This is a genomic window from Haliea salexigens DSM 19537 (genome assembly GCF_000423125.1).
Lineage (GTDB): Bacteria > Pseudomonadota > Gammaproteobacteria > Pseudomonadales > Halieaceae > Haliea > Haliea salexigens.
Window position 1 is genome coordinate 57,672 of record NZ_AUHJ01000005.1, and the last position, 57,671, is coordinate 115,342.

At 62.0% G+C, this 57,671-nt stretch carries 52 protein-coding genes (2 of these 52 cut by a window edge); 35 read left to right on the plus strand and 17 right to left on the minus strand.

What is annotated here, in order from left to right:
* The 3 genes from rlmKL to G533_RS21020 all read left to right on the plus strand — a co-directional run.
* Positions 1-1,871, plus strand: partial view of a bifunctional 23S rRNA (guanine(2069)-N(7))-methyltransferase RlmK/23S rRNA (guanine(2445)-N(2))-methyltransferase RlmL gene (gene rlmKL, locus G533_RS21015; RefSeq protein ID WP_084638860.1) — the 3' portion only. It extends 406 nt beyond the left edge of the window; 1,871 of the gene's 2,277 nt are visible here — the last part of the coding sequence; its start codon lies off the left edge, out of view; its stop codon occupies positions 1,869-1,871.
* A gap of 320 nt (positions 1,872-2,191) precedes the next feature.
* Positions 2,192-2,647, plus strand: a complete 456-nt coding sequence (locus G533_RS0107210; protein ID WP_240472394.1) for an NAD(P)H-dependent oxidoreductase — start codon at positions 2,192-2,194, stop codon at positions 2,645-2,647.
* 25 nt (positions 2,648-2,672) lie between these two features.
* Positions 2,673-3,152 carry a PaaI family thioesterase gene (locus G533_RS21020; RefSeq protein ID WP_051230083.1) on the plus strand — a complete coding sequence of 160 codons (480 nt, stop codon included), beginning with the start codon at positions 2,673-2,675 and terminating at the stop codon, positions 3,150-3,152.
* 9 nt (positions 3,153-3,161) lie between these two features.
* Here the strand turns inward: G533_RS21020 and G533_RS0107220 are convergent, their stop codons facing one another.
* Positions 3,162-4,049 carry a LysR family transcriptional regulator gene (locus tag G533_RS0107220; RefSeq protein WP_027949371.1) on the minus strand — a complete coding sequence of 296 codons (888 nt, stop codon included), beginning with the start codon at positions 4,047-4,049 and terminating at the stop codon, positions 3,162-3,164.
* A gap of 105 nt (positions 4,050-4,154) precedes the next feature.
* On the opposite strand from G533_RS0107220, the gene leuC reads away from it, so the two are divergent.
* From leuC to G533_RS0107310, 18 genes are all read left to right on the plus strand, one after another.
* Positions 4,155-5,588: a 3-isopropylmalate dehydratase large subunit gene (gene leuC, locus G533_RS0107225; protein WP_027949372.1), complete on the plus strand. Its 1,434-nt coding sequence runs from the start codon at positions 4,155-4,157 to the stop codon at positions 5,586-5,588.
* Positions 5,585-6,244, plus strand: a complete 660-nt coding sequence (leuD, locus tag G533_RS0107230; RefSeq protein WP_027949373.1) for a 3-isopropylmalate dehydratase small subunit — start codon at positions 5,585-5,587, stop codon at positions 6,242-6,244. Before leuC ends, leuD begins: the two co-directional genes overlap by 4 nt.
* A 1-nt stretch (position 6,245) precedes the next feature.
* Positions 6,246-7,325, plus strand: coding sequence for a 3-isopropylmalate dehydrogenase (gene leuB, locus G533_RS0107235; protein WP_027949374.1), 1,080 nt, complete (start codon positions 6,246-6,248; stop codon positions 7,323-7,325).
* Between the two features lie 27 nt (positions 7,326-7,352).
* Complete coding sequence (locus tag G533_RS0107240; protein ID WP_027949375.1) at positions 7,353-8,378, plus strand: aspartate-semialdehyde dehydrogenase; 1,026 nt, start codon at positions 7,353-7,355, stop codon at positions 8,376-8,378.
* 109 nt (positions 8,379-8,487) lie between these two features.
* Positions 8,488-10,851: a FimV/HubP family polar landmark protein gene (locus tag G533_RS0107245; protein WP_035527012.1), complete on the plus strand. Its 2,364-nt coding sequence runs from the start codon at positions 8,488-8,490 to the stop codon at positions 10,849-10,851.
* Complete coding sequence (gene truA / locus G533_RS0107250) at positions 10,844-11,689, plus strand: tRNA pseudouridine(38-40) synthase TruA (RefSeq protein WP_240472395.1); 846 nt, start codon at positions 10,844-10,846, stop codon at positions 11,687-11,689. The genes G533_RS0107245 and truA overlap by 8 nt, the downstream gene beginning before the upstream one ends.
* A 64-nt stretch (positions 11,690-11,753) precedes the next feature.
* Positions 11,754-12,371, plus strand: a complete 618-nt coding sequence (locus G533_RS0107255; protein ID WP_035527015.1) for a phosphoribosylanthranilate isomerase — start codon at positions 11,754-11,756, stop codon at positions 12,369-12,371.
* A 22-nt stretch (positions 12,372-12,393) separates the two neighbouring features.
* Entirely contained in the window at positions 12,394-13,614 is a 1,221-nt protein-coding gene (trpB, locus tag G533_RS0107260) for a tryptophan synthase subunit beta (protein ID WP_027949379.1), read from the plus strand.
* A 27-nt stretch (positions 13,615-13,641) separates the two neighbouring features.
* Positions 13,642-14,463, plus strand: coding sequence for a tryptophan synthase subunit alpha (gene trpA / locus G533_RS0107265; RefSeq protein WP_027949380.1), 822 nt, complete (start codon positions 13,642-13,644; stop codon positions 14,461-14,463).
* Between the two features lie 47 nt (positions 14,464-14,510).
* Positions 14,511-15,452: an acetyl-CoA carboxylase, carboxyltransferase subunit beta gene (gene accD, locus G533_RS21025; protein ID WP_035527019.1), complete on the plus strand. Its 942-nt coding sequence runs from the start codon at positions 14,511-14,513 to the stop codon at positions 15,450-15,452.
* Positions 15,445-16,725, plus strand: coding sequence for a bifunctional tetrahydrofolate synthase/dihydrofolate synthase (folC, locus tag G533_RS0107275; RefSeq protein WP_027949381.1), 1,281 nt, complete (start codon positions 15,445-15,447; stop codon positions 16,723-16,725). Before accD ends, folC begins: the two co-directional genes overlap by 8 nt.
* 3 nt (positions 16,726-16,728) lie before the next feature.
* Positions 16,729-17,388 (plus strand): SPOR domain-containing protein, encoded by a 660-nt coding sequence (locus tag G533_RS0107280; protein ID WP_027949382.1) that lies wholly within the window; start codon positions 16,729-16,731, stop codon positions 17,386-17,388.
* 82 nt (positions 17,389-17,470) lie between these two features.
* Positions 17,471-17,989: a CvpA family protein gene (locus tag G533_RS0107285; protein ID WP_027949383.1), complete on the plus strand. Its 519-nt coding sequence runs from the start codon at positions 17,471-17,473 to the stop codon at positions 17,987-17,989.
* 18 nt (positions 17,990-18,007) lie between these two features.
* Positions 18,008-19,531, plus strand: a complete 1,524-nt coding sequence (gene purF / locus G533_RS0107290) for an amidophosphoribosyltransferase (RefSeq protein ID WP_027949384.1) — start codon at positions 18,008-18,010, stop codon at positions 19,529-19,531.
* Between the two features lie 6 nt (positions 19,532-19,537).
* On the plus strand, positions 19,538-20,734 hold the full coding sequence (locus G533_RS0107295; protein ID WP_027949385.1) for an O-succinylhomoserine sulfhydrylase: 1,197 nt from the start codon (positions 19,538-19,540) through the stop codon (positions 20,732-20,734).
* Positions 20,735-20,792: 58 nt separating this feature from the next.
* Entirely contained in the window at positions 20,793-21,722 is a 930-nt protein-coding gene (locus G533_RS0107300) for an AAA family ATPase (protein WP_027949386.1), read from the plus strand.
* Between the two features lie 8 nt (positions 21,723-21,730).
* The gene (locus tag G533_RS0107305; protein WP_051230084.1) at positions 21,731-22,723 is read left to right on the plus strand and encodes a DUF58 domain-containing protein; all 993 of its coding nucleotides are present in this window, start codon (positions 21,731-21,733) and stop codon (positions 22,721-22,723) included.
* The gene (locus G533_RS0107310) at positions 22,720-24,738 is read left to right on the plus strand and encodes a transglutaminase TgpA family protein (protein ID WP_035527025.1); all 2,019 of its coding nucleotides are present in this window, start codon (positions 22,720-22,722) and stop codon (positions 24,736-24,738) included. The genes G533_RS0107305 and G533_RS0107310 overlap by 4 nt, the downstream gene beginning before the upstream one ends.
* A gap of 72 nt (positions 24,739-24,810) precedes the next feature.
* Here G533_RS0107310 and G533_RS0107315 read toward each other — a convergent pair whose 3' ends face one another.
* Positions 24,811-26,094, minus strand: a complete 1,284-nt coding sequence (locus G533_RS0107315) for a flavohemoglobin expression-modulating QEGLA motif protein (protein WP_027949389.1) — start codon at positions 26,092-26,094, stop codon at positions 24,811-24,813.
* A gap of 1 nt (position 26,095) precedes the next feature.
* Entirely contained in the window at positions 26,096-27,277 is a 1,182-nt protein-coding gene (locus tag G533_RS0107320) for a GNAT family N-acetyltransferase/peptidase C39 family protein (RefSeq protein ID WP_084638862.1), read from the minus strand.
* A 275-nt stretch (positions 27,278-27,552) separates the two neighbouring features.
* Here G533_RS0107320 and speA point away from each other — a divergent pair, with 275 nt between their 5' ends.
* From speA to G533_RS0107340, 4 genes are all read left to right on the plus strand, one after another.
* The gene (speA, locus tag G533_RS0107325; RefSeq protein WP_027949391.1) at positions 27,553-29,478 is read left to right on the plus strand and encodes a biosynthetic arginine decarboxylase; all 1,926 of its coding nucleotides are present in this window, start codon (positions 27,553-27,555) and stop codon (positions 29,476-29,478) included.
* Between the two features lie 27 nt (positions 29,479-29,505).
* Positions 29,506-30,726, plus strand: coding sequence for a saccharopine dehydrogenase family protein (locus G533_RS0107330; RefSeq protein ID WP_027949392.1), 1,221 nt, complete (start codon positions 29,506-29,508; stop codon positions 30,724-30,726).
* Between the two features lies 1 nt (position 30,727).
* Complete coding sequence (gene nspC, locus G533_RS0107335) at positions 30,728-31,903, plus strand: carboxynorspermidine decarboxylase (protein ID WP_205622577.1); 1,176 nt, start codon at positions 30,728-30,730, stop codon at positions 31,901-31,903.
* 120 nt (positions 31,904-32,023) lie between these two features.
* The gene (locus G533_RS0107340) at positions 32,024-33,622 is read left to right on the plus strand and encodes a phospholipase D family protein (protein ID WP_051230085.1); all 1,599 of its coding nucleotides are present in this window, start codon (positions 32,024-32,026) and stop codon (positions 33,620-33,622) included.
* On the opposite strand, the gene G533_RS0107345 is transcribed toward G533_RS0107340, so the two are convergent.
* Entirely contained in the window at positions 33,619-34,101 is a 483-nt protein-coding gene (locus tag G533_RS0107345; protein WP_027949395.1) for a DUF934 domain-containing protein, read from the minus strand. The two genes, G533_RS0107340 and G533_RS0107345, sit on opposite strands and share 4 nt — an antisense overlap.
* Positions 34,085-35,749: a nitrite/sulfite reductase gene (locus G533_RS0107350; protein WP_027949396.1), complete on the minus strand. Its 1,665-nt coding sequence runs from the start codon at positions 35,747-35,749 to the stop codon at positions 34,085-34,087. Before G533_RS0107350 ends, G533_RS0107345 begins: the two co-directional genes overlap by 17 nt.
* 236 nt (positions 35,750-35,985) lie before the next feature.
* Here G533_RS0107350 and G533_RS24995 point away from each other — a divergent pair, with 236 nt between their 5' ends.
* Positions 35,986-36,099: a methionine synthase gene (locus G533_RS24995; protein WP_199228005.1), complete on the plus strand. Its 114-nt coding sequence runs from the start codon at positions 35,986-35,988 to the stop codon at positions 36,097-36,099.
* On the opposite strand, the gene G533_RS0107360 is transcribed toward G533_RS24995, so the two are convergent.
* Both G533_RS0107360 and metH read right to left on the minus strand, forming a co-directional pair.
* Positions 36,096-36,356, minus strand: coding sequence for a DUF2970 domain-containing protein (locus G533_RS0107360; RefSeq protein WP_084638864.1), 261 nt, complete (start codon positions 36,354-36,356; stop codon positions 36,096-36,098). The two genes, G533_RS24995 and G533_RS0107360, sit on opposite strands and share 4 nt — an antisense overlap.
* Positions 36,357-36,398: 42 nt before the next feature.
* Entirely contained in the window at positions 36,399-40,088 is a 3,690-nt protein-coding gene (metH, locus tag G533_RS0107365) for a methionine synthase (protein WP_035527027.1), read from the minus strand.
* A gap of 162 nt (positions 40,089-40,250) precedes the next feature.
* On the opposite strand from metH, the gene nfuA reads away from it, so the two are divergent.
* Positions 40,251-40,826, plus strand: coding sequence for a Fe-S biogenesis protein NfuA (gene nfuA / locus G533_RS0107370; RefSeq protein WP_027949399.1), 576 nt, complete (start codon positions 40,251-40,253; stop codon positions 40,824-40,826).
* A 44-nt stretch (positions 40,827-40,870) separates the two neighbouring features.
* On the opposite strand, the gene G533_RS0107375 is transcribed toward nfuA, so the two are convergent.
* The 5 genes from G533_RS0107375 to gloB all read right to left on the minus strand — a co-directional run bounded on the left by G533_RS0107375 (position 40,871) and on the right by gloB (position 46,333).
* Positions 40,871-41,950, minus strand: a complete 1,080-nt coding sequence (locus tag G533_RS0107375) for a 3-deoxy-7-phosphoheptulonate synthase (RefSeq protein WP_027949400.1) — start codon at positions 41,948-41,950, stop codon at positions 40,871-40,873.
* 104 nt (positions 41,951-42,054) lie between these two features.
* The gene (locus G533_RS0107380; RefSeq protein ID WP_027949401.1) at positions 42,055-42,924 is read right to left on the minus strand and encodes an LLM class F420-dependent oxidoreductase; all 870 of its coding nucleotides are present in this window, start codon (positions 42,922-42,924) and stop codon (positions 42,055-42,057) included.
* Between the two features lie 124 nt (positions 42,925-43,048).
* A complete protein-coding gene (locus G533_RS0107385) occupies positions 43,049-44,215 on the minus strand; it encodes a class I SAM-dependent methyltransferase (protein ID WP_051230086.1) in 1,167 nt (388 codons plus the stop codon).
* Positions 44,199-45,338 (minus strand): LysM peptidoglycan-binding domain-containing protein, encoded by a 1,140-nt coding sequence (locus G533_RS21030; protein ID WP_205622578.1) that lies wholly within the window; start codon positions 45,336-45,338, stop codon positions 44,199-44,201. The genes G533_RS0107385 and G533_RS21030 overlap by 17 nt, the downstream gene beginning before the upstream one ends.
* A 227-nt stretch (positions 45,339-45,565) precedes the next feature.
* Entirely contained in the window at positions 45,566-46,333 is a 768-nt protein-coding gene (gene gloB / locus G533_RS0107395; protein WP_027949403.1) for a hydroxyacylglutathione hydrolase, read from the minus strand.
* Positions 46,334-46,413: 80 nt separating this feature from the next.
* Between gloB and G533_RS21035 the strand changes: the two genes are divergently transcribed.
* The 5 genes from G533_RS21035 to sohB are packed head-to-tail and all read left to right on the plus strand — an operon-like array spanning position 46,414 to position 50,223.
* On the plus strand, positions 46,414-47,169 hold the full coding sequence (locus tag G533_RS21035) for a class I SAM-dependent methyltransferase (protein WP_035527114.1): 756 nt from the start codon (positions 46,414-46,416) through the stop codon (positions 47,167-47,169).
* On the plus strand, positions 47,166-47,609 hold the full coding sequence (rnhA, locus tag G533_RS0107405) for a ribonuclease HI (protein ID WP_027949404.1): 444 nt from the start codon (positions 47,166-47,168) through the stop codon (positions 47,607-47,609). Before G533_RS21035 ends, rnhA begins: the two co-directional genes overlap by 4 nt.
* Before the next feature lie 16 nt (positions 47,610-47,625).
* Complete coding sequence (dnaQ, locus tag G533_RS0107410) at positions 47,626-48,351, plus strand: DNA polymerase III subunit epsilon (RefSeq protein WP_027949405.1); 726 nt, start codon at positions 47,626-47,628, stop codon at positions 48,349-48,351.
* Entirely contained in the window at positions 48,348-49,163 is an 816-nt protein-coding gene (gene nudC, locus G533_RS0107415) for an NAD(+) diphosphatase (RefSeq protein WP_051230088.1), read from the plus strand. The genes dnaQ and nudC overlap by 4 nt, the downstream gene beginning before the upstream one ends.
* A gap of 4 nt (positions 49,164-49,167) precedes the next feature.
* Positions 49,168-50,223, plus strand: a complete 1,056-nt coding sequence (gene sohB / locus G533_RS0107420; RefSeq protein WP_027949407.1) for a protease SohB — start codon at positions 49,168-49,170, stop codon at positions 50,221-50,223.
* Between the two features lie 15 nt (positions 50,224-50,238).
* Here the strand turns inward: sohB and G533_RS0107425 are convergent, their stop codons facing one another.
* Positions 50,239-52,500, minus strand: a complete 2,262-nt coding sequence (locus G533_RS0107425; protein WP_240472396.1) for a fatty acid cis/trans isomerase — start codon at positions 52,498-52,500, stop codon at positions 50,239-50,241.
* Positions 52,484-52,702 carry a hypothetical protein gene (locus G533_RS0107430; protein WP_035527031.1) on the minus strand — a complete coding sequence of 73 codons (219 nt, stop codon included), beginning with the start codon at positions 52,700-52,702 and terminating at the stop codon, positions 52,484-52,486. The genes G533_RS0107425 and G533_RS0107430 overlap by 17 nt, the downstream gene beginning before the upstream one ends.
* 81 nt (positions 52,703-52,783) lie before the next feature.
* Between G533_RS0107430 and G533_RS0107435 the strand changes: the two genes are divergently transcribed.
* Entirely contained in the window at positions 52,784-53,401 is a 618-nt protein-coding gene (locus G533_RS0107435; protein WP_027949410.1) for a trimeric intracellular cation channel family protein, read from the plus strand.
* Positions 53,402-53,415: 14 nt separating this feature from the next.
* On the opposite strand, the gene rimK is transcribed toward G533_RS0107435, so the two are convergent.
* The 3 genes from rimK to G533_RS0107450 form a co-directional block, all read right to left on the minus strand.
* The gene (gene rimK, locus G533_RS0107440) at positions 53,416-54,333 is read right to left on the minus strand and encodes a 30S ribosomal protein S6--L-glutamate ligase (protein WP_027949411.1); all 918 of its coding nucleotides are present in this window, start codon (positions 54,331-54,333) and stop codon (positions 53,416-53,418) included.
* Positions 54,334-54,426: 93 nt separating this feature from the next.
* The gene (locus G533_RS0107445) at positions 54,427-55,362 is read right to left on the minus strand and encodes an NAD(P)-dependent oxidoreductase (protein WP_035527034.1); all 936 of its coding nucleotides are present in this window, start codon (positions 55,360-55,362) and stop codon (positions 54,427-54,429) included.
* Positions 55,363-55,376: 14 nt separating this feature from the next.
* Positions 55,377-56,129 carry an endonuclease/exonuclease/phosphatase family protein gene (locus tag G533_RS0107450; RefSeq protein ID WP_027949413.1) on the minus strand — a complete coding sequence of 251 codons (753 nt, stop codon included), beginning with the start codon at positions 56,127-56,129 and terminating at the stop codon, positions 55,377-55,379.
* Between the two features lie 510 nt (positions 56,130-56,639).
* Between G533_RS0107450 and G533_RS0107455 the strand changes: the two genes are divergently transcribed.
* Entirely contained in the window at positions 56,640-57,092 is a 453-nt protein-coding gene (locus G533_RS0107455) for a YaiI/YqxD family protein (protein WP_027949414.1), read from the plus strand.
* Between the two features lie 54 nt (positions 57,093-57,146).
* Positions 57,147-57,671: the beginning of a cation-translocating P-type ATPase gene (locus G533_RS21040; RefSeq protein ID WP_084638865.1), read on the plus strand. It continues 2,172 nt past the right edge of the window; the window shows 525 of its 2,697 coding nt (coding positions 1-525); its start codon is at positions 57,147-57,149; its stop codon lies off the right edge, out of view.

Genomic DNA, 57,671 nt, shown 5'->3' on the forward strand with positions numbered 1-57,671 from the left:
ACTGGTTTGTGGCGCAGGGCTTTGCGCGGCCGTCGGTTGACCGGCGCAATCCCGACCTGCGCTTTAACGTTCGTCTGTCGAAACACGGCGCGCTGCTGGCGCTGGATATGTCCGGAGGTAGCCTGCACCGGCGCAACTATCGCTTGCAGGCGGGCGCAGCACCGCTGAAGGAAAACCTCGCCGCGGCCATTTTGCTGCGTGCTGATTGGCCGGGCATGGCAGCCCGGGGAGGCGCGCTGATCGACCCCATGTGCGGCTCTGGCACCCTGCTGCTGGAGGCGGCCATGATGGCCGCTGACATCGCGCCCGGCCTGGGCCGTGAACGCTTCGGGTTCGAGCGCTGGCAAGGGCACAACGCGCCGCAATGGCAAGCGCTGTTGACCGATGCGCAGGCGCGCGCCCGGCGCGGCAGGCAGGTGCAGCTGCCGGAAATACGCGGTTACGACGCAGATGCGAGCGTGATTCGTCGCGCGCAGGAAAACATTGCACGCGCCGGCCTGCAGGACGCCGTGCGGGTCAGTTGCAAGTCCCTGGCGGAGCTCAGCAAGCCCTCGCACCGTCCGCTGCCGCACGGCCTGGTGGTCTGTAACCCCCCTTACGGCGAGCGGCTCGGAGACCGCGAGAGCCTGCCTTATCTCTACCGACAGCTGGGGGAGGCGTTAGTCCGTGAATTCAGCGGCTGGCAAGCGGCGATTTTTACCGGGGACAAGGGCCTGGGGCGCGCCACGGGTTTGCGCAGCCACAAGCAGTACACCCTGTGGAATGGCGCGCTTGAAGCCTCTCTGCTCTTGTTCGACCTGACCGACAACCGTCTCAGCGAGCACTCGCCGGGTGCGCCCGGCCAGGCGGCGTCACCGGCTGGCCGCGCGGAATCGGCAACGGAGGAGGGCGAGCTGTCCCCCGGTGCCACCATGTTTGCCAATCGCCTGCGCAAGAATCGACGCCGCTTTGCAGCCTGGGTGAAACGTACGGGCATTGAATGCTACCGGCTGTACGATGCCGACATGCCGGAATACGCTGTCGCGGTCGACCTCTACGGCGACCGGGTGCATGTGGCGGAGTACCAGGCGCCAGCAGGAGTCGACCCGGAGGCCGCGGCTGCGCGTCTCGCGGAGATACAATCAGCGGTGCCGCAAGCACTGGGCGTGGCGGCGTCCGATGTCGCCTACAAAGTCCGGCAGCGCCAGCGAGGCGACGAACAATACGGTAAGCAGGGTGCGCAGGGTGAATTGTTGACCGTGCGCGAAGGGGCGGCAAGGCTGCTGGTAAACCTGCGAGATTACCTGGATACCGGGCTCTTTCTGGATCATCGGCCCCTGCGGCTGCGGCTGGGGAGCGAGGCCGCCGGTTGCGACTTCCTCAACCTGTTCTGCTACACCGGCACGGCTACGGTGCACGCGGCGTTGGGCGGGGCCCGCAGTACCACCAGCGTGGACCTCTCCAACACCTACCTCAGCTGGCTGCGCAAGAACCTGGCGCAGAACGGATTGGACGAAAGCCGCAACCATATTGTGCGTGCCGACTGCCTGGCCTGGCTGCAGGACTGCAAGAAAAAGTTCGACCTGATCCTGCTGGACCCACCGTCCTTTTCCAATTCGCGCAAGGTCGAGGCCAGTTTTGACGTGCAGCGTGATCATGCACCCCTGGTCCGGGCGGCGCTGGCCTGCTTGCGTCCTGGTGGCACGCTGTACTTCTCCAATAACCGCCGCGGCTTTCGTCTCGATGCCGAATTGGCGCGCAGTTTCACCTGCGAGGATATCAGCCGCGCAACGCTGGACCCCGACTTCCAGCGCAACCCCAGGATTCACCAGTGTTGGCGTATCACCCTGCCGGAAACGGCGAAGACAGAAAACCCATGGGCTCGCCGGTAAGTGCCTGCAAACACGAAAATTTTTCTGTCCACACGCCTTGACTCAGATCGTAGCCTTTGGTAACGGCAGTGCTATTTCTCGAAATAACTTTATTAATCATAACTAACGTTTTGATATATATAGTTTATCTAATAATTTCTATTGCAGGGTTCGGGTGGAGCAGGTCAGCCCGGCGGTTGCCGTCGCCACAGAGTGTCCCCAGAGTTATCCACAGGCCCTTCTGTGGATAACCTGTACGCAACGTGCCGGAACAGGCTCGGGCAACGTTGCAGCGTGTGTCTCCGGGGCGGCCTTCGAGTGGATATGCAGGGGAGGTGCCTGTGCCCAGAGTGCTGATTGTTTATCACAGCCAGAGCGGAGCCAGCGCCCGCCTCGCGGCGGCGGCTCGCGCGGGCGCGGAGGGCGCGGGTGGCATCGACGTTGCGTTGTGCAGAGCCTGGGACGCCGGCGCCAGTGAGGTGCTGGCCGCCGACGGTTTGTTATTGGTGGCGGCGGAAAATTCGGGCGCCCTCAGCGGCGGTATGAAGGACTTTCTCGACCGTACCTTTTATCCGGTGGGCGAGCAGGGCAGAGTGTTGCCCTGCGCCCTGTTGCTGAGCGCGGGTAACGATGGCCGGGGGGCTCGCCAGCAGGCCCAGCGGATACTGTCGGGTTACCCCATGCGCGAGGCGCTGGAGCCCTTGATATGCCGCGGCCCGGTGACCGCCCGGCTGGAAGCGCTGGCGCGGGAGTTCGGCGAGGGCTTTGCCGCCGGTTTGGAGATGGGAATATTCTGACGATGAGCGTGGTGGGAGAACAGGGATGACACGGGAAAACGGGAGCGACGCCCAGATACCCGAGGGCTTCACGCGGCTGCCCGAGGGCCTGGGTTACACGGACACACTGCAGCCCTGTTATCGGCGTATCAGTGACGCCGGGGTAAGTTTCGGCCTGGTCGTGGCACAGCAGCACTGCAACGTGATGGGTATCTGTCACGGCGGCGTGCTGTCAACGCTGGCAGATATCGCTGCAGCCACCGGCGTGAATCATGCGTCCGGTCGCAGCGCGGGAAGCCCGACCATTAACCTTGCGCTGGATTTTGTCAGCGCGGGTAAACTCGGGCACTGGTTGCAGGCCGATGTGCTGCAGGTCGACGTGAAACGGCGTTTCGGGTTCAGCAGCGGCCTCATCAGGGGCCCCGGTGGTGTCGTGGCACGCTTCAACGGAACCTTCTATCTGCCTGAACATGAGGGTATCTGGAAGCGCCCGGCGCCCGCTGATGGCTTGTTGCCTGCAGAATGATTCGCGCAGTCAAGCGCGTGCGTCCCCGTCGCAGCCTTCCAGGATAGAGATAAAGGCCTGCGCCGCGCGCGAGAGGCTGCGTCCGCGGTGATAGACCAGACCCAGGGTGCGCTCCAGCGCAATCCCCTGCACCGGCAGAACGTGTAGCTCATCGCTCAGCATGGTCGCGGGCAGGACGGTCCACCCCAGCCCTACCGCCGCCATCATGCGAATGGTTTCAAGATAGTTGGTCGCCATCGACACCCTGAGCGCAAGACGATGCTCGGCAAACAGGCGTTTCACGATCTGCCCCGTGTAGGTGTTGAGACCGGGCAGGATGGCCGGATGCAGGGCCAGGTCGGGCAGGCTGCAGTGCTTTGGGTCACTGGCGAGAGGATGATCGGCAGCACACATGAACACCAGCGGATCGCGCCAGACCGGGCGCGCCACCACGCTGTCGTCGACCTCGGGCGCCAGGGTCACGACCGCGAGCTCCGAGCGGCCCTGCATGATGAGGTCGTAGGCCTGTTCGGAGTCTGTGAATTCAATGTCGATGTGGGCACCCGGGTGCGCTTTGCTGAAGGCGCTAAGAACCGGCGGCAGCCGGTGCAGGCCGATATGGTGGCTGGTCGCCAGGCGCAGCTCACCTGCCACCTCGCCCGACAGGTCGCGCACCGCGCGCTCGGCGCCTAGCAGTTGCTGCGTGATAGCCCGCGCATGAGGCAGCAGTGCCTGGCCGGCTTCCGTCAACGAGGTGTGTCGACCAATGCGGTCAAACAGGGCGCTGCCCAGGCCTTGCTCCAGCAGGGCGATGCGCTTGCTGACGGCAGGCTGGGTCAGGTGCAGGCGCTCGGCCGCCAGAGAAAACGACCCTTCCTCGGCGACCAAGAGAAAAGCCTGGAGGTTCTGCAAATCCATTTGAATTCCTTTTGGGAATGCTATGGATAAAAATAATAAATTTGAGTAATCGTTCAGTCAACCTTATGCTTGTCCCCTCAATTCGATTTCTCTGTGGGGGCGGGCATGGCCGGGCTGACACTGTACGACAAACTCTGGCGCAATCATCTGGTAGAGCAGCGCGAGGACGGCTCTGCCCTGATCTATATCGATCGTCACCTTATTCATGAAGTGACCTCACCGCAGGCCTTTGAAGGGCTGCGCCTGGCCGGGCGCAAGCCCTGGCGGCTGGATGCCAACCTCGCGGTGCCGGACCACAATGTGCCGACCTCACGGGAGGAGCGTGCCGGCGGGATTGCCGGTATTCGCGACCAGGTGTCGCGTTTGCAGGTGCAGACACTTGACGACAACTGCCGCGACTTTGACATTGTAGAGATACCCATCAACGACGTGCGCCAGGGCATTGTGCATGTGGTGGGACCGGAGCAGGGCGCAACCCTGCCGGGCATGACAATCGTTTGCGGCGACTCGCATACCTCCACCCACGGTGCGCTGGGAGCCCTGGCGCACGGCATCGGCACCTCGGAAGTCGAGCACGTACTCGCCACGCAGTGCCTGATTCAGCAGAAAATGAAAAACCTGCTGGTACGTGTTGACGGCGCGCTGCCAGCGGGCGTGACCGCCAAGGATGTCGCGCTGGCGATTATCGGTCGCATTGGTACGGCAGGCGGCACCGGCTACGCCATCGAGTTCGCCGGCGAAGTGATTCGCGGTCTCAGCATGGAAGGCCGCATGACGCTGTGCAACATGTCTATCGAGGCGGGCGCCCGCATGGGCATGATCGCCGTGGACCAGACCACGCTCGACTACGTGAAGGGCCGAACCTACTCCCCCAGCGGTGCGCTCTGGGATGCGGCGCAGGCCGCATGGGCTGACCTGCACAGCGATGCCGACGCGGTGTTCGACAAAGTGGTGACACTGCGCGGGGAAGACATTGTGCCGCAAGTGACCTGGGGCAATTCACCGGAGATGGTGCTGCCTGTTGATGGCCATGTGCCGGACCCGCAAGGCATGGACAACGCGACACAGCGCAGCGCCGCGCAGCGCGCCATTGAGTACATGGGGCTGACGCCGGGCATGGCGATTACGGATATCCACCTTGATCGCGTGTTTATCGGCTCCTGCACCAACTCGCGTATTGAAGACCTGCGTGCGGCGGCCGCGGTGGTGCGCGGGCGGCAGGTGGCTTCCAGTATCAAGCAGGCGTTGGTTGTGCCCGGCTCCGGCCAGGTGAAGGCACAGGCCGAGGCCGAAGGCCTGCACGAGATATTTCTCGCGGCGGGCATGGAGTGGCGCGAGCCGGGTTGCTCGATGTGCCTGGCGATGAATGCGGACAAGCTGGGGGCGGGGGAGCACTGTGCCTCCACCTCCAACCGCAATTTTGAGGGGCGTCAGGGGATTGGCGGGCGCACGCACCTGGTCAGTCCGGCGATGGCGGCGGCTGCCGCCATCGCCGGGCATTTCGTTGACGTTCGCACCTTGCAGGAGTCCACACAATGAAAAGTTTCACCGTGCTGGAGGGGCTGGTCGCGCCAATGGATCGCGCCAATGTCGATACCGACATGATCATCCCCAAGCAGTTTCTCAAGTCGATCAAGCGCAGCGGTTTCGGGCCCAACCTGTTCGACGAAATGCGCTACCTCGATGAGGGGCAGCCGGGTGAGGATTGCAGCAACCGGCCCCTGAACCCTGATTTCCCCCTGAACCAGCCCCGCTATCATGGCGCGACAGTGCTTTTGGCGCGGGAAAACTTCGGCTGTGGCTCCAGCCGCGAGCACGCGCCCTGGGCGCTTGAGGATTACGGCTTTCGGTGCATCATTGCCCCCAGCTTTGCCGACATCTTCTACAACAACTGTTTCAAGAACGGCATTCTCCCGGTGGTTTTGCCCGCTGCAACGGTTGAGCAGCTGTTCACGGCGCTTTATGCACAAGCGGGGTATCGCCTGGAGATCGACCTGGCTGCTCAGGAGGTGCGCACGCCCGCAGGCGAAGTGCTGGGTTTTGAGGTGGATGTCGCGCGCAAGCAGTGCCTGCTGAAGGGGCTGGACGACATCGGCGTGACGCTGGAAAGCGCTGCGCATATTCACAAGTTTGAGAATCGCTGGCGGGAGCAGTCCCCCTGGTTGTTCAATGTGATTGGTAAAGGACAGGGCTGAGATGAGTAAACGTATTCTGGTTTTACCCGGTGATTACATCGGTCCGGAAATCATGGCCGAGGCGGTGCAGGTGCTGGAAACGGTGAACCAGCGTTACCAGCTCGGGCTGTCGCTGGAACACGGCCTGCTCGGTGGCGCCGCGATTGATGCGCACGGTGTGCCATTGCCGGATGCCACGTTGCAGGCGGCGCGGGACGCCGATGCGATTCTGCTCGGCGCTGTGGGCGGCCCCAAGTGGGACGCCGTGGAACGGCATTTGCGCCCGGAGCGTGGGCTGCTCGGTTTGCGTTCGCAGCTGGGGCTCTTCGGCAACCTGCGTCCAGCCATTCTCTACCCGCAGCTGGCTGAGGCCTCCAGCCTTAAGGCAGAGGTGGTCGCCGGTCTGGATATACTGATTGTCCGGGAACTGACCGGCGGCATTTACTTCGGTGAGCCCCGCGGCATTCGCACTCTGGAGAATGGCGAGCGACAGGGCTTCAATACTTATGTCTACAGTGAGTCCGAAATCCGCCGCATTGGCCACCTGGCGTTCGGTCTGGCGCGCCAGCGCGACCGCCGCGTGTGTTCAGTCGACAAGAGCAACGTGCTTGAAGTGACTGTGCTCTGGCGGGAAGTGATGGAGGAGGTCGCTCGCGACTACCCGGATGTCGAACTCAGCCACATGTATGTCGACAATGCGGCGATGCAGCTGGTGCGAGCGCCGAAGCAATTTGATGTTATGGTAACCGGCAACATGTTCGGCGATATCCTGTCGGACGCGGCGGCCATGCTCACCGGATCGATCGGCATGCTGCCCTCCGCGTCGCTGGATAAAGACGGGCGCGGCATGTACGAGCCCTGCCATGGTTCTGCACCGGATATCGCGGGGCAGGGCAAGGCGAATCCGTTGGCCACGATCCTCTCGGTCGCCATGATGCTGCGCTACACTCTTGACGAGGCCGAGGCTGCGGAGGCCATCGAGCGGGCGGTGAGCAGCGTGCTCGACCAGGGCCTGCGCACACCCGACATCGCCGCTGCGGGTCAGCCGGCGGTGTCTACCCGCGAGATGGGCGCCGCCGTGGTCGCCGCGCTTGGCGGTTGAACGTTCACTTTTTCAATTGAGGTTGTTATGAGCAAGCAGTATGACGTTGCCGTTGTCGGTGCCACGGGCGCCGTAGGCGAAACCATGATGTCCATTCTTGAAGAGCGCGACTTTCCGGTACGCACACTCTATCCGCTGGCCAGTGCACGGTCGGCGGGCAAGACCGTGAAGTTCCGCGGCAAGTCGGTGCGAGTCACGGACCTCGCGGAGTTCGATTTCAGTCAGGCCCAGATCGGACTGTTCTCGGCGGGTGGCAGTATCTCCGAGGAATTTGCGCCGAAAGCGGCGGCTGCGGGTTGTATTGTTATCGATAACACCTCCCATTTCCGCCGTGATGCCGATATCCCACTGATTGTGCCTGAAGTGAATCTGCCGGCACTGGCGGGCTATACCCAGCGCAATATCATTGCCAACCCCAACTGTTCGACAATCCAGATGCTGGTTGCGTTGAAACCCATTTATGACGCCGTGGGTATTGAGCGCATCAACGTGTGCACTTACCAGGCAGTGTCCGGTACCGGCAAGGAGGCGATTGAAGAGCTTGCGGGACAAACTGCGCGGCTGTTGAACGGGCAGAGCATCGAGTGCGAGGTCTACCCGAAGCAAATCGCCTTCAATGTGCTGCCGCACATTGATACTTTCCAGGACAACGGCTACACCCGGGAAGAAATGAAAATGGTCTGGGAGACCCACAAGATCTTCGGTGACGAGAGCATCCAGGTGAATCCTACCTGTGTTCGGGTGCCGGTTTTTTTCGGTCATTCCGAGGCACTGCATATCGAAACACGTGACAAAATCTCTGCGGCTGACGCGCGCAAGTTACTCGAAGGATCTCCGGGCATTACGGTGGTTGATGAGCGTGCAGACGGCGGCTATCCCACAGCGGTCACCGAGTCGGCGGGCAAGGACCCGGTGTTTGTCGGCAGGATTCGCGAGGATATCTCTCATCCCCGTGGCCTTGATCTCTGGGTTGTATCAGACAACGTGCGCAAGGGCGCGGCGCTCAACAGTGTCCAGATTGCCGAGGCACTGATCCGGGGTTATATTGATTAACCCTTTGCGTTACAACATACTTGCGGTATCTTCGGAGTCGTCATGAAGGGGCTCGAGCCGCAATAAAGATGGCTCAGGGGATGGCAGGGGAGCATAACAAGGCGTGTTTATGGCTCGAAAGAAGCGGTTGGCAGTTGCACTGGCAGCCTTGGGGTGCCTGCAAGCAGGTTCTGTTTGGGCATTGGGGCTTGGCGAACTTTCGCTGAACTCGTTTCTGAATGAACCGTTGCGAGCGGAAGTGGGGCTGCTGGATGTCGGCAACCTCGACCAGGATCAGATTCGCGTTCGGCTCGCGACCGCGGACGATTTCGATCGGTTGGGCATTGATCGTGCGTACTTCCTGACGGGTATCAGTTTTGAAGTTCGCGTCGACAAAAACGGCGGCGGCGCGATCATCCTCACCTCGGAAGATCCGGTGCTCGAACCGTATCTCGACTTTATCGTCGAGGCCCGCTGGCCGTCCGGCCGTCTGTTGCGCAATTACACGGTACTGGTCGACCCGCCAGCATTTGAATCGCAGAGCACTACTGTGTCTGCTTCACGGCTGGTGGCCGAAGCGGAGGCCAGTGCTGAAGTGCCGGCGGAAACCGTCGAGTCATCGGGCGAAGGTACGCGGGTGGGCATGCGCGAATCCGAGCTCGCGCCCGGGGCAATGCCTGAGCGAAATTTTAGTGCGGGCACCGCGTCCGATCCGGCGCCGGGTGCCCGTTACATGATCCGTCGCGATGAGACTCTGTGGACGATTGCCCAGCGTGCACGCCCTGAGGGTGTCACGGTGCAGCAGGCCATGCTGGAAATCCAGCGCCTGAACCCCGACGCTTTCATCGACGGCAATATCAATCGCATCAAGGCCGGTTACATTATTTACCTGCCTGACAGCAGTGACGTTGCCGGTGACGCAGATGTCGCAGCCGTGCTTGCGGAAGTGCGGCAGCAAAATGAAGACTGGCGCGCGGGTCGTGCCTCAGCGCCGGCGTCGGCGGGTCCCGCATTGCGCATCTCGGCCGGAGCCGCCAGCGAACAGGGCGACACGGATACGCGTGCGGATGCGGTGCCTGACAGTACCTCCGCAACCGAAGTCGCGAGCGCAGCCGCAGAAGACGCGATGGCTCCGGCAACAGATTCTGCAGCCGATGCGCGCGAGCGCGCCGCATTTGGCGAGCAGCTCACACAGTTGACCGATCGTCTCGATGCGCTTGAGCGCATGGTTGAGGTCAAGGACGCGGAAATTGCAGCTCTGCAGCAGGCTCTCGCCGAGGCGGAAGCGACGCCGGGCAGCGCTTTACCGGCCGAGGACGTCGCCGCTGACACGGTGGTGGCTCCTGTCGTTGCACCGGCGCCCGCTGTGGTCGTGCAGCCAGAGTCGCCCGCGCCGCAAGCAGGCAGCAATAGCTATTGGCTCTATGTCGCAGGTGGTGCAGTCCTCGCGCTGCTGGCAGGTCTGTTCGTGTGGCGTCGCCGCCAGGAAGACGACACCGGTGAAGAAGCCTTGGCAGTGGTGCCCGCTGCGCGTGCGCCGCGCCAGAAAGAGGCCGACGCCTTCGCGGATATTCAGCTGCAGGACCATGCAGTCGAGTTTGACGAAGACGAGAGCAGCGAATCGGCGGCGGCAACTCCGCCAGAGACGCCCCCTGTGGATGCCGGGCTGCAGCGCGGCGGCCAGCGCGGCTACGGTGAGCGCAAGCACGACGAATACGCGTCCGATGTTGACGCGGGCGATGCGCTCGCGGAAGCGGATATTTATATCGCCTACGGGCGCTACGCCCAGGCCATGGACTTGTTGCGCAAAGCCACCCTGTCGGATCCCGATAACCCGGCTTACCGTCTCAAGTTGTTGGGTCTGGCGGCTGAGACTGGCGATCGTGACCAGGCTGATCAGCAGATGATGGAGTTGCAGCGTATTGGCGATGCCAACAGCATTGCCCGCGCCGAGCAGATGCTCAGTGATGCGCGGCTGTCGCCGGTCGACGAGCGCATCGATGCACAGGATGAGTTTGCCTCCTCTGCGCCAGGTGATGCGTTCAACGACGGCGGGTTCCTGTCGGATCTCGACGAAGACGCCGCACCACCAGCGACACCCGCGGGGGCGCCCGCATCCTATGCGCCTGTTGATGATCTGTCCGGGGACTTGCCGGAGCTCGAAGAGCTGAGCAGCCTGGATGGGCGCGATGCCCTGGTCCCCTCCGTGGATGAGGAACCCGAGTTCCTCGACCTTGAAATTGAAGATGGCAGCGCTGATGAACTCGATTTGTCGGCCGATTTCGAGAAAGGGCGCAGCGGTGGTGACAGCAGTGAAGACGATTTCGTGTTCGCCGACGACGGCGACCCGATGTCTACCAAGCTGGATCTCGCCCGAGCCTACATCGACATGGGCGACGACGATGGCGCACGGCAAATTCTCGATGAAGTGATCCTCGGCGGTAGCTCGGAGCAACAGCAGGACGCACGGGAGTTGCTCGAAAGGCTTGGCTGATTCAGGCATAGAGCAGGCGTTTTCCAGCGCTCTGCTTCCCACCGGAACGCGCATCGCCTGCCGTATAGAGTACGACGGCAGCGGTTACCACGGCTGGCAGGCCCAGTTGAAGTCCAGCTCACCCACCGTGCAGGGCGCGCTTGAGCACGCCCTGGAGCGGGTGGCGGTGCAACCCATACGTGTACACTGTGCCGGGCGCACTGATGCCGGTGTCCACGGCCACGCGCAAATCGTGCATTTCGACGCCCCCTGTACCCGCAGCGCCAAAGCCTGGGTTCTGGGTGGCAACAGTCACCTGCCGCCGGATGTGCGTATACACTGGGCACAGCCGGTGCCAGAGGACTTTCATGCGCGCTTTTCGGCGCTTGCTCGACGCTATCGCTACGTCATCGTCAATAGCGCCATTCGCCCCGCCCTGAGCAGTCGTCAGTTGACCTGGCAGCGCAAACCGCTGGATGCAGTGCGCATGCACGGCGCGGCGCAGGCACTGCTTGGCGAACAGGATTTCAGCGCCTTTCGTGCCGCGGCGTGCCAGTCGAGTACGCCGTTTCGTTGCGTGCACCATTGTTCCGTGACGCGCCGAGGGGATTTGCTGGTCATCGACATCGAGGCGAATGCATTCCTGCATCACATGGTGCGCAATATCGCCGGCAGCCTCATGGCCGTTGGCTGTGGCGAGCAGTCGCCTGAATGGATTGCAGACCTGCTGCTCGCAGGGGACCGCACCCGTGCGGCTGAAACTGCTCCCGCGGAGGGGCTGTACCTTGTAGACGTGCGTTACCCGGCGCAGTTCAGCTTGCCGGTAACCCCGCCGGGGCCCCTCGTGTTGCCGGGTTGAAGACACTGCGCCCCAGGGTCTGCTATCATCCGCGGCCTTCGTCAGGTAATCACCGATCCGAACTGTGGCCAGAACCCTTGTCAAGATATGCGGTATCACCCGCGTTGCGGATGCTATTGCCGCCAGTGAGGCCGGAGCCGATGCCATTGGTCTGGTGTTCTATTCGCCCAGCAAACGCTGTGTGACGCCGCAGCGGGCCGCGGAGATCGTTGCCGCGTTGCCGCCGCTTGTCACGGTTGTGGCCTTGTTCGTTGATGCCGGCGCAGAGGAAATCCATAGCACTCTGCAGCGCGTACCCGTAGATTGTTTACAGTTCCACGGTGACGAGCCCCCGCAGTTTTGCGCGCAATTCGATCGCCCCTACCTGAAAGCCTTGCGCATGAAGCCGGGGATTGATGTTGGCGCGGTCGCGAAGGGCTATCACGGCGCGCGCGGCCTGTTGCTGGACAGTTGGCAGCCCGGTGTGCCCGGCGGCACCGGGCAAACGTTCGACTGGTCGAGCATACCGGCCCGGTTACCGCGGCCACTTGTGCTCGCGGGCGGGCTTGACGAGCACAATGTGGCCAGTGCCATTGCGGCCGTGCAACCCGCCGCTGTGGACGTGAGCGGAGGCGTGGAGAGCGCACCCGGTATCAAGGATGCGGCGAGAATACGGCGCTTTATTGCCGCAGTGCACAGCTGATTTTTTTGCAGGGGAAGATGTCATGACAACGGATCTCAATACGAAAATTTTTGCGTCGGTACCCGATGCAGAGGGGCGTTTCGGGGTTTACGGTGGCAAATTTGTCGCCGAGACACTCATGTCGGCGCTGTCCGAGCTTGAGGCCCTGTATCGCCAGTTGGCCGATGACCAGGAATTCCAGCGCGAACTGGATGAGGACCTTGCGCACTACGTCGGTCGGCCGTCCCCGCTGTACGAAGCGCGGCGCTGGTCGGACCGCGTAGGTGGCGCCCGTATTCTGCTCAAGCGGGAAGACCTGAATCACACCGGTGCGCACAAGGTGAATAACACCGTCGGGCAGGCACTTCTGGCCAAGCACATGGGCAAGCGGCGGGTCATTGCCGAAACCGGTGCCGGCCAGCACGGTGTCGCCACGGCCACGATCGCCGCCAGGCTGGGCCTCGAATGCCACGTCTTCATGGGCGAAGAGGATGTGCGGCGCCAGGCGCTCAATGTGTACCGCATGAAGCTGCTGGGCGCGACGGTTGTGCCGGTTACCTCCGGCTCGCGCACCCTCAAGGATGCGATGAACGAGGCCATGCGTGATTGGGTGACCAACGTCGATGACACGTTCTACATCATCGGTACCGTTGCCGGCCCGCACCCGTACCCCATGCTGGTGCGGGATTTTCAGTGTGTAATCGGTCGCGAAGCGCGGGCACAGTCCCTCGCTCAAACCGGGCGTCTCCCGGACGCTCTGGTGGCCTGTGTGGGCGGCGGTTCCAATGCCATCGGGTTGTTCCATCCGTTCCTCGAGGATGAGTCAGTCGCCATGTACGGTGTGGAGGCGGGCGGTCACGGCGTTGCCAGCGGTGAGCATGCTGCGCCCCTCACAGCTGGTACACCGGGCGTACTGCACGGCAATCGCACCTACCTGATGCAGGATGAGGACGGGCAGATCATGCACACGCATTCCGTATCAGCCGGCCTCGATTACCCGGGTGTCGGCCCAGAGCATTCATGGTTGAAAGACATTGGCCGGGTGAACTATGTCACGGCTGATGATGCCGAGGCACTGGCGGCGTTTCACGATCTGACGCGCACCGAGGGCATTATGCCTGCACTCGAAAGCGCGCATGCGCTGGCCTACGCCGGCAGGCTCGCGGCCACCATGACGCCCGAGCAGACTATCATCGTCAACCTGTCAGGCCGTGGCGACAAGGATATACACACCGTTGCCGATATCGACGGCATCGACTTCTGAATTGCAGATGCACGAGGAGAACAGCTAGTGAGCAAGATAGCCGGGCGCTTCCAGCAGCTCGCCGCCCAGGGCCGCAAGGCCCTGGTGCCCTATATCGTCGCGGGGGATCCCAACCTCGCCAGCACCGTACCGCTGATGCATGCCCTGGTTGCTGCGGGTGCCGATATCATTGAGCTGGGGGTGCCTTTTTCCGACCCCATGTCCGAGGGACCGGTTATCCAGAAAGCCCACGAGCGCGCACTGGCCAGCGGTGCCCGCCTGCGCGATGCGCTGGCCATGGTGGCCACGTTTCGCGAACAGGATACCGAAACCCCGGTGCTCCTGATGGGTTATGCCAATCCGGTTGAACACATGGGTTACGCGCGCTTCGCCGATCAGGCAGCCGCGGTTGGCCTCGATGGCCTGTTGACCGTGGATATCCCACCGGAGGAAGTGGCCGGTGTCAACGCCGAGCTGCACCGCGTGGGCATGGATAATATTTTCCTGATTGCGCCCACCACGCCGAAAGCGCGTATCGAGTCCATCGTCAATCAGGCCAGTGGTTTCATTTATTATGTTGCCCTGAAAGGGGTTACCGGCGCCGGTAACCTGGATGCAGACGACGTGGCGCGGCATCTCGCACATATCCGCGAAGCCACCACGCTGCCACTGGCCGTCGGCTTCGGCATCAAGGATGCCGAGTCCGCCTGTCGTGTGGGCGCCACCGCAGATGGCGTGGTGGTGGGCAGTGCGCTGGTCGATGTCATCGCGCAGGCCGCCGCCGAGGGTGCCAGTCAGGAAGATCTGCTGCGCGTGGCGGCGGAGCTGGTGGCGAGCATCCGCAGCGGATTGGACAGCATCGCTTCCTAGACGGTGCTGCCGGCGGCTATAATGGTGTCACCACAACGGGGGATGCCATGAGCTGGATTGACAAGATACTGCCTTCCGGAGTGCGCAAGGAAGAGGGCGCTCGCCGCTCCAGCGTACCCGAAGGATTGTGGAAAAAGTGCGTCAAGTGCGATGCCGTGCTGTATCGGCCCGACGTTGAGCGCAATGATGACGTCTGTCCCAAGTGTGATCATCACATGCGTATCGGCGCTCGCCGTCGCCTGGATATTTTCCTTGACCGCGATGGTCGCGAGGAAATCCTCACGGATATCGAGCCTGTTGACCGTCTGAAATTCCGTGACAAGAAACGCTATCGCGATCGCCTCTCGGCCGCACAGAAAGCGACCGGGGAGAAGGACGCCTTGATCGCCATGCGCGGCACCCTGCAGGGTATGCCAGTGGTGACCGTCGCCTTCGAATTTGCGTTTCACGGTGGCTCCATGGGGTATGCCGTCGGCGAAAAATTCACGCGAGCGGCCCAGCTCGCGCTCAGCGAGGGTATGCCCCTGGTGTGCTTCTCGGCCTCGGGCGGTGCGCGTATGCAGGAAGCGCTCATCTCGCTGATGCAGATGGCGAAAACCAGCGCGGTGATTGAGCGCATGAAAGTAGCCGGTATCCCCTATGTCTCTGTGATGACCGACCCCATCTATGGTGGCGTATCCGCTTCACTGGCCCTGTTGGGCGATATCAATGTCGCCGAGCCGGACGCGCGCGCCGGGTTCGCCGGCCCCAATATCATCGAGCAGACGATTCGTCAAAAGCTGCCGAAAGGCTTCCAGCGCAGCGAGTTTCTGCTCGCGCACGGCGCCATCGACATGATCGTGCACCGCAACGACATGCGCGACACCCTGGCGCGATTGCTCGGCAAGTTCACCGGGCAGGTGCCGGTGGTGCCCGAGGACACCGAAGACGATGCCAGCAGCGCGGACGCCTCGGGCTCGGTCGAGAGTATCGATCTCACGGATGACTGAGCCTTCGCTGGCCGACTGGCTGGCGCGTCTGGAAGCGCTGCACCCCCGGGAAATCGAGTTGGGCCTGGACAGGGTTGCGTCGGTCGCAGCCCATTTGCAGCTGTTGGCGCCATCCGCACCGGTGATCACGGTCGCGGGAACCAATGGCAAGGGCTCCGTCGTGGGGGCGCTGGAGGCGCTCTTGACGCACAAAGGGCTCTGCGTCGGGGTTTACACGTCGCCCCATTTGCTGCGCTTCAACGAGCGGATACGGATAGGCTCGCGGAACGTGGACGATACGGATATCGTCGCCGCGTTCGAGGCGATTGATGCCGCCAGGGGCAACGTTTCCCTGACCTATTTCGAGTTTGCCACACTCGCCGGACTTTACCTGTTCAAGCAGCGCGATGTGGATGTCGTGGTGCTGGAGGTGGGCCTGGGTGGGCGTCTGGACGCGGTCAACATAATTGATCCCAGCGTGGCGGTGATCACGAGTATTGCCCTGGATCATCAGGATTGGCTGGGCGACAGCCTGGACGCGATCGCGCGCGAGAAAGCCGGCATCCTGCGCCCGGCAATTCCCGCCGTTATCGCCTGCAGTGCGCCGCCGGCCGGGTTGACCGCTGCGGTGGAGGAGAGCGGTGCGCGGGCGCATTGGCTGGGGCAGGCATTCGGCGTAGAGTCTGCCGCGGGGGGCTGGGCAGGATGGTTGGCCAGCGCCGGCGGTGAGCAGCGCCGTCTGCCGGTAATACATAACCCGGCGCTGCTCGCAGAGAACCTGTGTGCAGCGCTGCAGGCACTCGAATGCCTGGCCATATCGGCTTCTGATACGGAGCTCCTTGAGGTGTTACCTGCACTGCAACTGCCGGGGCGGCGCCAGCAAGTCACGGTGGGCGGTGTACGCGTGCTGCTCGATGTGGCGCACAACCCTGCGGCAGTGGCCAGGCTGGTTGACTTCCTTGAGGCAGAACCCTGCGAACAGAAGACGATTGCGGTATTTTATGCCATGGCCGACAAGGATATCGCGACTATGCTGGAACTCATCAAGCGCCACGTTGATGCCTGGTTCCTGGCCGATCAACCGGGTAATGCGCGTGCCGCATCCGCCGCTGCGATTGCAGCGCAATTGCGGGATGTGGGGGTGAGCATGATCAGTGTCAGTCGCAACCTGCGTCAGGCGCTGGCACGCGCTCGCAGCGTAGCAGCCCCCGGCGACCGGCTGCTGGTGTTCGGCTCCTTTCACACAGTTGCGGCGGCTCTCACCTGGCTGTCGCGGGAACAGGAAAAGGCGTAAGCAGTGAACGATATTCTCAAGCAACGCCTCGTCGGTGCGCTCATACTGGTCGCGCTCGGGGTGATTTTCTGGCCGATCATTTTTGTCGAGCCACAGTCCGACGGCAACATCGAGAACTTGCGCATTCCTCCGCGGCCGGACGTGGATACCACGCCGATTGCCGCACCGGATACCAGCGGCATGCGCGGCTCGCCGGATGCGCCCCTCGACGCGCCGGAGGATAGCGAGCCGCTCGTAGATGATGATCTGGGCTGGTCGGAGCCCCCTACCGTGGCTGCCACGCTGGCGACGGAGAGCAGCGGCGTTGAGGAAGCGCGCGAGGCCGCCAGCGAGGAAGCCGCTGCAGGGCGAGCACCGCCGCCTGAGCCGGGAGAGACGCGGCAGGAGGCCCCGGAGCAGCCCGCACTGGATGCCCAGGGCGTACCCATCGCCTGGATGCTGCAGGTGGCCAGTGTGAGCAGCCAGGACAAGGCGGAGGCCCTGCGGCAGCGCCTGGAAGCGATGGGTGAAAAAGCCTGGGTCGACCCGGTCAGTGTGGGCGGTCGCACGATGTATCGGGTCAATGTCGGCCCCAAATTCGAACGCGCCCGGCTCGACGCCCTGCGCCCGGAGGTGGACACCGAGTTTGGCGTCAAGTCTTTGGTGCGGCGGTATTTACCCTGATGGAGGGCCCGGTAAGCTTTGGTGTTGCGCGCCAAGCTGGTAGACTGCCGGCCCCGCGAGCTCGGCAATGGCAGGCGGCACTGTGCTGAATATTGATGCGTTGACCTGGGTGGATTGGGCGATCGTCGCAATTGTGACACTGTCCACGCTGCTCAGTTTGCTGCGCGGTTTTACCCGGGAAGCGCTCTCTCTGGCGGGCTGGATAGCAGCATTTGTCCTCGCCTATGTGTTTGCCGGCGATCTGGCTTCACGCCTCACCGGCCTCATCAGCAACCTCACGGCACGCTACATTGCGGCGTGGCTGTTGATCCTGGTCGGCGTTCTACTGTGTACAGGGCTGATCGGCCTGCTGATGGCCCAGTTGGTGAGGGTGACGGGATTGGGAACACTCGACCGTCTGCTGGGTACCATTTTTGGCTTTGCCCGCGGCGTGATCATCGTGCTGGTACTGGTGTTTCTCGTGCGCGAGTTGCTGCCACCGCGCGACCAGATGTGGCTGCATCAGGCCTATTTGATGCCGCAGGTCGATGCGCTGCTGGACTGGTCCATGCAGCGACTCGGCGAGTTCAACGCCGGGCGGCTGCCGGCGGTCAGTGTCTGACAAAGAGGAATACGCAGTATGTGTGGGCTGGTAGGACTGGTTGGCAAGGGTAATGTTGCGCCCGATATCTATGATGCTCTGACGGTGTTACAGCACCGGGGACAGGATGCCGCCGGCATAATGACCTGTTACGGCGGGCGCTTTACACAACGCAAGAGCGAGGGCCTCGTGCGCGATGTGTTCCGACAGGATCACATGCAGCGACTCAAGGGTCCCATGGGGATCGGCCATGTGCGCTACCCCACGGCGGGCAGCTCAGGCACGGCGCTCGCACAGCCGTTCTATGTCAACTCGCCCTACGGCATCGCGCTGGCGCACAACGGCAATCTGACCAATTCGGAACAGCTCACACGCGAGCTGTTCCAGGACGACCTGCGCCACCTGAACACGGATTCCGACTCGGAAGTCCTGTTGAACGTGTTCGCGCACGAATTGCAGACTCTGGGCAAGCTCAGCCCGACAGCCGACGATGTATTTCAGGCGGTCATGGCCGTGCATCGCCGTTGCCGCGGTGGTTACGCGGCGGTGGCCTTGATTGTCGACTACGGCGTGGTCGGGTTTCGCGACCCGCTGGGTATTCGTCCGCTGGTGATCGGCGTGCGTAAAACCGACGCGGGGGACGAGTATATGCTGGCTTCCGAAAGTGTCGCCCTGGATGTGCTGGGTTTCAGTATGCTGGGTGATGTGGCGCCGGGAGAAGCGGTTTTTATCGACAGCCGCGGTGCCATGCACCGGCGCCAGTGTGCGCAGAACCCGGAGCTGCGTCCCTGCATATTCGAGCATGTGTATTTTGCACGTCCGGATTCGCTCATGGATGGCATTTCGGTGTACAAGACCCGCATGCGCCAGGGCGAGGCGCTGGCACGGAAGGTGCTGCGCGAGCGGCCCGAGCACGACATTGACGTGGTGATCCCGATTCCCGATACCAGCCGCATTGCCGGCCAGTCGCTGGCCTCTGAGCTGGGAATCAAGTTTCGCGAAGGCTTCATGAAGAACCGCTATATCGGGCGCACGTTCATCATGCCAGGGCAAAGCGAGCGCAAGAAGTCGGTGCGCCAGAAGCTCAATCCGGTGCCACTGGAATTCGAAGGCAAGAACGTCATGCTGGTGGACGACTCCATTGTGCGCGGCACCACTTGTCGCCAGATCATCCAGATGGCCCGCGACGCAGGGGCCGCCAAGGTCTACTTCGCCTCTGCGGCACCGCCGGTACGCTATCCGAATGTCTACGGCATCGATATGCCGTCGGCCACGGAGCTGATTGCCCACGGACGCACTGTCGACGAAGTGTGTACGCTCATCGGCGCCGACTGGCTGGTGTATCAGGATCTCGAGGATCTGGTGAACTGCTCCCGTGAAGGCAACAAGGGCACAATGGGCTTTGATTGTTCGGTGTTCAATGGCGATTATCCCACCGGGGATGTGGACCAGGCCTATCTTGAACGTATCGAGGCACTGCGCAACGACGATGCCCAGAGCCGTAGCCGTGCCCGGGTGCTCGCCGAGGGTACAGTGGTGGGCATTCACAATGACGTCAGCTGAGGCAGCATGAACGATTCCAACGACCCGCTGGCAGGCGCCGGACTGGACACACTGGCCATCCGAGCCGGTATTCACCGCACGGCTGAGGGTGAGCACTCCGAGCCCATTTTCGCCACTTCCAGCTACGTCTTCAATTCTGCGGCGGACGCGGCGGCGCGCTTTGCCGGTGAAGCACCGGGCAACGTCTATTCCCGGTATACCAACCCCACAGTGCGCAGCTTTGAAGAGCGCCTGGCGGCCCTGGAAGGCGGTGAGGCCGCCGTGGGCACGGCCTCTGGCATGGCGGCCATTCTCAGCACCTGCATGGCGCTGCTGAAGGCGGGCGACCATGTTATCTGCTCGCGGGATGTCTTCGGCACTACAACCAACCTCTTTGCGCGCTACATGACACGTTTCGGGGTGAGTGTGGATTTCGTACCCTTGCTCGCGACCGATGAATGGCGTGCCGCGCTGCGCCCGGAAACGCGCCTGTTGTATCTCGAGACGCCCTCCAACCCCCTGTGCGAGGTCGCCGATATCCGTGCCCTGGCAGACCTCGCTCATGCGCAGGGTGCGCTGCTGGTTGTGGATAACTGTTTCTGTACACCGGCGCTGCAGCGCCCCCTCGCGCTGGGAGCGGATATCGTCATTCATTCGGCGACCAAGTATCTCGATGGGCAGGGTCGCTGCGTGGGTGGGGCGGTGGTGGGCTCGCAGGCCCTGATGGACGAGGTGGTGGTATTCCTGCGCACCTGCGGGCCGACCATGAGCGCGTTCAACGCCTGGGTTTTCCTGAAAGGGCTGGAGACGTTGCGCCTGCGTATGGAGGCACACTCGCGCGCGGCGCTGGAACTGGCCCTGTGGTTACAACAGCAGCCGCAGGTCCAGCGGGTGTACTATGCGGGCTTGCCGGAACACCCTGGACACGCACTCGCTGCCAGCCAGCAGACGGCGTTTGGTGGCGTGTTGTCCTTTGAGGTGCGCGGCGGTCAGGCGGCCGCGTGGCGTTGTATTGATGCCACGCAAATCCTTTCCCTGACCGCGAACCTCGGGGATGCCAAATCCACCATCGTACACCCGGCAACTACGACTCACGGGCGCCTCAGCGCACAGCAGCGTGCTGACGCGGGCATCAGCGACGGGCTGATTCGGGTGGCCGTTGGGCTCGAGGATGTGGCAGACCTGCGCAGGGATTTACAGCGCGGCTTGAGCGCGGCGGGCTGAAGCCGATTATCCTGCGTAACACCTTGCCAGAGCATTGAACAAGGCCAGGAGCAACAGCATGGATATAGTAGGCGCGATTGACAGTGCCGTGGCGGAGGTTGGCACGGCACTGTTGGGCAAAGAAGCGCAAATCAGACTCGCGCTGTGCTGCCTGCTGTCGCGCGGGCATCTGCTGATAGAGGACTTGCCCGGGATGGGCAAAACCACCCTGTCACATGCACTCGCGGTTGTGCTTGGCCTCTCCTATAAACGCGTACAGTTCACCAGCGATCTGCTGCCCGCGGATATCCTCGGTGTCTCTGTGTACAACCGCAACGATGGCAGCTTCACCTTTCACCCCGGCCCGGTGTTCACTCAGGTTCTGCTGGCAGACGAAATCAACCGCACGACGCCGCGCACACAGAGCGCGCTGCTGGAAGCCATGGCTGAAGGGCAGGTAACCATCGAAGGGGAGACCCGCCGTCTGCCCCGCCCGTTTTTTGTTATCGCCACACAGAACCCGATCCACCAGTCGGGAACCTATCCGCTGCCGGAAAGCCAGCTGGACCGCTTCCTGATGCGTTTGCATCTCGGGTATCCCGACCCACAGGCCGAGCGGCAGATGCTGCTCAACACCGCAGCCGGTGAGAACCCCGAGGCCACCCTGCAGCGCTGCCTGGCGCCAGAGGAGCTGGAGTCCTGCCGCGCTGCAACGCGCCAGGTGCATGTGGCGGACAGCGTACTGGACTACCTGCAGCGGCTGGTGGCGTTTACCCGCGAACGCGCCGAGTTTGCTGTGGGGCTATCGCCACGCGGAGCTCTGGCATTGCTCGACTGTGCCCGCACCTGGGCGTTCATGAACCGCCGTCAGCATATCGTGCCTGAGGATTTGCAGGCGGTGCTGGCTGCTGTGGCTGCGCACCGCCTGGTGCCCAGCGGTGACTACGCCGGTGATGGACATGCGCTGGTGGATCTGATGCAGCGCAGTGTGGATGTGATCCGGTCCTGAATCCGGACATGGCAGACGACAGGCAGGCAAACGGGGAGGGTAATGGGTTGCGCAGGCATTTCGGGCGCTGGCTGGCGCGGCGCATTCCACCTGCACGCTCAGTCACGTTGGACCAGCGCCGCATCTTCATTTTTCCCTCTCTGCCGGGGCTGTTTTTTGCGGTGCTGTTGCTGCTCATTCTACTCACAGCCATCAACTATCAGAACAATATGGCCTATGCAGTCGCCTTCCTGCTCGCCACGCTGTTCGTTATCTCCACACTGCACACCTACGCCAACCTGGCTGGGTTGACGCTACATGCGCTCTCGGCCTCGCCTGTATTCCCCGGGCAACGCAGTCAATTCCGTGTGCGGGTGCAGCGTGCTGGCAAAGCAACACACTACGCCCTGCGGCTCAGCTGGCCACAGGGAAGCGACAGCGTCGTCAGCCTGGTGGATCGGGACAGCTGCGAAGTGACGCTGTATGTTCCCGTCGGGGCCAGAGGCTGGTTCAATCCGGGGCGCCTGTTACTGGAAAGCCGCTATCCACTGGGTTTGCTGCGCTGCTGGACCTGGCTTGACCTGGATCTGCAGGCCCTGGTTTACCCTCGACCCCTGATCACCTCGGCACCGCCGGGGGTCGCCAGCGAACGTCCGGAGGGTACCGCCGTGGAAACTGCAGGCAGCGATGATTTCCACGGTTTCCGCAGCTATCGACAGGGCGATGCGCTGCGGCAGGTGCACTGGAAAGGTGTGGCGCGAGGACACCCGCCACAAAGCAAGGTGTACGGTTCCTATGCCAGTCACAGTGCCTGGCTGGATTGGGAGGCTTTTGCCGATGCTTCCGGCGAACATCGCCTGTCCTACCTGTGCTACTGGGTGCTGGCATTGGAACGTCGGGCTGAGGATTATGGGCTGCGCCTCCCGGGCGTCGAGATAGCCCCCGACTCGGGTGAAGCCCACCAGTCCAGGGTGCTCGCCGCCCTCGCCGTGTTCCAGCTTGCCGGAGGCTGGGGCAAATGAGCCAGACATTGGCCGCCGGGACTCTGATACCGCGCAATGCACTGGTGTGGATTATCATCAGTCAGTTTGCGCTGTTGGCGCCGCACCTGACGCGGTTGCCGCTCTGGTTGGTGCTGGTTTACCTGGCCACGGCGGTATGGCGAATACTGGTTTTCCAGGGGCGCGCGTCATTCCCCGGGCGGGCACTGCGGGCGTTGTTGGCGGTTGCCGGGTTTGTGGCTATCTACCTGAGTTACGGCAACCTGCTGGGTCTGGAGCCAACGGTTGCGCTGTTGCTCATTGCATTTTCCTTCAAATTGCTCGAATTGGTGAAACCCAAGGACGCCTATGTGCTGCTGTTTCTGGGGTACTTCATTTGTGTCATCGGCTTTCTGTTCAGTCAGGACCTGTTGTTGGTCCTGTACGCCCTGTTCACGCTGGTACTTGTGACCACGGGGCTGGTGGCCCTGCACCGGCCGCGGGAAGATCGCTTCCGTCTGGGCAGCGTGCGTCTGCCGGCCCTGATGCTGGCGCAGGCGTTTCCATTGATGCTTGTGCTGTTCTTTCTGTTTCCGCGCATCGGGCCGCTGTGGACGGTGCCAGTGAAGAGTCACGCGGCGAAAACCGGCGTCAGCGACTTCATGAAACCCGGCGATATTTCCACCCTCAGCCAGTCGGGTGAGGTGGCGTTCCGGGTACAGTTCGAGGGCGATATTCCACCCAGATCCGGACTGTACTGGCGGGGCCTGGTATTCAGTGTCCTCGACGAGGGTGCCTGGCGCAGCCTGCGGTACAACGAGCTGCCGGCCGGCGAATTGCGTCAACCCGCGGTGACCCGTGAGGGCAACCCGCTGTCCTATAGTGTGCTCATGCTGCCCACGCAGCAAAACTGGCTGTACAGCCTGCGCTATGCAGAGCCGGAACAGCGTGGCATTCTGCGTACCTCCGACTTCCGCCTGTACTCCCCGGTCGAAATCGAGGAGCAGATGCAGTACAAGGTGCGCAGCTGGCCGGCCACCCCACTTGAACTGGAGCTGTCCGCCTGGCGCCGGCAGACGGAGTTGACCCTGCCAGCGCAGCACAACCCCGCCACCCGCGAGCTGGCACAGCGTCTGCGTCGCGCGGCGCAAGACGATGCGGGGTTTGTCGACGCTGTGCTGCGCTATTTCCGCGAGGAGCCTTTCGTCTACACCCTCCAACCACCGCTGCTTGACACCCAGGATCCCATGGATCAATTCCTGCTGCAGACCCGGCGCGGCTTCTGTGAACACTACGCCTATGCCTTCGTGGTCATGATGCGCGCTGCCGGCGTGCCTGCGCGGGTGGTGGCCGGATATCAGGGCGGCGAGGTCAACCCGGTGAACCGCACGGTGATCGTGCACCAGTTCGACGCGCATGCCTGGGCGGAAGTCTGGCTCCAGGGCCAAGGCTGGGTTCGTATCGATCCGACGGCGGCGGTGTCTCCCGACCGTATCGAACTTGGCCTGGAAGAGGCGGTTGCCGGCGAGGGCAGCTTTCTCGCCAACTCCCCGCTGTCACCCCTGCGCTATCGCGGCGTAAACTGGGTGAATATGCTGCGCCTGCGCTACGATGCGCTCACCTACCAATGGCAGAGTTGGGTGGTGGGTTTTGATGGCGAGGAGCAGTACCGTTTGCTGCAGAACCTGTTCGGCAGCATCCGCACGCCCGTGTTTGCCGGTGTTGTGTTGGCCAGCGGTGCCCTTGTTCTGCTGCCCGTGGCCTGGCTGTTGCTGCGCCGCCGCCGACCTCCGGCCCTGCCACCCGAACAGGCGCTATACCTCGACTTCTGTGAGCAGATGCACAAACGCGGCGTGACACGCCGGCCCGGGGAAGCGCCTGGCAGTTTCGGGCGGCGCATTGCACTGGAGGCGCCCGCGCTGCAGGAGTGGGCACATCAGGTTACCGCGGTGTTTGACCAGCTCGAGTACAGCCAGGGCTCCGGGGAGCCCGCGGCACATCGTCAGCAACTTGCACACCTGCGGCAGCTGTTGCGTCGCGGGCCGCAGGCGCAGTAGTGGTAGCCGGGCCGAGCGCAAACGAGCGAAGGTGACTTTACTGGAATGCGGCTTGGCGCTGTGCGACCCCGGTTACAGCAACGTGCCGTAATCCGCCTGCAGCTGGTCGAAGTTCAGTGAGGCGATAAAGCGCGAAAAGCTCATCCAGGTAGCAAGCCCGGTCAAATCGGCGAAGTGGGGCGGCAGGAAACGCGGTGCGCTGACCACGCCTTCGTCAATAAGCAGGCGCCAGTCCTTGATGTCCTCCAGCAGAATCTTGCCGCAGAAGAGCACCGGCAGCGTGTCCAGCTTGCCGGTGCTCATGGCCAGGCGGAGAAAATTGTAGGTCTGCACGAAACCGCGCATGTAGGCGAGGTCCTTGGTGTACGGCCGGCCCTCCGGCGTACTGCCGCGAAACACCCGCACGGCGATGCTGTAGCTGTCGTCGGCGCTCATGTTGTGGTCCTGCAGGTAGTTGAATACCTCCAGGAAGTTTGCGCCGTTCTCGGCCAGTGTGACCGCGCGAACGCGATTTATCAGCCTGTACAGCCGCGATGGGCTGGAGCGCAGGGTGAGTATTTCGGTCAGGACCGCGAGCCCCTCCTGCGTAGTGGTGGCTGACGGGGTGCCTTTGCTGAGGAAGGTGCAGGCGGGCTGCGCCGTGCCGTTCAGCGTAGTGCCCAGATGTACCCAGCCTTCATGCACTTCCAGGACGTCGATATCCAGCGCGTTGAATACGGCATCGCTGCGGATTTTCAGGTAATCCGAACCCGCCGCGGCATCCGCCGTCATCTGGTCGTTGAGCAGCACACGGATTCCGGCATCTGGAAATGCCTGCAGCAGGCGCTCGTTGAGCATTGCCACGGCCTCTGCCGCTGGAATTGTCTTGGGCGCCTCCTGCATGGAGGTGTTTTGCAGCAGGTTGATCAGGGTGGCTTCCATGGCGGTGCCTAGGTCGGCCAGCGTAGGGTCACCGGCGTGGAAGACATCGGAGGAGGAGCCGTAGAGGTCCTCGGATATCTGGCCGAATTCGGCCTGTCCCCGGAACTCCAGCATCTGCACCACACTGCGATACTCGCGACACATCCGGCGCATGATTTGCGCCAGTGGGTTGAGCTGGCCCAGTTTGCGCGCGATATCGCGTTCGATTTCCTGGAACTCAGCGCGTTTCGCGCCGGGGTCGAAGTCCAGTGGGTTGTGCTGCTGGTAGAACGCCGCATCCACCCGGGGGAGTTCGCGACAGCCGCTGGCAAAAAACTGGCGCCGCACAGTGCCGTTCCACTTGATGGCATCGAGAATGCGAATTGGCCGTTGGGCCTCAACGATGCGGTCAGACAGCGTTCTCACCAGTGCGAGGTAGTGTGGATCTGCACTCATATCAGGCGGTTCCGCGTGGCCTGATTGCGACCACCGCGCGCAGGCGGTTGCCACCAAAGCGGCTCATGGCGGCGAATTCTTCCCGCGCAATGGGTAAATACTGGCAGTCGAGTGGGGCCTTGTTGTCGTCCCGGCTGCCAGCGGGCGTGCCCAAGTCGTCGAGCTCGGGGTCGTGGACATAGAAGCAGGCTTCGTCGTAGCCGGACAGCGCTACCCAGTGCGGCGCCTTTTTGCTGTCCAGACGGTAGGTGGAAATGAGGATAAGGATATTGGCGCCGGCGTTGAACATGGCCAGCAGCCGCTCCTGATCCAGATCCTGGTAGTGAACCGTTATGCCGCGTGCGGCACACTGGCTGACAAAACCATCGTGAACCAGGCCTATCACGCGTTTTTTGTTCTCGTCACGGACGCCTTCAACGAACAGTGGGCCGGGTGCGTTGACCCAGACCTCGGCGTGGAAACCGCGAGCGTCAGCAGCCAGCGCCAGCCCCAGTGGGTGACAACCGCCATGACCGGAGGTCATAAAGATGGTGGTGGCCTCGCGCCAGATCTCGATTTCCTCCAAGGGTGACGGGAGGTATGTTTCATCCAGGCCTGCCATGGCCATCATCAGGGCTGCGGGCCCACAGGTGAAGGGGGTTGTCTGCGCCAGCCAGGGTAATGTGCGCGGGCCACTCTCGGGTTGGTAGGCGCGCACACATTTCTCCATGCGCAGGGCATCGCTGTGGTCTTCGTAGTAATCGTCATAGCGTCCGAACTGTGCGTACCCCATGTGCTCATAGAGCGCGATAGCGGCGGTGTTGCTGGCGGCGACTTCCAGGCGTAAGTAGAGCGCACCGGTGGCGCGGGCATCAATTTCAGCTTGCTGCAACAGTTGGCGCGCTACGCCTCGTCCCTGACGATCAGGGGCGACTGCGAGCGAATATAGCCGCGCGAGGCGGGTGCCTTGACGCAATATCACCAGGCAATAGCCCGCCAGCCCGTCGCTATCGCGGGCCACGAGAAACACGCAATCCGTGCGACGCAGCCAGCGTTTGAAGCTGCGCCGGGAAAGCCGGTCCGTGCGAAAACAGCGGCTTTCGATCTCCAGAAGCCCCTCGAGGTCATCCGGGCGCGCGGCTTCTATCTGCAGCGCGCTCTCGGCTTGGGCTTTTTCGGATGTAATTTTGGCGGGTAACGGCATGATCAACAGGTTCCTCGATACGCGTCAATATAGTGTGTGTCGGCGTCAGCTGTCACGGCTAGCTGCATGGCAGGTTGAAAACTACCAAAACACTGCCTTTGCCTGTTAGGCTGTAGCTTCATAGGCTGGCGCCAAATTCTCCTTGCGTTTGCTCTACAGCGCCTTAGAATCGGCGCCGTTTCAACTACCCTTGTACGCCATGCCGTTGACGAGCAATCGTTGCACCTGAGGTCCTCCCGCCTCTGTGTGCACACTGACAGGAGCCCAGGAGGACTATGACTGATTCAGCACAGCCCACGCAGGATTGGAGTGCAGCGGATAGCGCAGAACTCTATGGCATCAACGCCTGGGGTGCGGGCTATTACAGCATTGCCGACAGCGGCGACGCCCAGGTCACCGTCAACACCGGCGAAGGTGAAACAACGGTTTCGCTGATGGATATCGTCGCAGGCATGCGTGCTCGCAGCCTCGAAATGCCCGCCGTACTGCGTATCCGCAATGTGCTGGACCACCGTATCAAGGTGCTCAACGAGGCGTTTGCCGATGCCATCAGTAGCGGTGGCTACAACAACGTCTATCGCGGTGTGTTTCCCATCAAGGTGAACCAGCAGTGTCACGTGATAGAGGAGATCGCCAACTATGGCAGCCGCTATCATCACGGCTTTGAAGCTGGTAGCAAAGCCGAGCTGACTATTGCGCTGAGCCAGTTGCGCGACACCGAGAGCCTTGTGGTGTGCAACGGCTACAAGGATTCCGAGTTTATCGACCTGGGCCTGTACGCCCGTCGCATGGGGTATCCCTGCTTCTTCGTACTGGAGTCCCTCAGTGAGCTGCGCATGATTATCGAGCGCAGCAGGGTATTGGGCGTGGAACCCCTGATTGGCGTGCGCATGAAGAGCTCCGTCAAGGTGGATGGCCACTGGAGCCAGGACAGCGGCGACCGTTCAATTTTTGGCCTCTCGACTGCGGCACTCATTGCAGTGGTGGATGAGCTGCGCGCCGCCGACATGTTGCACTGCCTGCAGATGCTGCATTGCCACCTCGGCTCCCAGGTGCCCAATATCCGCAACGTGCGCAACGGTGTGCTCGAAGCGTGCCGGTACTACGCCGGGCTGGTGGAAGAGGGCGCGGCCATGGGCTACCTGGACCTTGGTGGCGGTCTTGCCGTGGACTACGAGGGCGCCCGTACCAACAGCACCCACAGCATGAATTATCAGCTGGAGGAGTATTGCGTCAATATCGTGGAGAGCATCCGCGAAACCTTCGACCCGTTGGATATTGCCCACCCGGTAATCATTTCCGAATCCGGGCGTGCCACCGTTGCCTATTCCTCGCTGTTGCTGTTCAACGTGCTCGACGTGCGCAGCTGTGAGCCGCTGGATCTGCCGGCGGCTATCGATGATGATTGTGTGGAACCTCTGAAGCACATTCAGGAAGTACTGCGCGTGGTGGGGGAGGCCAACTTCCAGGAGTGTTACAACGACGCCCTGTTCTACCGTGATGATGTGCGCGACATGTTCAACCACGGCCAGGCCAGCCTGCGCGAACGCGCCATGGCGGAGGATATCTGCCTTGCGGTGCTGCAGCGTATCGCGCAGATTCTACCCGGTGTGGCTCGCGTGCCGCCCGAGCTGGAAAACCTCAGCGAGGTTCTCTCCGACATTTACTACGGGAATTTCAGCCTTTTTCAATCGCTGCCGGATATCTGGGCGATCGACCAGTTGTTCCCGATCATGCCCTTGCACCGCCTGCAGGAGTTACCCAACCGCCAGGCCATGCTGGCGGACCTGACCTGCGATTGCGACGGCAAGATCGATAACTTCTCGCTGCCGGCGGGAACCTCGAAAACGCTGCCGTTGCACGCGCTGCGTGAAAATGAGGACTATATCCTGGGTGTGTTCCTGGTGGGCGCCTACCAGGAAACCCTTGGCGATCTGCACAATCTCTTTGGTGATACCAACGTCGTGAATGTCACCATCAACCCCGATGGCAGCTTCGACTTTGCACGCGAGTTTCACGGCGACAGCATTTCCGATGTGCTCAGCTATGTGGAATACGAGCCGAAGCACATGCAGGAGCAGTTCCGGCAAGTGGCGGAAAGTGCTGTACGCAGCGGGCGTATCTCCGTTGCCGAGCGCCAGGAGATCCTGCGGGCTTTCCGCGATAGCCTGCAGGGCTACACGTATTTCGAGCATCACTGAACCACTCAGCTATACAGGAGCAGGGTTATGTCCAGAGTCATTATTATTGGAGCGGGTGGCGTCGGCGCCGTGGTGGCCCACAAGTGCGCCCAGCTGCCGACTGTTTTTACTGACATCGTGCTCGCCAGCCGCACCGAGGCCAAGTGCAAGGCCATTGCCGCACAGATAGAACGGCCTGTTCGCACGGCCCAGGTGGATGCCGACAATGTCGCTGAACTCACCGCGCTATTGGAGCGTGAGCAGCCTGAACTGGTGATCAATGTCGCGCTTCCCTACCAGGACCTGAGTATCATGGATGCCTGCCTTGCTGCAGGAGTGCACTACCTCGATACCGCAAACTACGAGCCGCCGGATACGGCCAAGTTCGAATATCACTGGCAGTGGGCCTATCAGGATCGTTTCCGCGAGGCAGGCTTGACGGCGATATTGGGCAGCGGCTTTGATCCCGGTGCAACCAACATTTTCACCGCCTATCTCGCCAAACATTACTTTGACGAGATACACGAGCTCGACATCATCGACGTCAACGGCGGTGATCACGGCTATCCCTTCGCGACGAATTTCAACCCGGAAATCAACATCCGCGAGGTCAGCGCGGAGTGCCGGCACTGGGAGAACGGGAGTTTTGTCACCACGCCGGCCATGTCCAAGCAGGCGCGTTTCGAGTGTCCGGACGCGGTGGGCAACTACAACATCTACCGCATGTACCACGAAGAGCTGGAGTCGCTGAGCAAGCATTTTCCGGGCTTGAAACGGGCCCAGTTCTGGATGAGCTTCTCGGAGAACTACCTGAAACACCTGGAAGTTCTGGAAAATGTCGGCATGACGGGGATACAGCCGGTCGAGTTCCAAGGACAGCAGATTGTTCCCATCCAGTTTCTGGCCTCATTGCTGCCGGACCCCTCCACCCTCGGGCCCCGTACCAAGGGCAAGACCTGCATCGGCTGCATCGTGCGCGGCGTCAAGGATGGCAAGGAACGCGTGATGTACCTGTACAACATCTGTGACCACGAAGCCTGCTACCGTGAGGTGCAGTCACAGGCTATTTCCTACACCACCGGTGTGCCTGCGGTCATCGGTGCGAAGATGATTCTCGAGGGGCACTGGCGTGAGCCGGGCGTCTGGAACGTCGAGCAGCGTGACCCGGACCCCTTCATGTCCGACATGAATCTGTACGGCCTGCCCTGGCAGGTGGTTGAGCTCGACCCTGGCTTCCAGCTGGACGTGGTGCAAGGTCGGGACCTGTAGCATGCAGATTCTGCAGTTCACCGATTTCAGCAAGCTGGATCTCGCGCGGCTCCCGTCCCCGTGCTATGTCGTTGACGAAGTCGCCATTGAACGCAACCTGCGGATCCTGCGACACGTGGCGGATGCCAGCGGTGCCAAGGTGCTGGCGGCGCTGAAAGCGTTTTCCTGCTGGCGCCTGGGCGCACTGACCACGCGCTATCTCAGTGGCAGCTGTGCCAGTGGCCTGCATGAGGCGCGCCTCGGGCACGAGCACTACGGCGGGGAAGTGCATGTTTTTGGCGCGGGCTACCACGAGGCTGACCTGCAGCAGATTCTGGAAATTGCACATCACGTGGTGTTCAACAGCTGTGGCCAATGGCGGCGTTTCAGGCCGCTGTGCCTGGCTGCTCAACAGCGTCGCCCCGAGCTGCGCTTCGGCCTGCGCATCAATCCCGAACACTCAGAGGGCGATATACCCATCTATGACCCTTGTGCGCCAGGTTCGCGACTCGGCATCCTGCGTTCGCAACTGGATGTCGACAGCCTCGAGGGTATCAGTGGTCTGCACTTTCACACGCTGTGCGAACACGACTTCCCGCCACTGGCCCGCACCTTGGCAGCGGTGGAGGAAAAGTTTGGCGACCTGCTGCCGCGCATGGATTGGGTCAACTTTGGGGGTGGGCACCACATCACGCGCCCGGACTACCAGGTGGATGAACTGATTGCCTGCATTCGCGAGTTTGCGGCGCGCCATCAGGTTCAGGTCTACCTGGAACCCGGTGAGGCGGTGGCGATTGGCAGTGGGGTACTGGTCAGCGAAGTACTGGACCTCACGTGGAACGCGCTCGACCAGGCGATTCTGGATTGCTCGGCGACCTGCCACATGCCCGACACGCTGGAGATGCCCTATCGCGCCGAGGTCATGGATGCGGATGCGCCGGGGGTATTACCCCACACCTATCGCCTGGGCGGCCTTACCTGTCTTGCCGGTGATGTGATCGGTGACTACAGCTTCCGGCAGCCCTTGCAGGTCGGCCAGCGCGTGGTATTCAAGGACATGGCGCACTACACCATGGTGAAAACCTCTACCTTCAACGGTACCCGCCTGCCCGCCATAGCCCTGTGGAATTCGGAGACAGATGCACTGGAGATCGTGCGGCGGTTCGATTACGAGGATTTCCAGCAGCGCCTGTCCTGAGCTGTTGCCTGCTACTTCGGGGCCCATGCATGGGCGATGGTCCTGCGCAAGCCGCGTTTGCACAACCCCGGCATGCCGCTACAATCGGGGGCATCCCGTTTGCCTCTGGAGCGCCCTTCGATGTCCCACCGCCTGTGCTGGCCGCAAACTCGTCCATTGCGCGGCTGTGTCTCCCGCTGGCAGTCAGTGGCACCGCTGGTCATGGCGACGCTGGTCACCGCCTGTGCGGGTCTGCCCAACCCTGACAATTACGCCAAACCCGTAACGCATGTCATAACCGATACGGAAAACACGGCCCTGGCACGGCGTGTGGAGCAGTGGTATCCCGCCGATGCGGCAGGGCTCTCCGGGTTTGTGCCACTGGCCGAGGGCATGCGCGCTTTTGTCGCCCGCGTAGGGCTGATACGGGCTGCCGAGAGCAGCCTCGATGTGCAGTATTATATCTGGCACGCTGACACCAGTGGCCAGCTGCTGGCCCATGAGCTGCTGCAGGCGGCTGACCGAGGCGTGCGGGTCAGGCTGCTGCTGGATGACCTGGATACCGCCGGCAAAGATACCTTCCTCAGCCAGTTCGATACCCACCCGAACATCTCGGTTCGGCTGTACAACCCTTTTGCCTATCGCGGCAATCGTGGGCTGGGTTTTGCCTCCGATCTCAGCCGCCTGAACCACCGCATGCACAACAAGTCGCTGACCGCAGACAACCTGCTGACTGTGGTGGGCGGGCGCAACATCGGCAATGAATATTTCAACGGCCTCGCGCACACGGCGTTCTCGGACCTGGACGTGCTGGCTGTGGGCCCGGTTGTGAACGCGGTGTCTTCCATGTTCGACCAGTACTGGAACAGCGATGCAGCGGTGCCCATGGCGGCCTTCGCGCGCGCTGACGATGTCGCGGTGGAGCGCCTGTCCGCGGCGCGCAGTCAGTTCGAGGCCGTTGCCCGCTCGGCGTTCGCATCGGACTATGTACAGGCCATCAAGGGGTCTAGCTGGCTTGAGCAGATGCAGCTGGATCAACTCACATTCGCCTGGGGCAGCGCCAATGTGATTTTCGATGATCCCGATAAACCCCTCAAGCGGGAGGTGACCGCGGAGACGCATCTTGCACCGCAACTGCTGCCCATGCTGCAGAACGCGGCGCGCGAAGTGTTGATTGTGTCACCGTACTTCGTGCCCGGCGACACGCTGGTGGCGTTCCTTGCCGGCCTCGAAGAGCGCGGCATACAGGTGCGGATCCTCACCAATTCCCTGGCCGCCAACGATGTTGGCCTGGTGCACGCGGGTTACATGCGCTATCGCAAGGATTTACTGCGCGCCGGAGTGGAGCTCTACGAATTCAAGCCCGAGCCCGGGGAGCTGCAACGGAACAAGCGCTGGACCGGCTCTTCTACGGCAAGCCTGCATGCCAAGACTCTGGGCGCGGATGCGCGGCATGTTTTCGTCGGCTCTTTCAACCTCGATCCGCGCTCCGTGGCGCTGAACACCGAGATGGGCATCATCATCGACAACAACGAGCTGGCGGCGCAGATGCGCGCAGGTTTCGAGCAGGTGATCAGCCACAGTGCCTATGCCGTGGCACTGAACGGGGAGGGAGACTTGCGCTGGCTTGACCCGGCAGCGCCAGGGAGTGAACCCCTGGCGCAGGAGCCGCGCACCACCTGGTGGCAGCGATTTGTCGTGGGTACGCTTTCTCTTGTGGTACCCGAGAGCATGCTCTAGGCGGGCTGGCTCTCGCTGTCGCGGCGGCGGAACAGGGGCAGGGGCTCGTCGATGCTGGCCTGATAATGTTCCGAGAAGACGCGCAACTGGCGCAGGTATTCCTCGAGACGAGAAGCGTCTGCGGGCTGGAACGCGTCAAAACCACAGCGACGCAGGTAGTGTACCTGGTCGGGCATAAACTCGCCGGTCGCGCGCAGCTCGCCGCGATAGCCACGCTGCCGCAACTCACGCGCGTAGGAAAATCCGCGCCCATCGGTAAACACCGGAAAATCCACCGCAATGATAGCGAGCGTATCCAGCGCCTCCACAAGCGTGGCAACCTCGTCACCCGGCTGCAGCTGTACGGTGGGCAGTGTTTCTGTAGCCGCCTGCCATTGGGCCAGGGTTGGGAAATGGTCTTTGAAGAGCTGATCGCCGTCGGGCAGGGCGCGCTGCCAGCTATCGCTGCTGACGGTGTCGTTCTTAATCAGCTTTGGCATAAACGCGCTCCTTGAAGGGTTCAATCCCGACCCGGTTGTAGGTTTGCAGGAAGGTTTCCTCGCCTTCACGCAGGCTGACGAAGGTGCCCAGCAGGTTTTCCACCACATCGGGAACCGCTTCCTGGCTGAAGGAGGGCCCGAGAATCTTGCCAATGGCGGCATCCTTGGACTGACTGCCACCGAGGCTTACCTGATAGAACTCCGCACCTTTCTTGTCCACACCCAGAATGCCGATGTGACCGATGTGGTGATGGCCACAGGCGTTCATGCAGCCGCTGATGTTGAGCTCGACAGGCCCCAGGTCATACAGGTAGTCGAGATCCTCGAAGCGCGCCTGGATCGCCTCGGCCACGGGAATCGACTTGGCATTTGCCAGAGAGCAATAGTCACCGCCGGGACAGCAGATGAGGTCGGTGATGTAGCCGATGTTGGCCGTGGCCAGGCCCGCTTTCTGCAGGTGCTGCCACAGCTCATACAAGGCGGCTTCTTCTACATCAGCAAGCACCATGTTCTGCTGATGCGTCGTGCGCAGCTCGCCAAAACTGTAGCGATCTGCCAGGTCGGCCAGCAGTTCCAGCTGGCGGTCGGTAACATCGCCGGGGGCAATGCCGGTTGCCTTGAGGGATATGGTGACCGCCCGATAGCCGGGCACCCGGTGTGCGCGTGTGTTCCGTGCCAGCCAGTTGCCGAATATCGGGTCTGTTGCCGCCCGTGCCGCCAACGCCTCCTGCGAGGACCTGCCATCCAGCGCGGCATACGGCGGGCTGGTAAAAAACGACTGGGCACGGGTGATCTCGTTTTCGGTGAGCGTGCTGGGGCCGTCCTTGAGCAGGGCCCATTCGGCCTCCACCGCGTCGCGAAACGCGTCGATCCCCATTGCCTTGACCAGAATCTTGATGCGGGCCTTGTACTTGTTGTCGCGCCGACCGTGCTGGTTGTAGACACGGAGTATGGCCTCGAGATAGGTCAGCAGGTGACGCTTCTCCAGCCACTCGCAGATCACCGAACCAATTACCGGCGTCCGGCCCAAACCACCACCGACCAGAACCTTGAAACCCAACTCGCCTGCAGCATTGGGCAGCAATTCCACGCCGATATCGTGCGCGTGAATTGCGGCTCGATCCTCCTCACTGGCGCAGACTGCAATCTTGAACTTGCGCGGCAGAAAGGCGAACTCGGGATGCAGGGTCGACCACTGGCGAATGATTTCACACCAGGGGCGCGGATCTTCGCGTTCGTCGGCGGCTACGCCCGCGAACTGGTCGGTCGTGGTATTGCGAATACAATTGCCGCTGGTCTGTATGGCGTGCATCTGCACGCCGGCGAGCTCAGCGAGAATGTCGGGCACTTCCTCCAGCAACGGCCAGTTCAGCTGGATGTTCTGGCGGGTGCTGACATGCGCGTAGCCCTTGTCATAGTGGCGTGTGATGTGTGCCAGCTTGCGCACCTGCGTGCTGCTTAGCAGGCCGTAGGGCACGGCGATACGCAGCATGGGCGCCAGCCGTTGTACGTAGAGCCCGTTCTGCAGGCGCAGCGGCAGGAACTCTGCATCACTCAGTTCCCCGGCAAGGTAGCGCCGGGTCTGGTCCCTGAATTGCGCGACTCGCTCGTCGACGATGCGCTGGTCGTACTGGTCGTAAATGTACATCGAAAGGTCCTGTCACCTGTCCGCAAATCTGGCGAGGCGCTACCTTACCAGAAAGCGCCGCGCTGAATTATGCTGATTGTTTATAAGTTTAGAACGCGAGCTGCAGTTACCCCGGCGAGCCGGGGGGCACCTCACTTGGGCGCGGCGGTGCGTTGGCAGTGGGGCCTTTCCTGCTATAATCGCGGCCCTTGAGAGCCGGTGTTACCGGAAACCACGAACCAGCAGGAGCACAACCTATGTCAGGATCCACCAAACAGAGCGATGGGGCAGCCGATGCGATCGCCGCCACCGCCATCATCACCATCGTGGTGTTCGGGCTGTACCTGTGGCTGGGAGCCATGCCCGGCTAGGCGGCACTGCTGATCACTATTTTCACGATAGCGACCACAGTCACGATAAACAGCAGGGTGAAGATCAGACCTGCGGCGATGAACACCCCGAATCGACCCTGCTTGAAATCCCGCTCACGGTTGCGGCTGCTCTGGACGCCCAGGCCAGCCGCAAACACACTGCTGATGACCTGCCAGGGGCGCAGCGGCGCTTTCTGTTCGACATCGCCCTCAGCCTTTGCGTTCTGAGCCTGCTGCGTTTCAGCGGGTTCGGACATTGTTACACTCCTCGATTTTGCTCAGCGTGCTCGCGCACATCATCAATAGTCCAGTACGGGCGCCAGCCAGCGCTCCACCTCGTCGACTGTCATACCTTTACGCCGCGCCACACTAGCCACCTGGTCGCGGCCTATTTTACCCACCGCGAAGTAGCGGGCATCCGGGTGCGAGAAGTAGAAGCCGCTGACGGCGGAGGCGGGTGACATCGCAAAATTGTCCGACAGTGTGACGCCACAGGTATCCGGCGCCTGCAGCAACTGGAACAGGGTCGCCTTTTCCGTGTGATCGGGGCAGGCGGGGTAACCGGGTGCCGGGCGAATACCCCGGTAGCGCTCGCGCACCAACTCCTCGTTGCTCAGTGATTCATCCGAAGCGTAGCCCCACAGCTCCGTACGCACCCAGCGGTGCAGGTACTCGGCGAAGGATTCTGCCAGGCGATCCGCGAGCGACTTCAGCAGAATACTGTTGTAGTCGTCATGCTCCGCCAGGTATTGCTCGGACAGCTCATCGACACCGTGGCCCGTGGTGACGCAGAAGGCGCCCACGTAGTCCGCAGCGGCGCCAGGGGGTGCCACGTAGTCGGCAAGGCACAGGTTCGGCTCACCGCTGGGTTTGTCCATTTGCTGGCGCAGGTGATGCAGCGTTGCCACGACCTCGTTGCGGCTGTCATCGGTGTACAGGTCAATGTCGTCACTGCCGTTGCGGTTTGCGGGCCAGAAGCCCAGGGTCGCGCTGGCGGTTATGCGCTTCTCGCTGATGATCTTGTCCAGCATGCGCTGCGCATCGGCAAACAGCGAGCGAGCCTGTTCGCCGACAACGTCGTCCTCGAGTATGCGTGGATACTTGCCAGCCAGTTCCCAGGAAATGAAGAAGGGTGTCCAGTCGATAGTGTTGACCAGTTTCTCCAGCGGGAAGTCTTCCAGCACACGGGTGCCGAGGAAACTGGGGCGAGGCGGGGTGTAGTTATCCCAGTCCAGCTGCTGCGCGCGCGCAACGGCTTCTTCGTAGCCCAGTTGACGGGTGCGTGGCTGGCGGTTGGCCACTCGCTCGCGCACCTGGGCGTACTCCTCGCGACGCTCGGCAATGAATTGGGCCTTGCCGCGGCCCAGCAGTGCGGCGGCGACGGAAACACTGCGCGACGCATCGGGCACATAGATCACGGCATCATTGCTGTAGCGCGGTTCTATTTTCACGGCGGTGTGTGCCTTCGACGTGGTGGCGCCACCGATCATCAGTGGCACCTGAAAGTCCTGGCGCTGCATTTCACTTGCCACGTGAACCATTTCATCCAGCGAAGGCGTGATCAGGCCCGACAGACCGATGATATCCACCTGCTCTTCGCGAGCGACCTGCAGGATTTTTTCGGCGTGCACCATGACCCCCAGGTCGATTACCTCGTAATTGTTGCACTGCAACACCACGCCCACGATGTTCTTGCCGATGTCGTGAACATCGCCTTTAACGGTGGCCATGAGGATTTTACCGTTGCTCTGGGTGGCCTCGGTCTTCTCTTCCTCGATAAAGGGCTGCAGGTAGGCGACGGCCTGCTTCATCACGCGGGCACTCTTGACCACCTGCGGCAGGAACATCTTGCCGTCGCCGAACAGGTCGCCGACCACGTTCATGCCGTCCATCAAAGGTCCTTCAATGACCTCGATGGGCCGTTCAAAGGTGTGCCGCGCTTCTTCGGCATCTTCCACAATCCACGTGTTGATGCCTTTTACCAGCGCGTGCTCGATACGCTTCGCCACCGGTTCCTCACGCCAGCTCAGGTCTTCCACTCGCGCCGTGCCACCGCCGCTGTCGCGGTAGGTTTCCGCCAGCTCCAGCAGGCGTTCGGTGCCGTTGTCGCTGCGGTTGAGAATCACATCCTCCACCGCGTCGCGCAACTCGCCGGGCAATTCGTCGTATACCGCAAGCTGGCCCGCGTTGACGATGCCCATGTTCATGCCCGCGCGGATGGCGTGGTAAAGAAACACGGAGTGGATGGCCTCGCGCACCACGTTATTGCCGCGGAATGAGAAAGACACGTTGGATACGCCACCGGAAATCAGCGCGCCCGGCAGGTACTCATGGATATAGCGGGTGGCCTCGATGAACTCGACGGCGTAGTTGTTGTGTTCTTCAATGCCGGTTGCGATGGCGAAGATATTGGGGTCAAAAATGATGTCATTGGGATTGAAACCCACGCGATTGACCAGCAGATCCCAGGAGCGTTGGCAGATCGTCTTGCGCCTCTCCAGGCTATCAGCCTGCCCCTGTTCGTCAAAGGCCATGACCACAACGGCGGCACCGTAGCGTTTGCACAGGGTCGCCTGTTCAATGAACTCCGCCTCGCCCGACTTGAGGCTGATGGAGTTGACCACCGGCTTCCCCTGAATGCACTTCAGCCCGGCCTCGATTACTGACCACTTGGAGGAGTCCACCATGATAGGCACCCGGGAAATATCCGGCTCGGATGCCACCAGGTCGAGAAACGTCACCATGGCACGCTCGGCATCGAGCATGCCCTCGTCCATATTGATATCGATGATTTGAGCGCCATCCTCAACCTGGGTACGTGCCACGGCGAGCGCGGTCTCGTAGTCCTCGGACAGGATAAGGCGCTTGAAGGCGGCAGACCCGGTGACGTTGCAGCGTTCCCCTACGTTGACGAACAGGCTGTCCGCGTCAATGTTGAACGGTTCCAGGCCGGAGAGCCGGCAGGCGGGGGGACGCTGTGGCAATGGGCGCGGCGCGACATCCTGCACGGCGCGTGCGATCGCTTCGATGTGATGCGGTGTAGTGCCGCAGCACCCGCCGGCCAGATTGAGAAAACCGCGCTGGGCAAAGCCGCGGAAATCCTCATACATATCGTCCGGTGTTTCATCGTATTCGCCAAACGCGTTGGGCAGCCCGGCGTTGAGGTGCGCGCTGAAGTAGCATTCGGCAACCGAAGCAAGCTCCTCCAGAAACGGACGAATTTCCTTGAAACGGCGACCGCAGTTGCTGCCCACGATCAGCGGTCGGGCGTGGGCAATGGCGTTCCAGAACGCCTCGGGGCTCTGCCCGGAAAGCACTCGGCCACTGGTGTCAGGGAAGGTGACGGAGATCATCAACGGCAGGCTCTCGCCGCGCTCCGCAAACACCCCCTGCACCGCAAAAATCGCCGCCTTGGCGTTCAACGTGTCGAAGATGGTCTCGATCATGATCAGGTCGACGCCACCCTCAATGAGGGCCCGGGTGGCTTCACTGTAGTCTTCGACCAGTTCATCGAAACGGATGTTGCGCGCCCCGGGATTGTTCACGTCGGGCGAGATGGACGCGGTGCGGGGCGTGGGCCCGAGTATGCCTGCCACGAAGCGCGGACGGGAAGGGTCACGCGCGGTCATGTCGTCGGCGACCCGCCGTGCGATGCGCGCACCTGCGAGGTTCAGCTCCGCCGCCAGCTCGGACAAATCGTAGTCGCCCTGGGCAACGCGGGTGCTGTTGAAAGTGTTGGTACCAATGATGTCGGCGCCGGCTTCCAGGTAGCGCTTCTGGATACGCGCAATGACCTCCGGCTGCGTGAGACAGAGCAGGTCGTTGTTACCCTTCAGGTCACCGGGGTAGTCGGCGAAGCGCTCCCCCCGGTAATCCGCTTCCTCCAGGCCTTCCGCCTGCAGCATCGTGCCCATAGCGCCATCCAGAATGAGAATGCGCTCGCGCAGGGCTGCTGCCAGGGGGTGGTCTGAGTGGATATCCGGAGCCATGTTGGTACCTGTGTGTTGAAGAGGGGCGTGTCAGCCGCCGCTAAAAAAGCCCGCAATATTAACAGATAATGACGCGCTGTTGGGTCGCAGCATTTGCTCTCGCACTGGCACCGGGATGTTTGCTAGAATACTTGACCAATTTACTCGGAATGGAAGAGGGCCATGGTTACCATCACGGAGTCAGCACAGGGATATCTGGCGGAACTGCTGTCAAAGCAGGAAGATGCCCTGGGTGTGCGGGTATTTATCAACCAGCCTGGAACCCCGAAGGCAGAGACCTGTATCGCCTACTGCCGTGACAGCGACATTCTTGAGGGCGATGAAAAGCGCGACTTCGGGGCCATCACTGCCTGGTTCGATGCCCGCAGCCTGCCGTTTCTGGAAGATGCCCTGGTCGATTACGCCAAGGACCGCATGGGCGGACAACTGACCATCAAGGCGCCGAACGCGAAGTTGCCGCGCGTGGATGAAAACAGCCCGCTGGAAGATCGTATCAATTACATTCTCTACAACGAAGTAAACCCGGCGCTGGCGGCGCACGGCGGGGAGGTCAGCCTTGTCGAGTTGACGCCTGACCCCTATGCCATTCTCAAGTTCGGCGGTGGTTGCCAGGGCTGCGGCATGGTGGACCAGACCCTCAAGGGCGGGGTGGAAAAAACCCTGCTTGAGCAGTTGCCTGAGTTGCGCGGCGTGCGCGACACCACCGACCACTCGGATCGCAGCAACGCCTACTATTGAGTCTAGCCCCGGGGCGCGCGCTGCCTGAGGAGTGTGCAGCGCCCTCAGGCGTCTTCGAGACGCCGGGGCAGGGCGGTTTGCACAGCCGCATGCAACTTGCGCAGGCAGTTTTCGGTTTCTTCCCAGCCAATACAACCATCGGTAATCGATACACCGTATTGCAGGTCTTCGAGGCGCTCGGGGATAGACTGGCTGCCCGCGTGCAGGTGGCTTTCTATCATCAGGCCAACAATTGAACGGTTGCCTTCCAGGATCTGGTTGCCCACGTTTTCTACTACCAGGGGCTGCAGCTCGGGCTGCTTGTTGGAGTTCGCGTGGCTGCAGTCAACCATGATGTTCAGCGGCACACCGGCTTTCACCAGCGCCTCTTCGCACAGCTTGATGTGCACTGAGTCGTAGTTGGGACCATTGCTGCCACCGCGCAGCACGATATGGCCGTAGCGGTTACCGCGCGTGGTGATGACCGCAACCTCACCGTCGCCGTTGATACCCAGAAAGCGGTGGGGCTTGGCCACGGAGTTCAGCGCATTGCTGGCTACGGTGAGTCCGCCATCGGTGCCGTTCTTGAAGCCGACTGCGGACGAGAGGCCACTGGCCATTTCGCGGTGGGTCTGTGATTCCGTGGTGCGCGCACCAATCGCCGACCAGCTGATCAGGTCCTGCAGGTACTGCGGCGAGATCGGGTCCAGCGCCTCGGTGGCGGTGGGCAGGCCGAGCTCGAGAATATCCAGCAGGAGCTTGCGACCGATGTGCAGGCCCTCTTCAATCTTGAACGAATCATCCAGGTAGGGATCGTTGACCAGGCCTTTCCAGCCCACGGTGGTGCGTGGTTTTTCGAAATACACGCGCATGACAATGTACAGGCTGTCCTGGAGTTCGTCAGCCAGCGCCTTGAGACGCCCGGCGTATTCCAGTGCGGCATCCACATCGTGTATTGAGCAGGGGCCGACGACCACGAACAGGCGGTGGTCCTTGCGGTCGAGGATATTCTCGATCACCTCGCGACTGCTGGCGAGCTGCGCGTGCGCAGCGGCGCTCATGGGCAGCGCCTGCTTCAGTTTCGCCGGGGTGATCAGTACGTCCTGTGAGGCGACGTTGACGTTGTAGACTTCGGTATGACTCATTGCGCATTACCTGATTGCGGGCTTCTGGCGGGCGCGTAGCGGCCCGCTGCGGCGAAGCATTCTATAGCAGCGTCAGGCTTTTGAACAGAAAGTGACCGCTGCCCTCAGGATAGCGGCGCGATAACCTCGTCAGCGTAGCGTTTCACACCATCGATCTTCAGTGCGACATCCTCCGTTTCGCCGTGATAGAACATCCAGGGCATGGTGAGGATATGGGTGACGCCAGCGTCTTCCAGGCGCCGATAGCCGTCAGCGTCCCAGGCGTCGTTGGGAGTGGCCATGACCTCGAAGGGCTCGCTGTCCCGACCGTACTCCCGGCGCCATTGGCGTATGCGTTCAATGCTCTCGATAATCTCACTCGACGGCTGCAGGTCGGTGACCCAGCCGTCGGCAAGGCGTGCCGCGCGCCGCATGGCCGGGTCGGAAATGCCGCCGATCCAGAACGGAACGCGGGCAGTGGGCGCAGGGTTCATCTCCAGCCGGTCGAAGTCGTAGTACTGCCCGTGGTATTCCACCATCTCGCCCGTCCAGAGCAGGCGCATGATCTCCAGCATTTCATCGGTGCGCTTGCCGCGCGTTTTGAAATCCTGCTGCATCAATGCGAATTCATCCGCAGACCAGCCCACACCGAACGCCGGTGTCACCCGGTTGTTGGACATAATCGCTGCGGTGCTGATGGCCTTGGCCACCAGAAACGGATTGCGCATGGGCAGTACAAAAATATTGGTGGTGAAGCGCAGCCGCTTGGTGATGGTTGCCAGTCCGCCAATGACCACCCAAGGGTCGGGCCAATCGGTGAATGCGCCCCAACGCCGGCTGCCGTCCTCGGTGTAAGGGTAGGGCTGGCTGATGTTCTCCGGATGCACCACGTGGTCGGAAAAGGACATCGCCTCCCAGCCGTATTCATCGGCGACCGGCGCGATGTCGGTGAGGTGTGAAACCGTGCTGAACGAGGTGGAGAGGACAAACTTCACAGCGAAACTCCGTCAGTTTTATTGTTGAATTACCGTCACTCTAGCAAGATGCCCTGTCCTGCAGCAGCGCGGTTCAGCCTGGCCGCGGAACAAGCCTGCCATTGTCCAACAAGTCATACCCGGCTCAGCGCTCGGCGAGATAGACCCGAAACTTGCGATTCTCGGCCAGAACCCGCCATTGCTTGAAGCCCGCTTGCAGGGCGCTGCGGTAGTCGAGGTGGCGGTTGGCCACCAGGCACAGTGCGCCAGCCGGCGCCAGCACCTGAGCCGCCTGCAGAATCAGGCGACGTCCGACAAAATCATCCACGGTGTGTTGTGCGTGAAACGGGGGGTTGCACAACACCAGCTCGGGCGCGTCTGCCGTCCAGTCCAGCAGGCCATCACCGTGTAGGAAGCGTGTCTGTTGGTCTGCCGTCGATGGTAGCAGGCGCCCGGCGTTGACGCGCGCCGAAGCAATGGCCTGCGCCGATTCATCGCAAAACCACACGGTTGCGGCGAGTCCGGCCTGTAGCGCAGTCAGGCCGATGACACCGTTGCCACAAGCCAGGTCTACCGCGCACGACACGGGCCGCAACGCCGGTAACTGGTCGAGGAGAAACCGGGTGCCGATATCCAGTCCCTCGCGGCTGAACACGTTCGGCAGGGCGTACAGCGGTATACCGAGCGCGTCACTGGGGTAGTCGTTACCGGGTTCGGGCACGGCGCTCACTGGCTCCGCAGCGCGCTGTGCGCGCCACAGATGCGCCTTGTGCTGGCCGAGTTCCCGGTGCGGGGAGCCAATCCAGTGCTGCAGCTCCTCGTTCAGGCCCTTTGGTGTGTGTTTGTCCATGGCGGCTGCCAGCAGCGGGGCCCCGGCGGGTAACAGGCCGGCGAGTGTCGCCAGTTGTTGGCGCAGCAGGGCTTTTTGCTTGGGCACGCGCAGCAGCACGATGTCGGGTGCGGCGGGCGGGCGCTCGGTGCTCCAGACCACATCAACCGCCGGCGCACTATTGTTCGCGGTATTCAGCGCTGCGGCGTGGGCGGCCAGCGCGGAATCGGTCCACAGCGTCGTGGCGATGCCACTGGCCGAGAGTGCGGTGCAGAGCGCCCCGTGCTCATCATTCACCACCAGCGCTGACGTGGGGCGAGGCCGCATCTGCGCCACGGCCTCGAGCAACAACAGGTCTGCGCCACACCAGGCTTGCAGTAACTCCTTGCGCCGGGCCGGGTAGCGTTGTAGAGGGAAGTCGCCCAGCGGCGTTTGACAGAGCTGAGGTGTGCCCGCTGTCGCGGAATCAACCGTCTCCGACATAGAGTGTCAGCTGTTGCCCGGGAAAGATGGGGGCGCGGGCATTCAGGGCATTCCAGGCGACAATGTCCTCGACTCGCACCTTGAAGCGTCCGGCAATCCGGTACAACGAGTCGCCGGGGCGCACCTTGTAGTCCCTCGCCTCGGGAATTTTCGTCCCGCTGCGGCTGGCGATGCTCAGGGCGCTGTCGTCACCACGGGGAATCACCAGTGTGGCGCCTTCCCGGATGAAATTGCTGTGCAGGTTATTGGCGGCGCGCAACAGGTCTACACGGGTGGAGAACAGCCGGGCGATGCGGCTCAGGGTGTCACCCCGTCGCACCCGGTAATGGTCCCACTGCACGCGCTGCTCGGCAGACAGCTGTGCCAGTTGCTGCTGAAATGCCGTGGCGCGGTCTGGCGGCACAAGCAAGTCGCCGGCATGAGGCGCTGTTGCCCAGCGCAGGTGGCCGGGATTGAGCGCCTGCAGCCGGGCTTTCGGAACACCTGCCAACTGTGCTGCGCGACCGAGCTCCAGCTGCCCACCAGTCGGTACGGCGACAAATGCGGGCCGATTCTGCAGCGGTGGCAGGTTGACGGCCCAGCGCTCGGGCTCGGCGATCAGACTGCTCAGGGCCAGCAGGCGCGGTACATAATTCCGGGTTTCTCGCGGCAGGGGTAGGGACCAGAAGTCGGTTGGCCGGCCACGAGCGGCATTGCTCGCCACCGCCCGGCTGACCCGGCCGATGCCACCGTTGTAGGCAGCGAGCGCGTTAAGCCAGTCGCCATCCAGGGTGGCATACAGATACTCCAGGTAGTCCAGGGCAGCACGGGTGGAATCCCGCAGGTCCCGGCGGCCGTCGAACCACCAGTCGCTGGTGACGCCCAGGGTTTTTCCGGTGCTGGGTATGATTTGCCAGAGGCCAACGGCCTGCTGGGATGACACGGCGAAAGGATCCAGCTGGCTTTCAACCAGAGGTAGCAGGGCCAACTCGAGTGGAAGGTCACGACGCTCGACCTCTTCGACAAGGAAGTGCAGATAGAGCTCACCGCGTTCCGCAAGTACCCGCTGCAGCCCGGATCTCTGACGCAGGTAGTAGTTGCGTGCGTCCGCCACCTGGGCGTTCTCGGGTACCTGCCACTGCATGCCATGCTGCAAGCGGCCCCACAAGTCGTCGGGGTTGCTGTGGGGTAGCCGAATGGGACGATTTTCGACGCTGAGCCGGGCGGGGACCGCCTGTGTGATGGCGTTGGCGCCAGGGCGCGCTGCATCGGCGCTCTCCCCGGGCGGCAGGGTCTGGCAGCCTGCCAGTGCAAAAAGTGCCGAAACTACTATAGCTATGCTTTTTAAGCTTTTGATTATGTGGCGTTTTATCAAAATGAGTCTTTCCACGATCGGAGCGCAGCGAAGACGGATGCGGGCGCATCACCCTGCCATTTTCCCTCGCGTTGCAGGGAGGCAATCAACGCCGGTTCAGCGCAGCGCAGGAACGGGTTGGTGGCTCGTTCAACAGCGATGGATGAGGGTACGCTGGGCTCATCTTGTGCGCGTAGTCGGGCAACGGCCTTTACCCGTTGCGCCAGTGTGCTGTTGTCCGGCTCGGCCGCCTGCGCGAACCGCAGGTTGGCCTGCGTGTATTCATGCGCGCAAAACACCCGGGTCTCGGCTGGCAAAGCCGCCAGCGCCGACAGGGAGGCATGCATCACGGGTGCGGTGCCTTCGAACATGCGTCCGCAGCCGCCGGCGAAAAGCGTGTCCCCACAAAACAACAGGGGGTCTTCGCCAGGGCTGAAGAAAGCGATGTGATCAAGGGTGTGACCGGGCACGGCAATGACGGTGAAATCCCGACCAAACACGGAAACGGAATCGCCCTCGCCAACCGCGTGCGTGATACCGGTAATTGCAGGGTTGTCGGGGCCGTACACAACGGGCTGCGCATGCGCAATGAGCTCGGGCAGCCCCCCCACGTGATCGAAGTGGTGGTGCGTGATGAGGATTGTGGTCAGCTGCAAATTGCGCGCGCGTAGCAGGCTCAGCACGGGGGCCGCATCGCCCGGGTCGACCACGGCACAGTGCTCGCCGTCTTGAAGCAGCCAGATATAGTTGTCGTTGAAGGCCGGTATCGGTTCAATTGCCAGCATGGATGACGTTCAAAACCCCTTCAAATGCATTAACATGGCCGCTGATTCAAGCGAGTGCCGGTGAACGGCCACGGGAACTGATGCGCGAGTGTAGCGATATTTTGGCCGAACTGGAATCCTGGTACGCCAGGGAATCCACCCGGCACCTGCACGCAACGGTGCAGGAGGCCCTGGAGCCATTGCTGGAAACCGCCTTTGGCTACCATCTCCTGCAGATTGGCCACACCCGCGATCAGCCTTTATACGGCAATAGCCGCATCAGGCACCGCGCCTATCTGGCGCCAGCGCAAGGGGCAGCGGTTTCCCTTATTGCCCAGCACGACGAGTTGCCGATAGAAAGCGACAGCGTCGATGTCGTGATTGCGCATCACAGCCTTGATTTCACCCAGCGGCCGCACGAAGTGCTGCGCGAGTTACAGCGCGTGCTCACGCCCCACGGGCAGCTATTGCTGGTGGGTTTCAACCCGCTGGCCGCAGGGTGCGGTGTACGCCGGCTGCGGGGCCTCGCGGGGCACCCCCTGTGGCAGGCGCTGTCGCCCGTAAGCGCTCGCAGGTTGCTGGACTGGCTGCGCCTGCTGGGCCTGGAAATCCAGTCGCTGCGCTACCTGCACCCGTTACCCGTGACAGGGCAGGGGCGTATCGCCCGCTACGCGCAGCAGGCCAATCAGTGGAGCCAGAAAATACCCTTGCCGCTTGGCGAGCTTTACCTGGTGCACGCCGTCAAGCAGGTGGGCGGGCGCGTGTTGCCGGTGCGTCGCTCGCTGCAGGGCCCGCGCTTGATCGGGCTGACGGTGCCCAAGCCAGCGGCAGCACCACGTGGAGACCACGCAGCGTGAAGCAGGTCGAAATATTCACCGACGGCGCGTGTCGCGGGAACCCCGGGCCAGGCGGTTGGGGCGCACTGCTGCGCTTTGCGGGCCGTGAGCGGCAGCTGTATGGCGGCGCTGCGGAAACCACCAATAACCGCATGGAACTGCAGGCCGCCATTGAGGCCCTGCGCGCGCTCAAGGAACCCTGCGAGGTCAACCTGACCACGGACTCCGTGTATGTGCGCGACGGTATTACCAAGTGGCTTCCCAACTGGAAGCAGAAAAACTGGAAGACGGCGGCACGCCAGCCGGTCAAGAATGTCGATCTCTGGCAGGCGCTGGATGAACAGAACCAGCGTCATCGTATTCAGTGGCACTGGGTCAAAGGCCACAGCGGTCATCGGGAAAACGAGATTGCCGACCAGCTGGCCAATCGGGGTATCGACGAGCTACTACATAAAACCTGAACAACGGAAGCACACTGTGAGACTGATTGTACTGGACACAGAGACCACTGGCCTGGAAGTCAGCCAGGGGCACCGCATCATCGAAATTGGTTGCGTGGAACTGGTCAACCGGCGTTTGACGGGAAACCATTTCCACCGTTACATCAATCCGGAGCGCGACATTGACCAGGGCGCGATAGAGGTGCACGGCATTACCCGCGAATCCCTGGCCGACAAGCCGGTATTTGCACAGGTGGCCGCAGATTTCCTCGAGTTCGTGCGCGGCGCGGAGCTGGTCATCCACAACGCGCCCTTCGATCTCGGCTTTCTGGATGCGGAACTGCGACGGCTGGATGACAATCACCCGGGGCTTGACCAGTGGTGTACGGTCACCGACACCCTGGTCATGGCGCGCCGGCGCCATCCCGGGCAGCGCAACAACCTCGATGCGCTGTGCAACCGCTACACCGTGGACAATTCCCAGCGCGATTTGCACGGCGCCCTGTTGGACGCCGAAATCCTGGCGGATGTCTACCTGGCGATGACCGGTGGACAGACCACGTTTCAGCTTGCCGACAACGGTCCCGGCGAGGAGGGCGGCAGTGGCCACAGCGAGGGGATTCGGCGCCTGCCCGCCCAGCGCCAGCCTTTGCCGGTGATCAGGGCCAGCGCAGAGGAGCTCGCGGCACACGAAGCTCAGCTGGAGGCGATTGAGCGCAGCAGTGGTGGCAGGGTGGTCTGGCGGGAGGTTTTTCCAGCATGAGTGTTGAATTTCACAATCGCGCGCCGCAATCCATCGAAGGCGCGCTGCACCTGGTGTTCCAGGGCGGGCAGCTGGTGAGCGACATGCACACGGAACCCCTGCTGCCCCGCGCTGAGCTGCAGCAACTGGGCTGGCTGGTGGTGCGCGAGCAGTTCCTTGGCTACTGGCACGGCCGCCCGTGTTTTGCGGTGGAAATTGATGCCGGCATCGAGCCGGACCCCATGCGTTTCGTGCGTGGCAGCCTGTATCAGTTGCTGGGCCGGGTTGATGATGGCCTGTTCGCACTGGCCGGGCGCGCGGCACAGCTGCTGGCCTGGGAGCGCGACCACCAGTACTGTGGGCGCTGCGGTGCCGCGATGGTTGTGGATATCGGCGAGCGCGCCATGCGCTGTACGCCCTGTGCGACCATCAACTACCCCCGCATCAATCCCTGCGTGATCACGCTGGTGACTCACGGCGAGGAGCTCCTGCTGGCGCGCAATGCCAACTTCCCGGGCAAGATGTACAGCACGCTTGCCGGGTTTATTGAAGCGGGTGAAAGCGCCGAGGATACCCTGCACCGCGAGGTGCGCGAGGAAGTGGGCGTGGAGGTGACGCGGCTGCGCTACTTCGGGTCGCAGTCCTGGCCCTTTCCCAGCCAGCTCATGCTCGGCTATTTTGCCGACTATGCGGGAGGCGACATTGTCTGTGAGCCGGGCGAGATCGCCGACGCACGCTGGTTCCATTACAGTGCTCTGCCGCAAGTGCCGCCGCCCAGTTCCATTGCAGGGCAACTCATTCGTCACTACATCAGCGAACTAACACGGGAGTAACCCCTTGGAGCACGTATATCAGTACGGTCTTTTTCTGGCCCAGACACTTACCTTCGTAATTGCGGCACTCCTGCTGGTCGCGGGCCTTGTGGCGCTCGGCCAGCGCCACAAGGCGCGGGCAGAAGGGCACATCGAAATCCATAAGGTGAATGACAAGTACAAGGACATCGCGGACGCGATGCGCACCGCCATGACCGACCCGGTGCTGCAGAAAGTGGCTGAAAAGGCCCGCCAGAAAGTGAAAAAGGCCGAAGCCAAGGCCGCCAAGAAGCGCGCCAAGAAACCAGAATCAACTGAAGAAAAGCATCGTAATAAATTGTTTATACTGGATTTTGACGGTGACATAAAAGCCAGTGCCTGTGACCAGCTACGCGAAGAGATTTCCGCTGTATTGCCGCATGTGGACGAGGGCGATGAGATTCTGCTGCGCCTGGAGAGCCCGGGCGGCATGGTACACGGCTACGGCCTTGCCGCCAGTCAGCTACAGCGGATTACCGATGCAGGCGCGCAATTGACCGTGGCCGTCGACAAAGTGGCGGCCAGCGGCGGTTATATGATGGCCTGCGTTGCCCAGCGCATCATTGCTGCGCCGTTCGCCATTCTGGGTTCCATTGGCGTGCTGGCACAATTGCCCAACTTCCACCGGCTGCTGAAAAAGCACGATATCGATTTCGAGCTGCTCACAGCGGGGGAATACAAGCGCACTTTGACCCTGTTCGGCGAAAATACCGACAAGGGCCGGGAAAAGTTCATTGAAGACCTGGAGAAAACCCACACCTTGTTCAAAGCATTTGTCAGCGAAAACAGGCCCTCGCTGGACATTGAGCAGGTCGCCACCGGCGAGGTCTGGTATGGGCGTGAGGCGGTCGCGATGGGCCTTGTCGATGCGGTGCAGACCAGTGATGCCTTTGTGCAGGCCCAGCTGGAGGAGCGGGATGTATTCGAAGTGTCTTACGTGGAGCGCAAGAACTGGCAGGACAAGCTGGGCATGGCGGCACAAGGCGCCGTCGAGCGGGGTTTATTGAAGCTGTGGCAATACAACCGCGGGCCTCACGCCTAGGCCACGCGGCACGCTCTAATAGCCCAGGTAGCGATTGTAATCCAGCACGCCGGCGGCCAGCCCGTCCTGTTCTCGGTAGAGTGTGTGCAGGCGGTCGCTGACCGACCAGAACCAGGGCGAATTGCGCCGTACCCCGTAGCGCTGGCGCAATAGCTGGAAGTCTTCTTCCGCCTGCATGCCCAGGATATCGTTGACGAACAGGGGCACCTGTTTTTCGTGTACCTGGAAAAACTGGTTGGGGTGGGCGCCGATAAGCCCGGCAACTACCGTCACCGCGTCCTCTTTCGGCAGGCGGCGTTCTTCCTCGCGGAACAGCTGTGCGATGTTACTGTACCCGGCATCGTGCAACAGCGTATAGGCTTCATCACGCCCCGGCCCGATGACGTTCACGAAGCTCACCGCGGGCAGGAAGCTGTTGTGCTCACCGCGTGCGCTTATCAGGGTCTCGAAGGCCGCTGCCATTTCCGCGCTGGCGGTACGTCGGTAGTCAAAGGACGGCGCCTGCGCCCCGTGCAGGCGCTTGCGCATCCAGCCCAGGAATTCGGCTTTCGGATCTTCCGAGGTGAAGCTCAGGCTGGTCTCTCGCTGCATCGCGTCGCTGCGCACGAAAGGGTGTTCGCGGGCCGAATCGGGGGCGTTCCGGTACCAGTGCTCCCACAGTGCCTGACGCCGGTTTGCCGGCAGGAACATGAGGAAGTTCAGCTCACCCTCCATGCGCAGGAAGTCCATGTACAGCCGTGACTCCAGTTGATGCGAGGCGGCCCCGTAGACGTCGAAGTTCGCCACCAGCAGGTAGTGAATGCGCTCCAGCAGAGAATAGGTGATGAACCATGCGGTTTTCGGCGTCTCGCCCACGAAACCCTTGACGACGGAAGCGGTGTCCACGTGGCGCGCGATGGTCAGTGCCGCATTGGGGTTGTCGCCATCACCATCCCAGATCACCTCCTGGCCAGGCCGGCGACCCTGCTCCACGTACTGCCGCTCAAGATAGTCTGCTTTGGCGCGCATGTAGCGGGCGTGGCCGCGCGCATAGCGGCGCCATTCGAGCAAATCGATCACCGTGCCCGTGCGTGCCGCCGGCAGTCGCAGGTTGCGGGCCTCGCGCTCGAGAAAAGCTCCGTCCAGTTCCGGGTCGAGTTCGTCCGGGTCCATGAACATCACCCAGAAGCGGTCGTCAATCACATTCAGGGCAATTTGCCCACGGCATACCGGCCCCTTGATAAAGTTCATGATGGTGAACTCGGCTTCCTCCAGCAGGAAGCGATAGCGCGAGCGCACGGGCAGGGCGGCAAAAGTTGTAAACGGATTGCCGGCCGTGTTTTCGTCGTAGCCGGGCACCTTGTCGACCGCATAGTCGGGCGAGAGAAACAGTGACTGATACCAGGCGCGGCGCTCGGCATCAAACCGGTAGGGCTGGTGGCTTTTTGCGGCCACGATAATCGGCATCGCCTGGAGGCGGTAAAAAAACGTCTTGCGACCCGGGTCGTCAAAGGGGCGCCGGGTTGTCAGTAGATCGATGGGCTCCCCCGGCGGTGTGGCCGAGCGCACCAGCCTGAACCACCGCGGGCGGTCATCTGCCTGTAAATAGAGCGTCGCCAGGAACAGGTGTTCGTAAACATACCGCGCCATCAGCCGTGACTTGTTATCGTCGCCATTGAGGAACTGCTCCCAGGCCGCGAGCTCTGTCTGTAACGCGGGAGAGAGCGGTCCCTGTTTAAGGGCCGGCGCTCCAGCGTCCAGCCAGCTAACCAGTGTGGCGTGCTCGTCCGGTTGCAGTGCGGGCAGGCCATAAGGCATTCCCCACAGGGGGAATTCACTGGCGAACTGGTCAAAGTCGCCCGGTTTGGCACATTGCTGATCGCGGTGCAGGCGAAAGTCGAAGCCCTCGGGCAACGGGCCGTTGGGCGGCAGGGGGTTCGCCTGCTTCAAATCCAGCATGCGGCGCAGTACGCCGGCAGCGGGCTCCGACGCGTTGAGGACGGGGTAAAACCCTTTCTTGCGCCAGGCTCGTTCGCCCTGCACGTCATCGAACAGGCGGGTGAGGTCGCCCGCAAGCAGGCGCGTGGAGTCGTACACCAGCGTCTGGCTGCCGCCCCGCACCAGCCCTTCGTGCGCTTCCATTTTCAACTGACAGGGTGCGTCGTAACAGGCGTGGCAAACCACACAGCGCTGCTCGATCAGCTGATGTGCCTGGCTGGCCAGACTCTCTGCACCGACGACTGCGCTGCTGAGCAGCCCGAGTACTATGGCGAGCAAACCATTACTGCGCAGGTTCACAATCACCCCGCTGTATGATGGCCCGGTTTACCAGCGCGTCCTGATCACCGGATTCATCAGCGAGTACAGCGGCTCCCATGTCCTGATTCAGCGCGCTGCAGGGGTCCGGCTCGGGCTCGGTGGTCAGCCAGGCCAGCACTGCAATGATCAACAATACCGCCACCAGTGACAGCAGGGATAGATACCAGGGATTTTTGAGCATGGTCAGGCTGACTCAGGGTTGGTGTAGGCCGATGATAGCACGCATACTGTGCGTCCTCCCGCACCGACCCGACGGCTTCACATGGATATAAGCAGCTTCATCTACAGCCTGGATCTGATTGGGGTAGGGGTGTTTGCCATCAGCGGTGCGCTGGCCGCAGCGGAAAAGCGTCTGGATATTCTGGGCTTCCTGCTGTTTGGAACGATCACGGGTATTGGTGGCGGCACCCTGCGTGACCTGCTGCTGCACACTGGAGAGGTGTTCTGGATCGGGGATACGGCGTATCTGTGGATGTGCATTGGCGCGGGCGTAGCCACCTGGTTCCTCGCTCACCTGTTTGTTTCACTGCGCCGTGTGTTGCTGTGGGCCGATGCACTGGGGCTGGCCCTGTTTTCGGTGCTTGGCACCCAGAAAGCACTGGCCTTCGACGCGCCGCTTCTGGTCGCCATTGGTATGGGCATGATGACGGCCACATTCGGCTCGCTGATTCGCGACGGACTGCTGGGCCGCCCACCGGTGCTGCTTGAGCCCGACATCTACGTAACGGCAGCGGCACTGGGGGCGGTCAGCTATGTGGTGCTGGAGTCGCAACCCTGGGCGCAGGAGGTGGCACTGCCGCTGGCGGTGGCCGCAGCATTCAGCTTGCGCGCCGCGGCGATTCTTTTCGACCTGCGCTTGCCCAAATACCCCCCAGAGTAGCTTGACGGCAGGCCTCAGCCTTTGCCGGTGGGCTTGTTGGGGCCAGCCTGTGAGTCTTTCTCCAGATATTCGATAATCTTGTTCGCGATATCGATACCGGTGGCCTTCTCGATGCCTTCCAGGCCAGGGGAGGAGTTCACCTCGATGACCAGCGGGCCGTGACTGGAACGCAGGATATCCACGCCGGCCAGATCCAGCCCCATGACCCGCGCCGCTTTCACCGCCAGGCGCCGCTCTTCGGGGCGCAGTTTGATCACCTCGGCGGTGCCGCCGCGGTGCAGGTTGGAACGGTATTCGCCTTTCACCGCCTTGCGTTGCATGGCGGCGATGACTTTGTCACCCACCACAAAACAGCGAATATCCGAACCACCCGCCTCGCGGATGAACTCCTGCACCAGAAAGTCGGATCCGATGCCGCGGAAGGCGTTGATCAGCGCTTCTGCCGCTTTCTTCGTTTCAGCCAGTAACACCCCATTGCCGTGGGTGCTTTCGGTGAGCTTGAGGATCAGGGGCGCGCCGCCAACCGATTCAATCAACTTGTCGGTGGCCCGCGCCGAGTGGGCGTAACTGGTGATGGGCTGGCCGATACCGCGGCGGGCGAGCAGCTGGTGTGCGCGCAGTTTGTCACGTGAGCGGGTGATGGCAATCGACTCATTCAGGGAGTACACCTGCGCGACTTCAAACTGACGCAGCACTGCACAGCCATACGACGTAATGCTGGCGCCAATGCGCGGGATGACGGCCTCGAAGTCCAGTGCCTCAACCCGTTCTGCGGAGTGCTGGTAGATCACGGTGGGATCATTCGCGGTGATGTTCATGTAGCACTTGAGGACGTCGATCACACTGACATCATGGCCGCGCGCCGCTGCCGCCTCCACCAGCCGACGAGTGGAGTAGAGCCTGCGATTGCGCGACAGGATGCCAATTTTCATAGGGTGCCCTTGTGAGCCAGAGGAATGTGATACTGGCCTACATGATAGCTGTTCTGTGGAGACTTTGCGCGTACACCTCCCAAGCTGTCGCGCTCAGTAGCCGGCGGTCTTGTCGACCAGCCCCTGCAGGGGCTCACCGCGGGAAAATGCCTGTACATTGGCAATAAAGGGGGCGAGCAGGCGCTCCGTCATATTGGGGCCACTCCACGAAATATGTGCGCTGAGGCGAATGCCGGGGTGACTGTAGATCCAGTGACCTGCGGGCAGGGGCTCCGGGTCGACAACATCCAGCGAGGCGCAAGCAAGGTGGCCAGTGTCCAGCGCCGTGCGCAGCGCGCCCTGATCTACCAGGCTCGCACGCGATACGTTCACCAGATGTGCGCCGGGCTTCAGGGCTGCCAGCGTCTGTGCGTTGATCAGGCCGTCGCTCTCGGGCGTGGCGGGGAGGGCGAGTACCAGGTGATCCGCTTGCGGCAGAAGGCTGTCGAGCTGTTCGACCAGTCGCACGCCGGGCATGGGGCTCTCTCGGTGGCGGCGAACGGTTGCCATAACCTGCATATCAAATGCCAGCGCGCGCCGTGCAACCGCCTGACCAATGGCGCCAAAACCAACAATACCCAGGGTTTTGCCCTCCAGGCAGCCGAGGTCCGCGGCGTACCAGGAAGCAGGGGGTTCTTTGAGCCAGCGCTCCGGCAACTGCTTCTCCCGGGCGAGCATGGTGGCTAGCACCCATTCGGCAATGGGCGTAGCGGTCGCACCTCGGGAGCAGGTGAGTACTGTGTCATCGGCCAGCAGTGATAGCGGGAACCCATCAATGCCAGTGCCGAACACGTGAATCCAGCGCAGCCCCTGGCATGCCGTAATCAGGGCAGGGAGGTCGCCCCCGCGCACAGTGCACAGCAACACATCAGCTGCGAAGGGCTGCAGAGAGCCATCGCCAGAGGGCACCACATACGTATCAACGGCCTGACCTAGCCCCTGCAACTGCTCGCAAAGGCCGGGTATGTCGTGTTGTAGCGCTATTCGCATGCAAGAATCTCCTTTTAAAGTGTAAAGCAACCCAGCAGGGCGGCATGGTCCGACAGATCGCGCCAGTGGCCGTCTCCCAATCGCTGGCAGCTGACCGCCTGCAGGCCTCGATAGTAAATCCGGTCTACCGGGAACATCGGCGCCCATACCGGGAAGGTGCGCGCATGTTGTCCGCGCAACGACATGAAAACCTCTTGCAGGTCCAGGTTTGCCTCCAGGTAACGGGCGCCGCGCTGTCGCCAGTCGTTGAAGTCTCCAGCCAGGATAAGTGGCTCCCCGTGCGGTACGTGAGCCTCTATGCGGCGCACCAGTGTTTGCAACTGCGTGCGTCTTTCACGTTCGAGCAGACCGAGATGTACACAGAGGGTGTGCAGTCGGGTACCCAGCCGAGGGACTTCGAGAACGCTGTGCAGGATGCTGCGACTCGAACGCGGGAACAGGGAAACGTCGATATTCTCGGAGTCCAGAATCGGGTAGCGGCTGAGCAGGGCGTTGCCGTGATCTCCCTTGCGGTAAATGGCGTTGCGCGCGTAGGCGAAGTGCGGCCACACCTGATCGGCCAGATATTCGAAATGCGGCTCTTCCGGATAGGTGAAGCGTTGCCGACGCCGCGGACTGAACTGCGCCGTGCCATGAACTTCCTGCAGAAACACCAGATCCGCCCCGGACTCCACAATCCGTTCCCGGATCCCGTCGAGGATGAAGCGACGGTTACCGCTGCAGAAGCCCTTGTGGATATTGTAAGTGAGAACGCGCAGCTCAGGCATCGAGCTATCCGCGGGGGTAGAACTGTTGCCGGCGTGCACCGTGCTGTCTCCTTGGCGCAGTGTGGGACTGGGTGGCTTTGAGCGTTGAGGCATTGCGCCATTATGCGGACAGTCATTGCTTGCGCAAAGCCCTGGTCCGATGGTTTGCAGGACGACCGTTAAGGCAACAGGTAGCTTTGGGCGCTGCATGAGATTGGCCGGAGGGCCAGAAAACAGCCCCGGAGCCTGCAAAACACGGTAAATTTGTTCTCGGCGAAAGAATCCACAACTGCGTATAATATATATTATGTTAAATAGAGCATTTGGGCACACAGTTATGCACAGCCTGAATCTGTTTGGCCCCTTCGGCGCCGCCACGGCCTCTGAGCACCACTCCGCGTTACGCTTGTTCCGGAAACGCCCCTCGATGTCTTTCGTCGGAATCTGACGCTGGGATACACTGCTCGTGATGAGGACAGGTTTGTCGCGTTGCGCCCCGTCGGCTGCGCGCAGTCACAGGAGGAACATCAACTGGATATCTGGGTGGACGCCGATGCCTGCCCGGGCATGGCAAAGGACATTCTGTTTCGAGCGGCGCGCCGCACTGGCCTGCTACTGACCCTTGTGGCCAATCATTCCCTGGCCGTTCCAGCGGACGCCAATATCCGCATGCTGCAGGTAACCAGCGGGTTTGATGTCGCCGATGACGAAATTGTGCGGCGCGTGAAAGCCGGCGATCTGGTTATCACCGCGGACATTCCCCTCGCTGCTGAAGTCATAGCCAAAGGCGCGCTGGTAGTCAGCGCGCGCGGCGAGCGCTACACGGCGGACAACATCCAGCCCAAGCTCAATATGCGTGACTTCATGGACACGATGCGCTCCAGTGGTATCCAATCCGGCGGCCCTGCGGCATTGAACAATCAGGATAAACAGCGCTTCGCCAACGAACTGGACAAGTTGCTCGCCGCGAGCCAGCGCGAGTGACCGTCGGCCTTCATCAGCAGACGAGCCCTTTCCTCTCTGGCACGAAAAACTCGAATGAGCCTGGTCATGCGCCCTGAGATCAACCGCGGGGATCCGCGGCTGCAACAACCCTGGACGCACGCGCCGGAAAGCGTGGCCGACGCTCTGGCGGTAGACCCGTCGCGCGGTCTCGCTGCAGATGAATCCCAGAGGCGACGACAGCGTTACGGGTCGAACGTGTTCCGGGAGAGCAAACCGAGGCCCGCCCTGGCCATCTTGCTGGCCCAGTTTCGCAGTATCGTGGTCATCCTGCTGTTTGCGGCCACGGCTTTGGCACTCGTCATGGGAGACGGTATAGAAGCCCTGGCGATCGGGGTGGTAATCGTCATCAACACGGCCCTGGGTTTCACTACAGAGTGGCGCGCAACACGCTCCATGGAGTCGCTCAGGCAGTTCGCGCGCACGGAAACCACGGTTTTGCGCAATGGGCGTCCCGAGCGCATAGCCACCGCGAGCGTGGTGCCTGGGGATGTGGTGTTGCTCGAAGCCGGTGATGTCGTGCCGGCGGACTTGCGCCTGCACGAGGCGAGTAAATTACAG

Excerpts from the sequence above, each read along its gene's own strand:
- G533_RS21020 (WP_051230083.1), top strand. The coding sequence starts at position 2,673 with ATGACACGGGAAAACGGGAGCGACGCCCAGATACCCGAGGGCTTCACG.
- G533_RS0107220 (WP_027949371.1), bottom strand. The coding sequence starts at position 4,049 with ATGGATTTGCAGAACCTCCAGGCTTTTCTCTTGGTCGCCGAGGAAGGG.
- leuC (WP_027949372.1), top strand. The coding sequence starts at position 4,155 with ATGGCCGGGCTGACACTGTACGACAAACTCTGGCGCAATCATCTGGTA.
- leuD (WP_027949373.1), top strand. The coding sequence starts at position 5,585 with ATGAAAAGTTTCACCGTGCTGGAGGGGCTGGTCGCGCCAATGGATCGC.
- leuB (WP_027949374.1), top strand. The coding sequence starts at position 6,246 with ATGAGTAAACGTATTCTGGTTTTACCCGGTGATTACATCGGTCCGGAA.
- G533_RS0107240 (WP_027949375.1), top strand. The coding sequence starts at position 7,353 with ATGAGCAAGCAGTATGACGTTGCCGTTGTCGGTGCCACGGGCGCCGTA.
- G533_RS0107245 (WP_035527012.1), top strand. The coding sequence starts at position 8,488 with ATGGCTCGAAAGAAGCGGTTGGCAGTTGCACTGGCAGCCTTGGGGTGC.
- trpB (WP_027949379.1), top strand. The coding sequence starts at position 12,394 with ATGACAACGGATCTCAATACGAAAATTTTTGCGTCGGTACCCGATGCA.
- accD (WP_035527019.1), top strand. The coding sequence starts at position 14,511 with ATGAGCTGGATTGACAAGATACTGCCTTCCGGAGTGCGCAAGGAAGAG.
- folC (WP_027949381.1), top strand. The coding sequence starts at position 15,445 with ATGACTGAGCCTTCGCTGGCCGACTGGCTGGCGCGTCTGGAAGCGCTG.
- purF (WP_027949384.1), top strand. The coding sequence starts at position 18,008 with ATGTGTGGGCTGGTAGGACTGGTTGGCAAGGGTAATGTTGCGCCCGAT.
- G533_RS0107295 (WP_027949385.1), top strand. The coding sequence starts at position 19,538 with ATGAACGATTCCAACGACCCGCTGGCAGGCGCCGGACTGGACACACTG.
- G533_RS0107300 (WP_027949386.1), top strand. The coding sequence starts at position 20,793 with ATGGATATAGTAGGCGCGATTGACAGTGCCGTGGCGGAGGTTGGCACG.
- G533_RS0107305 (WP_051230084.1), top strand. The coding sequence starts at position 21,731 with ATGGCAGACGACAGGCAGGCAAACGGGGAGGGTAATGGGTTGCGCAGG.
- G533_RS0107310 (WP_035527025.1), top strand. The coding sequence starts at position 22,720 with ATGAGCCAGACATTGGCCGCCGGGACTCTGATACCGCGCAATGCACTG.
- G533_RS0107315 (WP_027949389.1), bottom strand. The coding sequence starts at position 26,094 with ATGAGTGCAGATCCACACTACCTCGCACTGGTGAGAACGCTGTCTGAC.
- G533_RS0107320 (WP_084638862.1), bottom strand. The coding sequence starts at position 27,277 with ATGCCGTTACCCGCCAAAATTACATCCGAAAAAGCCCAAGCCGAGAGC.
- speA (WP_027949391.1), top strand. The coding sequence starts at position 27,553 with ATGACTGATTCAGCACAGCCCACGCAGGATTGGAGTGCAGCGGATAGC.
- G533_RS0107330 (WP_027949392.1), top strand. The coding sequence starts at position 29,506 with ATGTCCAGAGTCATTATTATTGGAGCGGGTGGCGTCGGCGCCGTGGTG.
- nspC (WP_205622577.1), top strand. The coding sequence starts at position 30,728 with ATGCAGATTCTGCAGTTCACCGATTTCAGCAAGCTGGATCTCGCGCGG.
- G533_RS0107340 (WP_051230085.1), top strand. The coding sequence starts at position 32,024 with ATGTCCCACCGCCTGTGCTGGCCGCAAACTCGTCCATTGCGCGGCTGT.
- G533_RS0107345 (WP_027949395.1), bottom strand. The coding sequence starts at position 34,101 with ATGCCAAAGCTGATTAAGAACGACACCGTCAGCAGCGATAGCTGGCAG.
- G533_RS0107350 (WP_027949396.1), bottom strand. The coding sequence starts at position 35,749 with ATGTACATTTACGACCAGTACGACCAGCGCATCGTCGACGAGCGAGTC.
- G533_RS24995 (WP_199228005.1), top strand. The coding sequence starts at position 35,986 with ATGTCAGGATCCACCAAACAGAGCGATGGGGCAGCCGATGCGATCGCC.
- G533_RS0107360 (WP_084638864.1), bottom strand. The coding sequence starts at position 36,356 with ATGTCCGAACCCGCTGAAACGCAGCAGGCTCAGAACGCAAAGGCTGAG.
- metH (WP_035527027.1), bottom strand. The coding sequence starts at position 40,088 with ATGGCTCCGGATATCCACTCAGACCACCCCCTGGCAGCAGCCCTGCGC.
- nfuA (WP_027949399.1), top strand. The coding sequence starts at position 40,251 with ATGGTTACCATCACGGAGTCAGCACAGGGATATCTGGCGGAACTGCTG.
- G533_RS0107375 (WP_027949400.1), bottom strand. The coding sequence starts at position 41,950 with ATGAGTCATACCGAAGTCTACAACGTCAACGTCGCCTCACAGGACGTA.
- G533_RS0107385 (WP_051230086.1), bottom strand. The coding sequence starts at position 44,215 with ATGTCGGAGACGGTTGATTCCGCGACAGCGGGCACACCTCAGCTCTGT.
- G533_RS21030 (WP_205622578.1), bottom strand. The coding sequence starts at position 45,338 with ATGCAGTGGCAGGTACCCGAGAACGCCCAGGTGGCGGACGCACGCAAC.
- gloB (WP_027949403.1), bottom strand. The coding sequence starts at position 46,333 with ATGCTGGCAATTGAACCGATACCGGCCTTCAACGACAACTATATCTGG.
- G533_RS21035 (WP_035527114.1), top strand. The coding sequence starts at position 46,414 with ATGCGCGAGTGTAGCGATATTTTGGCCGAACTGGAATCCTGGTACGCC.
- nudC (WP_051230088.1), top strand. The coding sequence starts at position 48,348 with ATGAGTGTTGAATTTCACAATCGCGCGCCGCAATCCATCGAAGGCGCG.
- G533_RS0107430 (WP_035527031.1), bottom strand. The coding sequence starts at position 52,702 with ATGCTCAAAAATCCCTGGTATCTATCCCTGCTGTCACTGGTGGCGGTA.
- G533_RS0107435 (WP_027949410.1), top strand. The coding sequence starts at position 52,784 with ATGGATATAAGCAGCTTCATCTACAGCCTGGATCTGATTGGGGTAGGG.
- rimK (WP_027949411.1), bottom strand. The coding sequence starts at position 54,333 with ATGAAAATTGGCATCCTGTCGCGCAATCGCAGGCTCTACTCCACTCGT.
- G533_RS0107445 (WP_035527034.1), bottom strand. The coding sequence starts at position 55,362 with ATGCGAATAGCGCTACAACACGACATACCCGGCCTTTGCGAGCAGTTG.
- G533_RS0107450 (WP_027949413.1), bottom strand. The coding sequence starts at position 56,129 with ATGCCTGAGCTGCGCGTTCTCACTTACAATATCCACAAGGGCTTCTGC.